The following is a 51808-nucleotide window of genomic DNA, read 5'->3' on the forward strand; positions in this document are numbered from 1 at the left end:
ATATAGCTTCATTTTATTTTTAAAGTAATATATGCACCTTGAGGATATAAATTCTATATTAGGGAACTCTAAATAAGAAGAAACTTTAGAAAATAAAATTTCTAAATTTCTAGGATAATTTTTAAGATTGAGGTAAAAATAACCTCATAATAATTGTTTTGGAGGTCGGTTATGAAAAAGAATAAATTTGTTTTAACTTTATTATTATCCGTACTACTTTCATTGCAGGCTATAATCCTTCCAACAGCCTTTGCTGATGATGAAATAAAAAATGAGCCTGCAGATAATGTAATAGGGTTTGAGCCACAGGCAAAATCTGTAATACTATTAGAGCCTAATTCAGGTAAAGTTATTTATGAAAAAAACTCAGATGAACAGTTTGCACCTGCTTCGGTTACTAAGATAATGACTATGCTACTTGCTATGGAAGCCTTAGATGATGGAAGAATAACTCTTCAAGATAAAATAGTTTGTAGTGAAAAGGTTAAATCTATGGGCGGTAGTAGTATGATATTGGACACTGGAGAAGTAAGAACTGTGGAAGAAATTCTAAAAGGTATAGCTATAGCATCAGGAAATGATGCAGCAGTGGCAATGGCAGAATTCTTAGAAGGCAGTGAAGAAGCTTTTGCAGTAAAAATGAATGAAAGAGCTAAAGAACTTGGAATGACTAATACTCACTTTGAAAATGCTACAGGTCTTAGTGCTTCAGGACATTTAAGTACTGCTAGAGATATTTCCATAATGTCTAGAGAGCTTTTAAAACACCCAATCATATTAAAATATTCATCTATATATATGGAAACTATATCAGAAGGTAGAAAAACACCAATTGAATTAGTTAATCATAATAAGTTGGTGAGATTTTACAAAGGGTGTGATGGACTAAAAACAGGATTTACACAAGAAGCTATGTATTGCATATCTGCTACATCAACTAGAGACAATGTAAGGATGCTTGCAGTAATAATGGGAGCGCCTACATATAAACAAAGAAATGCAGATGCAAGTAAGCTTATGGATTTTGGATTTTCTAAATACCAAAGTAAAACTATAGTAGCTAAAGATGTAGACGTGCAACAAATCCCATTAAATAAAAAAGGTGATTCTTTCTTTATAGCAAAAGCAAAAGATGATTTAAAAGTAACCATAGAAAAAGGCACTGAGGAAGAATTAACAAAGAAAGTAAATATTAATCCTGAACTGAAAAAAATAAATGCTGGTGATGTTGTTGGATATTGTGAAGTTTATAATGGAGATGAATTACTAGGAAAAGTAGAATTATATAGTGATAGGGAAGTAAAACAATCTCAGTTCTTTAAAAATGTTAAAGATATATTTTCAAATATATTTGATCATTCAATATAAGTATATTTAATCTTTTAATATACTTATATTGAATAAAAAATAAATATTTGTAAAAAATATATATAAAGGTTAATTTAAAATTCAGTTTAATGCTATAGTTATCAGTTACAATATACAACCCCAAATGTATAATGCTGATATAAAAAATCACTCTAAAATTTTTAGGGTGATTTTTTATTTTTAAATGAACTACAGTAATTTTTGATTCCAAAATAATAATTGTCATAATTGAAAGATGTGGTTTTTACTATTGTAAATTTAACTAAATTTAGAGTATAATTTAAAATGAGTGTTTTCATGCTAAAATATATATTGAAGTTTTTAGTATGCAGATAAATTTGTTGTAAGGAAGGTGAAACCATGGCATTAACAATTAAAACTTCAAACTTTGAGGGGCCCTTTGACCTTTTATTACACTTAATAAAAAAGAACCAAATGGATATATATAATATAAGTATTTTAGATATAACAAATCAATATATAGGATATCTAAATGAAATGAAGGAATTGGATTTAGATATTGCATCAGAGTTTATTGTTATGGCTACTACATTAATTGAATTAAAATCTAAGGTATTACTTCCTAAAAATAAGGAACCAGAGATTGAAGAGGTTGATGATACACAAGAGCTTATAGATAAATTAGTTCAATATAAAAAATTTAAAAATATAGCTGAATTTCTGGGCAAGAGACAAATGAATACAGGCATTATATTTACTAAAAGGCCTGAAATAATTGAAGATACCAGAGAAAAAAAGCAAGATGCCAAAGAGCTACTTAAGGGCATAACCATGATGGATTTATATAATATGTATATTGAACTTATGGAAATATATAAAAATAAGATGAATGAAACCTTCAACATAGAAGACAGAGTACAGGTTGAGTTATTTAAAATAGAAGATAAGATGGATTACTTAAAAGACGTATTAGTGCATAGTAAAAATACTACCTTCACTAGTATAATAAAGGAGAGCAAAAGTAAAACGGAAATCATTGTAACCTTCTTAGCCTTGTTAGAGTTAATAAAGCTTAAGGATGTACGAGTAGTTCAACATGGTAACTTTGGTGAAATATATTTAGAAGGAGTGATGGGGGATGAATGAACATACTAATTTAAATCATGAAGATGTAGAAGTTAATGATAAAATTTTAAGTAGAGTAAATAAAGAAGATGGAAGCATAGATATTGATCCTAGAAATAAAATAGAAGAGGTTCTTCAAGAATCAGAACATCAGTTAAATTATCTTATAGATGAATCTAAATATGAAAGATATTTTTCTATAATAGAGTCTTTATTATATGTAACTGGAGACCCATTGGAAGTAGACACTATAGCAAGTATTTTAGAATGTTCAGTAGAATTTGCTACAGAACTTTTAAAGGTTTTAGAAAAGGTATATGAAAGAGATGAGTCTAGGGGGATAAAACTAATATGTATCAATAAGGCTTATCAGCTTGGTACAAAACCTATAAATAGTGATTATCTTCAAATGCTGTTAAAGACAAATATTAGACAATCCTTATCTAGGGCTGCTCTTGAAACCCTATCTATAATTGCTTATAAACAACCAATAACCAGAATAGAAATTGAAGACATAAGAGGAGTTAAAAGTGATAGAGCTATTAGTACTTTAGTAGAAAAAGGACTTATAAAGGAATCAGGAAAGAAAAGTGTTATAGGAAGACCAAATCTTTATGCTACTACTGACGAATTCTTAAAGCATTTTGATTTTACATCTTTAGGAGAGTTACCATCTTTAGATAATTTTATTGAAGATGAAGAGCTAGTAGAATTAGAGGAAAAGGATATTGAAGAAAAGAAGTTCTAATAATATTATGGCTATATTTAAAATAAAATCTAAATCTTAAATAAATATTGAGGATGTACTTATAGTATTAAAATACACCTCAATATTATAAAAAGATTAATGAATTATTTTAAGATAGCCTTTTTTCTTAGAGTTAATCACAAGGGTCGCATGGGTTATAGACTTCAGAATAATTATCACCATTGACTTTATCTTTGTTAAATAGCCCAGAAATCATATCAATGGCTTGAGGCATTGCATCCATTATCTTATCGTATGGATTATACTCAGTCACGGAAAGAAATCTTATGGTATTTTTGTGTACTACTAAGAACCCCACTGGTTTTAAGGAGATTCCAGCACCAGATCCACCAGCAAAGGGATGCCTGTTAGAGGAATCTAAGTTAGTATCCTTAAATTCACTTCCACCTGAGGCAAAACCAAAGGATACCTTTGAAATTGGAATGATTGTGGTACCATCAGGTGCACTTACAGGATTACCGATAACTGTATCCACATCAATCATATTTTTAATATTTTCCATAGTCGACTTCATTAAATTTTCTATTGGATGACCGTCCATCTAAAATTCCTCCTTTAAATTCACTTTATCAAAGGAAGAAGTTTTTCGTACTTTGATAAGGTGATAAAAAATTACAATAACCATGTATATAATTTTTGCTATATTTATAAAAATTATACTAGTACTTTCAAATTTAAAGAAATTTTTATTATATTTAATATTGATAGTAGGAGTAAAATTTTTAACTTTAAAAAATAGATTTAAAATTGTTGAAATAAATGCTGTAATTTGATATAAAAAGCCGTAAGTAATAGCGTTTATAGCAGCATCTTCTATAGAGTAATCCACTCTAAATTTAGTGCGTATAGTAAATTTAAATTTAGAATTAACAAAGAGTTCTATTATTCCTTTCAAATCTTTAAATTTTAATTTTGAAATTTTTTCTTCGTTAGGAGTTTTTACATAATCACTCCATTTGTTTTCATTTTTAGCCCTATTTTTTTTAGTTTTTGATGGAATTATTACTTTATTATATATTTTTAAGGTAAAAATTTCATTAGCATATATAAGTGTTATTTTTATTGGAATAGGAAATAATAAGACCAGTGTAACTATGGCTAAAATCCATAAAAAACATTTCATTAGTATACTAAACCTCCATAGTTTTATATCTGCAATTCTATCCAACTATGATTTATATATTCATGGTAAATAAAAAAATAAAACTATTTGAGAATAAGTCACAAATTTAAGTTGGGAGTGTAAAAGGATGAAAAGAAGAGTATGTTGTTTCCTATTAATATTTTTATTTATTATAGTGAGTATTCCTATGAAAAACGTAGATGCAGCTCCAATAAGAGTAGATGCAGTATCTGCCATAGCTATAGATTCAGCTACTGGAACTATTTTATTTGATCAAAATGCCCATAAAGTTATACCTATGGCAAGTACAACAAAGATAATAACTGCTCTGGTTACTTTACAGTATGGAGATATAGATAGAGTTGTGGAAATATCTAAAAATGCAGCATCTATAAGAGGCTCTAAAGTAGGATATAAGGCTGGAGATAAGGTAACCATAAGAGAACTTTTATATGGTCTTATGCTCAAGTCAGGTAACGACTGTGCCATTGCTATTGCTGAAGGAACTAGTGGGACTGTAGAAAAGTTCTGTGAAGTCATGAATGAATTTGCAGTATCAATAGGTTTGTTAGATAGTCATTTTGAATCACCTCATGGTCTAGATAGTAACTCCCATTACTCTTCAGCCTATGATTTAGCTATAGCAACTAAAAAAGCTAAGGAGATTGAAGAATTTAATAAAATTGTGTCTACTAAATTAATCTCGGGAGAAGAAGGAATAGAATTTACAAAACAATTTAATAATATAAATAAACTTTTATATTCAGAGCCTAATTGTACTGGAGTTAAGACTGGATATACAGGACAGGCTGGAAAATGTCTTGTTAGTTCCTTTAAACTAGATAAAAATGAAATAATTGTAGTAACATTAAATTGTGTTCCAAGATGGAAAGAAAGTCAGAGAATTTATGAATATGTAAAAGATAATTATGAATATAAAAAAGTTATAGAAGCTGGTGAAGTTATAGGAGATATAAAAGTTAAAGGAAAAGACAAGGGAATACCATTAGTTGCTGAAGAAGATTTAATTTTTCCTGTTAGAAATGAAGAAAAAATAGTCAAAGATATTGTTCTACCTAATTATGAGTTAACTACACCAATTAGAACTACAGATGATATAGGAATGCTTACCATAACCAATGAATTAAACTCTAAATACGCAATAACCCTTCATCTCAAAGAAGATATTGAAAAAATTGGAATATGGGATTACATTAAATACATGATTAATAAAGATGAATAGAATAAATAATATAAACCAAGGTAAAAACCTTGGTTTTTTTCATGGAAATAGTAGCAAATAACTTATTGTGAAATATTCTGATAATATAGTAATTTTGGAGGCACAGGTAATGGGCTATGAACCATATAACTGTATAGATTGTGGAAGTGAATACTGTCCATGTCATTTAGCTGAGTCAGGAAATTGCATTCTTTGTTCTCACTTAGATGGCAAAGACTTTTGTGATTGCGTAAATTGGAATGGAGTATGTATATATCAGGAATTTATGCAAAACAATTTTAAGGCAAAGGAAGGAAGGAAACATCAAAGATTTCAAATTATAGATAAAGAACTAATAAATGAAAAGCTTATGATATTAAAGATTAAAGTTACTCAAAAACTAGCTAGCGAATTAGTTGGTCCTGGTTCCTTTGTATTTATTAGAAAAGAGGATTGTGAACAAGCCTTTGATACCCCAATTTGTGTAATGGATAGTGATACGGGAAATGATGTTATTACCTTGGCTATTGAATTAAAGGGACTTAAAACAAAGATACTTAAAGATGTAAATATCAATGAATATGTTTTAATTAAAGGTCCTTTTTGGAATGGAATTTTAGGACTTAATTCAGTGAATACCATTAAAAGAAATCATTGTGTTTTAGTATGTAGAGGTATAGGTCAAGCACCTATGGTACCTGTTATGGAGAAATTATACAATAATGAAAATACAATTACAGTAATTATTGATGAAGGAACTTTAGATACAATATTTATAGAAAAGGAATTGAAAAAATTTGCTACAGAAATAATTAAAACCAATACACTGCTTATGGGTGGAATTCTTGATTGTAAGTGTAGAAAGATTTTAGAAGGAATTTTAACTAAGGGTAATGTTGCTTTAGTGCATTGTGACAGTGCAGATGTGCTTAGTCATCAAATCATGAAAATAGTAGAAGCTTATGATAAGAATATTGAATTTTCTTGTTCCAATAATGCAAAAATGTGTTGTGGGGAAGGGGTTTGTGGTTGCTGTACAATTATGAATGATGATGAAAAATTGAGAAGACTGTGTAAGATGCAAACCAGTCCTAAATATATATTTGAAGGGAGAAGATTGTATTGAAGATAGTTATAATAGGGGGAGGCTGGTCTGGTTGTGCAGCTGCAATTTCTGCACGTAAAGCCGGAGCTGAAGTTGAAATATTTGAAAAAACAGATTTATTACTAGGACTTGGAAATGTTGGCGGAATTATGAGGAATAATGGAAGGTATACTGCAGCAGAGGAGCTTATAGCTCTAGGAGCTGGAGATTTAATCAACATAACTGATGCTAATACACTCCACAAAAATATAGATTTTCCAGGACATGAACATGCATGGCTTTACAATGTAAATAGAATAGAGCCAGCGGTAAGAAGACACATTGAAAAAATGGGAATAAAAGTTAGATTTGTAAGCCGTGTAGTAGATGTAAATATGGAAGGGATTAATATAAAGGGAATTTATCTTAGTAATGGTGAATATATAGAAGCAGATGCCTTTGTAGAAACTACTGGTTCTACAGGACCTATGGGAAATTGCTTACGCTATGGAAATGGTTGTTCTATGTGTATTTTAAGATGCCCAGCCTTTGGACCAAGAGTAAGTATTAGTTATAGAGCAGGTATAGAAGATATAAAAGGTGAAAGACAGGAAGATGTATTTGGTGCTTTCAGTGGATCATGCAAGTTGGAGAAGGATAGCTTATCAGAGAAAATAGTAAAACAGTTAGATGAAACAGGAGTAGTAGTATTAAAGGTTCCACCAGAAGATATAAATACGGATAAGTTAAAGCAAAAGGTTTGTCAACAATATGCACTAAAGGAATTTGCGGAAAATATAGTACTTTTAGATACTGGTCATGCTAAGTTAATGACTTCTTATTATCCCTTAGATAAACTTAGAAAAATTGAAGGTCTTGAAGAGGCAAAATTTGTAGATCCATATGCAGGTGGTAAAGGAAACTCCATTAGATATTTATCAGTTGCACCAAGAAGTAATCAGATGAAAGTTGTAGGACTTGATAATTTATTCTGCGCTGGAGAAAAAAGTGGGCTTTTTGTAGGACATACAGAAGCCATAACAACTGGTTCATTAGCAGGACATAATGCTGTTAGAAATGAGCTTGGAATGCCACTTTTAACCCTTCCAAGAAATTTAGCTACTGGAGACATTATAGCTTATGCTAATGAAAAGGTTCAAACTACAGAAGGTAGAAGAAATAGATATACTTTTGCAGGAGCCGAGTACTTTAAGAGAATGAAGGATAATGAACTTTATATTTTAGAGTCAGAAGAAATTCAAAAAAAGGTAAGGAAGTTGGAGTTAGATAATATTTTCAATCAAAAATTAGTATAAAATATATGATATTTATTATATAAATCTATTTAACAGAAACCATCAAGATATGAGATTAAATATATCCTGATGGTTTTATTGATGAACTTTTAATAATTCATTTATATAAAAATTTATGTTTTAAAAATTTTATATCTATATTTTCGCATTTAGCAATAGTGTTTATAGATAAACCTTCATAATTAAGTATTATTGATTTATCAATCAATAGCTCAGCTGCAAATTGATCAGCTTGCATTTCATATTTACCTTTAACTTGAGTAGTTTTACTTTCTAGAAAAAGTATATTTAAATTACTATGCAATATAGCGTGGCCAAGTTCATGAGCACAAGTAAATAACATATCCATTTCACTTAATCTAATATTTAAGTGAATTATTTTATTTTTTGGAGCATATTGATAAAATCCATGAATAGACCCTAAATCTTCGTACATAACATTTATTCCAAGAGCATCACATAATTCTCGAGGATCATTAGTTTTATATTTTTTTACTAAGTTATTTACTAAATTTGAAATTTCCAAAATTATATTCCCCTCCCAAAAACATCATCAAATTTTACGAAATAAAGTTTGAAATTATTTTTTATATTTTTTAGGGGTATATTTTATCTTATTCATTTTCTTAGCATACTCAATTCCATTTTGAATAGCAGATTTTAATAATTCCCAGTCTTCATCATTAATAGGATTACCGGAAAGCATAAGTCCTTCTTGATTTTCTAAAGACTCCAAGGTACTGTTAAAAATTTTCTCAATATCTTTTTTATCTTTGGGATTTAATTCTAAATCATCAAAAGTTGATTTTTTAGGTGATGATATATCACTTCTACCAAGTAAGTAGTCTACAGATACGGAAAAAAAATCGGCAATTCTTTGAAGCAATTCATTTTCTGGTATTGCTTTATCATTCTCATATTTAGAAATTGAGCTATTATCTATTAAAAGAATATCTGCTAATGATTTTTGTGTTAATCCATGTTTTTTTCGAAGTTCTTTTAACCTAATACCCAGTGTATTCATATATTTACACCTCCTATAATTATATTATAACCATATTTGAAGTAAAATCAATATAAGTTGAAATAAAATCAAAAAAAATTCAATACGACTTGACAATTTGAATTTAATTCAATAAAATCAAAATATGAATATTGAATTAAATTCAAATATGGGGGTTGTATAAGAAATGAAGTATATTTAGAGAAATAACTCAATAATAGTAAATCACGTTATAATTAGAGTGCAGGCTGAAATATGTCTTTAACAAATGAAATATTATATTGAATTTAAATCAATATAATATTTTAACAACAAATAATAAAAATTGAATTAAATTCAAGGGGGATCGGTATGAATATGAATAAAAAAATTGAAACTATGCTTTATAACTTTAATCAAACGAAAGCAGAAATTAAAAATATAAAACTAGATATAGAGTTATTAGAAAATGAATATGATGACGGAATTGGTGTAAATTACGTGGAGAAGACAGGAAAAACTAATAAAATTACTTCAACAGTGGAAAACATGATAATAAGAAAAGAGGCTCAAATTAACAGATTAAATTATGCTATAAAAGTTAAAGAAGCTGAAATAAAAAAGATTGAAAATGCTCTAGAAATTCTTACAGATAGAGAAAGAAGTATTATTGAAATGAGATATTTTCAGAAGGAAAGTAATAGAAATATTTCAGCAAAGCTTTATATTACAGAAGAATATGTATCAGCAATAAAGTCAAAAGCTATTAAATCTCTTGCAAATATATTCTTTATAAATTCTTTATAAATTCCTTTTAAACTCTCTTTATATAATCGGGTTAAAGCGGTGCTAGAATAATATTATCGCAGTGGTGATAAGTTATTAAAAGTTGAGTCTTAAGATAATAAATTAGTTTTAAATTTTAAAATAAGAATAATAAAGTTTAGATTACTAATTTATCACTATGAGTTATGGTTAAAAAGTTTTATTAACAAATAAGAAATGGAGCTAAAGGAAAGGGGTGATAACAATGCGGTGACTTTCATATTAAGATTTATAAATTCTTTGAAATACATTAGGATAATTCAAAAAGAAAGAATAGCCTCTAATTTAAAGTAAATAAAAATATATATTTAAATTTTATTAGCTAAATAGGATCTAGATAAACCATTTCAATTTTAAAAACTAGTAACCAAAGTCTTAAACTGTGACAATGATTTTAATAAATAGCTAATAGATATTAAAAATATATAAATCAGTAGAGGAGGTAGAAATGAATATAGTAGAAAGTATCAAAGAATATATAGGAACCTGTCCTTATCTAGCAAATATTAATGATGGTATTAATATTAATTACTTAGGTGAAAATACAGTATCCTATATGATAGAAGAACTTCCTAGAGAACAAATTTTAAAAAAGTATATTGATGGAACTAGTCTTAGACAATACTGTTTCATGTTTGTCAGTAGGGAAGTATGCGGACAAGATGTAGTACAAAATATAGCTAATAGTAAATTCTATGAAAACTTTGCTAAGTGGCTAGAACTTCAATCAGAGCTTAATAATCTACCAGTACTAGATAGTGGGAGAGTGGCACAAAAAATAGAAGCATTAACAAGTGGTTATGTTTTCGAAAAAAATCTAGATAAAGCACAATATAAAATAGAATGTAGATTGGTATATTACCAAGAAGGAGGAAAAAATAATGAGTAGAGAATCAATACAAAGACATCAAATAGCAGATTATATAAATATAGGTGGATCAACAGGTGTAGAAAAATATGAATTAATGGGAGCTGGATTTAATACATTAGATGAAAATCCAGCAGCTCAACTTGATACTAAAGTTTATATTAACGATAAATCATCGTCAACTACAATTAAGTCATACCAAACACAATTCCCATTCACATCAGATTTAATTAAAAGTGAAGGGGCAGTAATGGCATTATACAATGTTGGAAGAAATCATCTTACAGGTGCAGATGCACAATTTGACTATGTTAAAGTTGAACTATTTCAACCAATAGAAGGAAGTGAGAATACTTATAAGGCTAGAAAATTTATAGTAAGTTGTGAAGTTGCTGGATTAGCTGGAGCAGGCGGAGAAACTATTGTGGTATCAGGAAACTTAAATGCAGTAGGAGATTTTATAGAAGGTACATTCAATACTGCAACAAAAACATTTACTGCAATTTAGTAGGAGGAATATTTAATGAATATTAATGGAATTGAGCTAGAATTAGATATATTTGATGCCGATGTTGCAGAAAAATATGATAAAGCAATAAAAAAAGTAATGAATATAGAAGAAGAAACAAAGGGTATGTCAATTGGAGAAGGGATAAGAACTCAGTGCAAAGCCATCTTTAAAGTTTTTGATGAACTTTTTGGACAAGGTACTCATGAAAGAGTATTTGGAGATAAAGTTAACTTACTTGAATGTTTAAAGGCTTTTGAGGCTCTAATAACAGGCATAAATGAGAAAAATAAAGAAATTGAACTCATTGCTAATAAGTATTCTTCTAATAGAATTCAAAGACGTTCTAAAAAATAATGAATATTTTAATTGATGTTTTACCTCGAAAAGTTGAAATAGATAATAGAGAATATAAGATTAATTATGATTTTCGTACATCCATTTTGTTTGAGATAATGATTCAGGATGATGAGCTTGATGATAAAGAAAAGATATATAATGCTCTTCTTCTATATTATCCAGTAATACCAGATAATTTAGAAGAAGCAATTAAACAAATTCTTTGGTTTTATAGAGGTGGAAAAGATATTAATGAAGGAAGTAGTGGAGTATCTATGGGTAAGAGTACAAGAGCATATAGTTTTGAATATGACGATGACTATATTTACTCCGCTTTTCTAACCCAATATGACATAGACCTTCAGGATATAGAAGATTTACATTGGTGGAAATTTAAAGCCATGTTTAGAGCTTTAAAGGAAGACAATGAAATAGTTAAGATTATGGGATATAGATCTATGACTATAAATACCAATATGAGCAAAGAACAAAAGGATTTTTATAGTAATATGAAGAGAATTTATGCTATTCCAATGAGTAAATCTAAAAAACAAAAGGTAACAGAAATTGAAAATGCTCTTATGGAAAATGGAGACTTAAGGGGAATACTTTGATTTTAGTATTCTAACTATAAAAACTAATAAAAAGTGCTTATAAAACTAGGCACTTTTTATTAGTAAAGGTAGGTGATTTGCATAGTAAAAGTAAAATGTCCATTTTGTAATAAATTATTAATTAAAGCTGATTACATCAAAGGAGAAATAAAATGTAGTAGATGTAAGAGGTTAATAAATATAGAAATAGAAAAGCCAGAGCTTAGAGCCACACCCTAGAGTAGTGAGCCGTAGCCTGCTTTATAAAAGGCAGGTGATATTATGTCAAATATTATAATTGATAGAAAAGAACTATTAGTTGACTTAACAAAAATAAATATAGAAATAAATAATACCATAAACCAAACAATGAATAATACTATAAATAACTTTGAAGAAAAAGCTAATGAGGTAAAAGAAAAAAATAGTAAAACTATGTCAGACTTAGCTATGGACATTGGTAAATCAAGTATAAAGGCATTTAGCAATATTACAAAAGCTATTGGAAAAGTTGGCTCTTATGGAATAAGTGCTGGAAAACAGTTTGCACAAGGCGTATCTAAAATAGCAGATTTTAGCCAAAATGCAGGAGCAGAAATAGAAAAGCTAAATGCAACAGCGGCAACTATGGAAGAGGGTTTAGGCCGTGAAGTTACTATATTTAAAAGCTCACTAATGAGTCTTGGAAAAGATATGAGTGATAGCGTAGATGCCCCATTAAAAGAAATAACAGCTTCAGCAACAGATATGATAGGACAGCTATCTTCAGCATTCCAAGAAGGTGGATTTGAAGGACTTGCAGGTAGTATTGGAGATGTATTTGCGAATATGTTATCAAATATATCAGAAAGTTTACCTAAGTTTGTTGATATAGGAGTTTCTATTATAGAATCTTTGATAGAAGGAATAAAGAGTAATTTGCCTAGCATTCTTGAATCGGCTGGTAAAATTATTGTAAGTCTTATTGAAGGATTAGTTGAATTATTACCTGACTTATTGGATTTACTACTAAACTTAATCTTAGAGTTAGGAAAGGCAATATTAGAAATGCTACCTACAATAATACCTTTAATAATTGAAGTAGTGGCTTCACTATTTGCTACATTAATGGAGTTTATAGGTGAAGGAATTTTATCTATTATGGAATGGTTAGGCGAACAAATATCATCATTAGGAGAAACTGTGGGCAGCTGGTTTTTGGAATTATGGGGAATAATTAAAGAAGTATTTGCAAATGGATGGCAAGCTATAGTAGATTTCTTTACTGAAGTTATTCCAATGTGGATACAATCTATAATTGATTGGTTTAGTCAATTACCAGAAAAGATAGGATTTGTTTTAGGATATGTCCTTACTACTATTGTAGAGTGGGGAATTGGTGTATTGGATTATTTTATAGAGAATGTTCCAATATGGATAGATACTGTAGTTACATTTTTCTCAGAGTTACCCGGAAAAATATGGGATTGGCTAGTTAATACCTATAACAATATAGCTGATTGGGGAACACAAACATATAACAGTATGGTTGACACAGTTAATAATACTATAAATGCAGTTATAGAATGGTTTTCTACATTGCCAAGTAGAATAGGTGAATGGCTAAGCAATACAATAGATAGAGTTATAGAGTTTGGTATAAATTTAGGAAGTAAAGCCGCTGAAGCAGGATCAGATATGGTTAAAAATATTATTGATGCAGTTAAAGGCTTACCTTCACAGTTTCTGGATATAGGAATAAACGTTGTAAAAGGTATATGGGAAGGTATTACAAGTATGGGTAGTTGGATAGGTGAAAGAGTAAGTGGATTCTTCAAGGGAATAGTTGGAGGAGCCAGAGCAGCATTAGATATTAATTCACCTAGTAGGGTTTTCAGAGATCAAGTAGGTAAATATATGGCACAAGGTGTAGGTGTAGGATTTACTGATGAAACAGACAATATAAAAAAATCTATGGAAAAAGATTTATCTGACTTAGTATACGGAATGCAAATGGCAGTAGATTATAATGTATCAAGTACTACAGGAGGTATAATTGCTAAAAATAATCAAGGTACAAGTACTATAAGTTCTAATCTAAATAGTGATGATATTCAAGAAGATAGTACATTTATAGTTCCAGTATATATGGATAGCGAGAAAATATCCGAGTATACTTATAAAAAAGTTGATGGTAAATTTGCTTTAGCTGGAAAGAGGGTGAGATAGTGTTTATAAATAATATTAATATAAGTAACTTTAAAGCAAAATTGTTAGATAGAAATATAGGAACAGCTGAAATTGATATTATAAACAATTGGAGTGCTAACTCACTTAATCCATATATATCTAATAAGTTTAGATATAAATATAAGGTACTTAAACTTACTTTAGATATAATATGCAGCAATGATGATGAGATAGAGATAATGAAGAGTATTCTTATTAAGGAATTAGCCATATCAACAATAAAATTTCATGATATAGACATTTATTATAGGGGTTTTATAAGTGATACTCCATCATCAAAGCATATAGTAGAAGGAAATGAAATTCTAGAAGTGACTATGCTTGTTGTAGCTGAGAAAGAAGAGAAAATTGAAATCATGAATAGAATTAATAATAAAACTATAAATGTAGATGGTGATATAGAAATACCGGCTATAGTTGAAATAATACCTTCTATATCTATTGCAGATATAGTAATCAATGGATTAAGTGATAACCCTATTATTATTAAAAACTTAATAGGGGGTAAAAGGGTAACAATAGGAGAAGATACTGTAACAGTTGATGGAATTAATAAGTTTAGTGATTGCGATATGTGGGAATTTCCTACACTTAAACCAGGAATTAATGCAATTACTGTTAGCAGAAATAATGTAGATATAAATATTAAATATAAACCTAGATATATCTAGATGAAAAGATGATCAATATGTTAAAAGCAACTAAGAAGTTAGCATTCACAAAAAATAATGAGATGGAAGATCTACAATTTGCTTACGTGATTGAATTTTATAAAAATTTATATTTTGGTAAAAAAATTGGTTTTAGGAGGTACTTTATAATGATTATAAAATTAAACAATAACCGAATAGTAAATGATGCTCCAGTTTTAGGAGCAATATCACAAAAAAAATTACCTATAAAAGTTTCCTATGTTTTAGCTAAGAATATAGCAAAAATAGAAGATGAACTTAAGTTATACAACAAAGAAAAACAAAAACTTATTGATATGTATAGTATTAAAGACGAAGAGGGAAAACCTTTAATAGAAGATAATAATATAAGGATTGCAGAGGAATATATAATGGACTGGAATCGAGATATTAAAGATCTATTAGATATAGAGAATGAAATAGATATTCATAAATTCCAAATAGATGAACTTGTAAACTCTAATTGTGTTATGAGTCCAATGGAGTTAATGCTTATAGATTATATGATAGAGGAGTAATCCCTAAAACTCTTGATACGGAGAAAGGAGATTAATAATGCTACAATTATATGACTTAAACAAAGTTAAAATAAGTAATTTAACTTTATATAAAGACCTTAAAATACAAAGTGTTCTTAGCAATGGAGATAAGACACTTTCTTTTTCATATCCATCTAGATTCTCCGATGAGATTAAAGAAGAGGGGTATATAAGAACTAAAACCCATGAGTTTGTAATAAAAGAAATTTCAACTAATGGAGATTGGAAATCTATTAAAGCAGTTCTTAATGTAGAAGCCTTAGAGGGGAAAAGTTGGGAACATTTTGATACTTCTAATCAAACTATAGCTGAATGTTTGACACTTGCACTAGCTGGAACAGGTTGGATAATAGGATATTGCAATGAGACTAAAAAGAGAACCATAAGAAAAATTAATTGTAGTACGTGGGATATAATCCAAGATATTAAGAAAACCTATTTTGTAGAAATGGAGTTTGATACACTTAATAAAAGGATAAATATAGCCAAAAAGCTTGGAAATGACAAGGGAGTCTATTTTATAGACTCTCTAAATTTAAGAGATTTAGATGTAAAAAGTAATTCTTATGATTTTTGTACAAGACTTATTGCCATAGGAGAAAACGACTTAAAAGTTACAGTAGAAAATTATCAATATTCTTCAAAAAAGAAAACTATTATATGGAAGGCTGAAAAATATACAGATGAAAATTCACTTAGAGAAGATGCGATTGCAAAGTTAGAAGAGTTAAGTAAACCTTATAAAAGTTATGGAGCTGATATAGTAGATCTCGCAAGCATTAATGATAAGTATAGTCTTTTATCATATGGTCTTGGAGACATAATTACTCTTATATCTAAAGAAGAAGGTATTAAAGAAAAGCAAAGAATAGTTAAAATGGTAGAATATCCAGATGAACCTGATAAAAATACATGTGAGATAGCAAACACTATATTGACATTTGAGGATATGCAAAAGGAATATGAAGATACTTCTAAAACTGTAAACAATATTACTAGCAGTAACGGAACTATATCTGAAGGAGCTATAAAGGGTACAGTAGAAAAAATTACAATTAATAAGGCGGACATACAGAGCCTTAATGCAGTTGAAATTAGAGTTGGTGATCTTGAGGCTACAAGTGCTACAATAACACAACTAGATGCAGCCAATGCTAATATAGTAAAGTTACAGGCTGATAAAGCAGATATAATAGAACTTAATGCTGGTGTAGGAAGAATAGAGATATTAGAAAGTAGCGTAGGAGATATACAAACTCTTGTAAATGGAAACCTTACATCTAACAATATCCAGTCTTTAATCCTTACATCTGATAAAGTCACTGTAGACAATGGCTTCATCAAAAACGCAATGATTGAGAATCTAGATGTTAGTAAAATTAATTCCGGAGATATATCTACTAATAAGTTCAAGATAAAATCTGATAATGGTGGAATTGAAATAACAGGTGCTACCCAACAGTTTAAGGATAAGAATAATAGAGTTAGAATACAAATGGGACAGGATATCAAAGGTGATTTTAATTTTATTTTAAGAGGAGAAGATGGAACTACCACTCTTATAGACCACACAGGAATTAAGGAAAATGCTATAGGTGATGACCTCATAAAAGGTAATATGATTTCTGAGAATTCTGTAGGTGGTAAGCAGATAGATTATAATAGTTTCATAGAAGAATTTAATAAAGATACTAATACCCATACTTTAAAGTCTTCAAAGGTACTGTTAGATAAAAATAATCAAACATTGGATATAGCCTTTAATACACTTAGTACTACTGTTGATGAAATTGAGGTAGGTGGTAGGAACTTATTGATTAAAAGTAGATTAGATTATATACCAAGTAGTTCAAGTGGTACCGGATCTATATCTGAAATAGTTGAAGACACTATTCATGGTAAAGTATTGCATACTAATAAACAGTATGTATATGGTTCTGAATTATATTTACCAAAAGGATTGCTAAAAGTAGGAGACAAGGTTACGTTATCTATATTAATAAAAGCTAAAGCTAATAGTGATTTTACTTGTCAATTATATAATACTGCTACTATATCTAATACATTTACATTTAATGCTACAACAGAATGGCAATGGTTATCTTTTACTCAAACTGTTGTAGGTGATCCAAACTTGGATAGTAGACTTTATTTATATTTCAAACCGACAGATGAATATTGGATAAAAAATATAAAAGTTGAACTAGGGAATAAATCTACCGACTGGACACCAGCTCCAGAAGATATAGATGCATCCATTCAAGGTGTAAAAACTATTACAGAAAGTAATACAACAGCTCTAAACATTCAACAAGGTAAAATAAGTGCATTAATAAGTAACACTACAATAGTTAAGGATGGAGTAATTACGCAGTTAAAGGATGCTTATAATTCTACAGTAACAACAGTAGAATCTATAAGTAGCACAATTAGTAGTCATACTAGTACTATAAATAACTTAACTGGTCAAGTATCAGGAGTGGAAAATAAAACTAATGATACAATAAGAGATTTAGATAAAACTAAATCAACGGTTAGTGCTCACTCTACAAGTATAAGTGGGCTTAATGAAACGGTAACAACTCAAGCATCTACTATTGAACAAATGAAAGATTCTATAGCTTTAAAAGTTGAAACCACACAAGTTAATAATATTGTTAATGGTGCTATAGATAAGATTGAAGTTGGTGGAAGGAATTTAGTATTAAATAGTGATTTTAAAAACACTTATAAAAGTAGTAGTATAACGGATAAACATGACAACTTATATGCTACTGAGTGGAGTGGATATAATGGTGGAGTGCCTAATCCTACTACATCATACCATGCACATATAGACATCATTACTTTTAATTATCCTGTTATCGAGTTTAATGAAAGTGATGGTAATGGACAATGGAAATGTATATCTCAAAATATTGAGAGGACTCTTTCTGATTTTAGTGAATTAGTTGTATCTATGGATGTGTTTTCTACAGGAATAGGAACAAAACTATTTGGAGGTATACATCATTATTTAATTGGTGGGATTTCCTTAGGTTTTCATTCTGGTCAATACACTTTAAACAATTTTCCAGTAAATAAGTGGGTTAGAGTATATGCTAAAGTACCTTTACTGGATACTATAGATTTTACAAGGGAAAGAAGCTTTTATATTTATGGGTATGGTTTTCAAACAGACTCAATAGTGTATATTAAAAATGTAAAGTTAGAAAAAGGTAATAAACCTACAGATTGGTCTCCAGCACCAGAAGATGTAGAAAATAAGATAACTACAGTATCTAAAAAAGCCGCTAGTATAGAACTTGACCTGGGTAAGGTTACTACTAGGGTTGAGGGTGTAGAACAAACAACCGAAACCGTAGATGGTAAAGTAACATTACTTACTAACAGGGTATCTAATGCAGAACAGAAGATTACTGATACCGCAATTGTATCTACGGTTAGAAGTTCTACTTATTATAAAAATGATTTAGGAGCAAAAGTTTCTTCCAATGAAATTATTTCTTGTATTAACCAAACTGCCGAATCTATAAAAATAAGTGCTAGTAAAATAAATCTTACTGGATATGTTACCATGACGAACCTAAGTACAGCTGGTCAAACGACTATCGATGGTGGGAATATTAAAACAAATACAATATCTTTAGAGCGTTTAAAATCTGCGACAAATAACCCTATTATAAGATTATTTGGAAAATGTAGTTTAGATGCAACTGCTAAAGATGAGTTGGGAGTAGGTTCCGCAGTAAGACTTAAGTGGGACGCATCTAACTACTTATATATATCTTCTAACAAAACAGATATATATCAAGGTGGAATTTCTAAGTATACATTCAACCCAGCAGGACTCACTGTTACAGATGCTGATGTTATTATAAATAGTGGATTCCTTGTAATCGGAGGTAAAAAGAATAGGGGTTGGGGATTTTCAAGTGGTAATAATTACTGGTTTGGTTTAAGTGGTGATGATGTATATGTCAGAATGTATAACGACGCAGTTAATGTTTTAAATGGAGTATCTTATCTAGGATCTCCAAGTGGTCGATTCATAAAGCTTTATTCTACACAAGCGGCAGACGTAAGTTCAGACAGAAGGAAAAAGAATAATATTCTAGCTTATGATGAAAAAATAGAAACATTTTATGAAAATTTAAAACCAATAAGTTATGAATTGATTAACGGACACAGTGGAAGAAAACATTATGGATTTATCGCACAAGATGTAGAAGATGCCATGGATGTAGCTGGTCTTGATTATAAAGATATGGCATTATTGCAAAAAGCTCCCATGGATGCAAAAGGTAATGAAATAGACCCTACTTCCATAGTAGATTACTCTACAGATGAAAGAATAGTAGATTATGAATATTCTTTAGCTTATACGGAAATGATTTCTATAAATACTCATATGATTCAAAAACTACGAGCAGAAATTACTCAATTAAAAAATGAAATTAATGAAATTAATGAAATTAAGGGATTAGGTTAAAGCCTGGTCTCTTTTATTTTGTAAAAAAGGAAGGTGTAATATGGATAAAATTTTAAACTACATTAAAGTAATAGTAATGGCATTAGGAACAGGCATAACATGGCTATTAGGAACATGGGATACTGCATTGGTAGTATTGATACTCTTTATGGTTTTAGACTATGGTACAGGATTGTTAAGAGCATGGATTAACAAGGAAGTATCTAGTGATGTTGGGTTAATGGGGATAGCTAGAAAGGCAGTTATATTTATAGTTCTCATAGTTGCTGTAATGCTAGATAGATTACTTAATACAGGCACTTGGGTTTTTCGTACTCTTGTATGTTATTTCTACATTGCCAATGAGGGGATTAGTTTACTAGAGAATTGTGCAGGGCTCGGATTACCTATACCAGAAAAAATAAAGGATGCACTAGCACAGCTTAAGGATGGAGAAAAGAAAGAATTAAATAATTAGTTTACAGAATAGAAGCAATCTCACTCTTTTATATTTAAGGAGGAATTGATTATGAAATTAAGAGGTATAGACGTATCACATCACCAAGGGACTATTGATTGGGATAGGGTTAAAAGTCAGATAGATTATGCAATCTTGAGTGTAGGATATGGTGATAACATAACAAGCCAGGATGACAAGCAATTCCATAGAAATGCTAAAGAATGTACTAGACTTGGGATACCCTTTGGAGTTTATATTTATTCTTATGCAATCTCAATATCACAAGCCAAAAGTGAAGCGGATCATATCCTAAGATTAATAAAAGGATATGAACTAAAATATCCAGTTTATTATGATTTAGAAGATGCAGGGACTACAGGAAAGTGCTCTAATAAACTTATAGCAGATATGGCGGAGGTATTTTGCAATGCTATAGAAAAGACTGGTTATTGGGCAGGTATTTATGCTAATACATCCTGGTTTAATAATAAGCTAACAGATAACAGGTTTAATAAATGGGTTAAGTGGGTGGCTCAATATAATACGACTTGTACCTATAAAGGTAAACATGATATGTGGCAATATGTTAGTGATGGAAGAGTAAATGGCATTAGTGGTAATGTAGATATGAACTATTGCTATGTTGATTATCCTGGATTAATTAATTCTAAAGATAACATAGCTAAGCCAGAAAAACCAAAACCTAATACAGATAGCAAAGATGAAAATAAAATGGATTATATTATACAATATTCAAATGCAGTAGACCAGGCAATAGCTGAGATAATAGCTGATAGGCTTAACTGTCCAACAATAAACTGTTTAAGACCATATGCACATTATGGACAATATAAAACAGTTATTGCAGTAGGAGAGGCTAAGAATAAGAGTGGTTATACAAATGTACTTATCCAGGGGAAGAATAGACAGGAAACATTAGATAAGGCTATAGATTATTGTAAGAAGTTAGGTAAATAATATTTAAGGCTAGTAAGGAGTAAAATCTTTATTAGTCTATTTATAAATATACAATTGAAAAGAGAACAAATGTTTGACAAAATGTATTTATATGGGGTTATAAAATGTTGACTAAAAAGCAAAGGATAGTTCTTAATGCCATAAATGAATATGTACAGAGGGAGAGTATTTCACCAACAGTTAGAGAGTTATGTGATATTGTAGGTATAACATCTACATCTACAGTTCATGCACATTTAAATAAGCTTGAAGAAAAGGGGTATATAACAAGAAAAAAAGAATCTCCAAGGAGTATAAGAGTAGTAAAATAATACAACATATAGGGTTTTAATAGGATTGTATTTTATATGAGTAAAGATTAGGTTAACTATACTGAGACATAGTCTTTTAAATATGAAATATAGATGTTAAGTTTATATGTGGTTTTTAAAAGAAACTACATTAGATATTTATAAGTAGTACAAAGAAATGACTAAATGAATGTTAACTGACTTTATAATTTATATAGGAAACTATTTAACTATTTAAATAGTTGTTTTATTCATGCAGGTTTGAAGGAATTCAGATTATAGGTGATGTGAGTAAAGGGGGTATATAAAGGTGCAATTTGAAAGATTTTAACAAATATTATATAATAGTAAAGAATGAAATATATAAGAAAGGTTAAAGAGGTAAGAACAGCAAATAATTTTAATAGATACACGGAATTAATAGGGAAATTAAACAATTTAGAAGTAAGAATATGGTATAATAAACGTGATAAAAACATTATTAATGAAATAGATAAATCATTATCAATAAAAGAACAAGCAAAGCAAGCTCACTTTCTAAGAAATAAGTATAGAGCACAAGCTAGAAAGCTAATGGCAGATAGAATGTTGGCAGAAAAATTAAGTATTAATAATACTAATCTACCTTTTGAGTATTACGAAAATAAATATTTAAATCAAGGATATAATGACAATGAACTCTATGAAAAGATAATAGCAGCATCTACAAGGACAAATAAAATGGTAAACGTAGCATTAGGAGTTGGTTAGTGATTCTAAAAGTGCTACTATCATATTTTCATGATAAATTTTTAAATTAGCTAAATTAAAAATGTTTTAATTATAAAATATATTTATATAATTTACCAAAAGTGAAATTAAGGGCAGTAGACTGAAGAAAGTCTTACTAGCCTTATTTTTATTTCATTTAAATTGAGTATAAAATTGTTTATGGAAATAATAGAAAATTTAGAAAAAAATGTTGACCAAGCGGTGGGAGTTAGGTACCATAATATTGTAATAATAATTTTAAATGGAGGGTTACAAAATGGAGCAACAATATTTATATACTGATAGGCTTTTACTGCGTAAGTTTACAATAGATGACCATGAGGATTTATATGAATATTTATCTAATTCCAAAGTTGTAAAATATGAACCTTATGATACATATACATAATTTATCTTTAAAAATAATGTATTATTTTCACGTTGACATTGATATATATAGCTTATAAAGAGAATATAGGAGATGAAAAAATGAAAAAAGTATTGTTGATTATAATGTGTTTAGGTGTTGTCGTTACTTCCATGGTAGGATGCAATAAGTCTATTAAAAACTCTAACAAAGATGAAAGCAATGGAACTCAAATTGAGGAACCAGTAGAAGATAATAATGTAAACATAGATATAAGAGATACTGCGATACAAGTTCAAAGTTCACAAGTAGAAAGTGGAGAATTAGAAGGAGAAAAAGTATTTGCAGTAGGAGTTGTATCTTCAATAGATTCTTTAGGGGAGAATATAGACAAAACTAATTTCATAATCACACAAAATGAAGGAGAAGAGGCCAAGTCTTATGTAGTTACATGGGAATTAGGAAAACTTAATTTTAAAAGTTTAAAAATATCAGATGGAGATGTAGTTAGGATTTATGGGGTATTAGAAGGGAAAAATGAAAAAGGTATGCCAATAATTAAATCTTCTCTCATAGATTTGGCAATGTAGTGTATGCAAAATAGCAAGAAATTAATTCTTGCTATTTTTATTTTTTATAAAGGAAATAGATATTAATAGTAATCATATGTTGTTACTAATTGTTAATAAGTAAATAATTTGTTAATGTATTTTTTCCTTTTAATGAATATATTTACATATATGAAATGTAGGTTCAATTTTCAGAAAATTTCATTGGGATCAGAATGATGATTCTCAATGGAGATAAAGAATAAAGTTAATTTTTATTGAAGGAAAATAGGATTAGAAATTCATTGTTGTAAAAATATTACTTTAAAAAGAGATGATGCTATGAAAAGTGAAGATAAATTAAGATAATATGCCATGAAAACGTTTTGAATAGTGGAAAATTGAAGAAAACTAAGGTAAGTGACAATTGATGAAACTGACTGGTCGGTATAAAATTGAGAGATATTAATGAAAGGGAGATGGACATGAACTATGGCAAAGATATCTAAGAAGATAGCTGAGAGTAGAGTTATAATTTTAGTTTTAGCATTTTTATTACTTATTCCATCTGTATTGGGGTTTATTAAGACTAAAATTAATTACGATATACTAAGCTATTTACCAGATGATTTAGAAACTGTAAGAGCAGAAGAGATTCTAAAAAGAGATTTTGATTGTGGATCACTTAGTATGCTGATAGTAGAAGGTATGGAAGATAAGGATGTAGCAAAAATAAAGGAAAAGGTGGAAAAAATTCAAGGAGTACAAAAGGTATTATGGATAAATGATGTTTTGGATTCACCAATTCCTAAGGATATACTTCCTAGTAGCATACAAGATGTGTTTTATGCTAAGGATTCAACTATGATGGTAATAATGCTAGAGGAAGGTAGTGCTAATATTATTACACAAAGTGCTGTAGAAGATATAAGAAAGGTTGCTGGAGAACAAAGCTTTCTAAGTGGGATGGCTGGAATAGTTAAAGATACTAAGGACTTATCAGATAAGGAAACTCCATTTTATGTATTAATAGCAGTAGTATTATCTTTAATAGTTCTAGCACTGACTATGGATTCAGTGGTAATACCAGTTATATTCTTAGGGAGTATAGGAATTGCAGTAATTTATAATATGGGAAGTAATATTATTTTTGGAGAGATATCCTATATAACTAAGGCTCTGTCAGCAATATTGCAACTTGGAGTAACTATGGATTATTCAATTTTCTTACTTCACAGATATGATGAAGAAAGAGAAGTTCAAAAGGACAAAGTAATAGCTATGGCAAATGCTATAGCAAATACAATGACTTCTGTAGCAGGAAGTTCATTAACTACAATAGCTGGATTTTTAGCTCTTTGTACAATGGACTTAGCTCTTGGTAAAGATATAGGGCTAGTTATGGCTAAAGGAGTATTACTTGGAGTTATATGTACGGTAACTGTTTTACCTGCTTTAATTCTTACATTTGATAGGGTTATTCATAAATACAGACATAAAACTTTACTACCAACCTTTGAGAAGACTTCTGAATTTGTGGTAAAACACCATAAAGCCTGTGTACTAATAGGAATTTTAGTATTTATTCCTGCATTTATAGGTAAGGTTAATGCTAAAGTATATTACAATTTAGATGAGTCCCTTCCAAAGGATTTACCATCTATCGTGGGAACCAATAAGTTGAAGAATGACTACGGAATGACATCTACAAACATGATTTTAATTAAAGATAGCCTTGATAACTATAAAGTTAAAGCCATGGCTGATGAACTAGAACAGGTAGATGGGGTATCCTCAGTAATTGCCCTAGAGAAAATATTAGGACCAAGGGTACCAGAGAGCTTTATACCAAAAGATTTATTAGAAAAGATAAGATCAGGAGGCTATGAGCTTTTTGTAGTAAACTCAGAATATAAGGCAGCAACTGATGAGGTAAAGGAACAACTTGTAAAAATAAACGACATAGTAAAAAAATATGATTCTGATGGATTAGTAAGTGGAGAAGCTCCATTGACTAATGACTTAATCAAAATTTCAGATATAGACTTTAAAAATGTTAGTATTGCATCTATAGTAGCTATATTTATAATTATAGCACTAGTATTTATGTCATTAAGTTTGCCGATAATTTTAGTTATTGCTATTGAGCTTGCTATATTTATAAATTTAGGTATTCCTTTCTATACAGGTAGTGTAATTCCTTTCATAGCGTCAATAGTGATAGGAACAATACAATTAGGTGCTACAGTGGATTATGCTATATTATTAACCTCTAGATTTAAAGAAGAACTTGAAATGTCATCAAACAAAATGGATGCTATGAGAATAGCTGTTCAAAGCTCATCTAGATCAATTATTACTAGTGCTTTGACATTCTTTGGGGCTACAGCTGGAGTTGGTATTATATCTAAACTGGAAATGGTAAGTTCTCTATGTACATTAATGGCTAGAGGAGCAATTATAAGTATGTTTGTAATTTTATTTGTATTACCAGGAATTCTGCTAATTAGTGAGAAAGTAATAATAAAAACAAGTAAAGGTTTTATAAAAAATGTTGAGGAGGCTGCATAAAAATGAAAAGAAAAGCATTATCTAAGAGAGTTATAGTGTTAGCTACAGTAGCAGCTATGATGACTTCTACAGTGGCAATGGCACAAGAAATAAATAAGGATGAAACAGTATATGTAATTTTAGATAGTAATGGAAAACCAGAACAAAAGATAGTATCCACTTGGATAAATGGTGAAGAAAATCTAGGAGAATTTAAGGACAAGTGTAATTTAGATAATATAAAAAATGTTAAGGGTGAAGAAACTCCAACTATAAGTGGAGAGGAACTAACTTGGAAGGTAGATGGAAAAGATCTTTATTATGAAGGAGAAAGTAAGAGAGAATTACCTTTATCAGTTAGTCTAAACTATGAGATTAATGGAAAAAAAGTAGAGCCTAAGGAAGCTTTAGGACAATCAGGTAATTTTAAAATAACTTTAACAGTAAAAAATAATGAATCACGAACAGTTAAAATCAATGGAGAAAATAGAACTTTGTATGTTCCTTTTGTCACAGTTTCAGAAATTATGTTATCTAATGATAAATTTAAGGACGTAAAGGTGGATAATGGTAAACTTATTCAAGATGGAAATAATTCATCAATTACCTTTGTTTCTGCACCAGGATTAAAAGAGTCTTTAAATTTAGGAAGTATATTAGATATTAAAGATACTTTAGTAATAGAAGGAACAACTACAAACTTTAGTGTACCAGCTATTATGATGGTTGCAACTACAGAAGCACTAGATTTAGAAAATATTAGTGATGATGATAGTTTAGATAGTTTGAAAGATTCCCTTGTTCAACTTCAAAATGGTGGGGATGAATTGTTAGAAGGTTCTAAAAAGCTAGTAGATGGTCAAGGGCAGTTAAGTTCCAACTATGCTAAATTTAATGATGGAGTAGGAACTTTAAAAAATGGAGTTGCTGATTTAAGTAATGGAATAGACAGCTTATCTAATAATACTCCTACTTTAAAAGCTGGAGCTGATAAGCTACAAAATGGACTTTCACAATTAAAAGATGCTCAAGGACAATTTTCTAAAGGAATAGAAACTTATGAAGACAACGCTTCTAAATTATTTACAGCCTATAATTCCATAGATAAAGGGATAAATTCATGTTTAACTGGTTCAACAAAGCTAAAAGAAGGATTAGCTGCAGGTAATGAAGGTTTAACTAATCTAAATAATTCTACAGCAAATTTAGATACAATAGCAGCTCAATTAGATGCAATGAGTGCTTCAGTTGCAAAGGTTAATCCTGAATTAGCAAATAATATTGCAAAGGCAAGTGGTGGAATTAAAGCTGTATCTCAGGGACAAAAGGATGGCATAGGAAAACTACAACAAGGAATGAAAGGTGCTTCTATTGGTGCAGGTGACCTTGAAGAAGGATTAAATGGATTATCTAAGGGGTCAAATGAGTTTAAAAATAAAGGGCAACTTTTATTACAAGGTACTAACACTTTAAAGGAAAGTTCAGCAAAACTTAATGGAGCTTCAGCAGAGTTGTATAATGGAAGTACAGCACTATCTCAAGGAATTGGTTCTTTAGTAAATGGTACTAATAAGTTAAGAGATGGAGGTTCATTATTATTAAATGGAAGTAATGAACTATATGATAATTCAGGGAAATTATTAAAAGGTATAAATCAATTAAAAGAAGGAAACACAGAACTTTATAAGGGTGTTGTTAAATTAAAAGAAGAAGGCTTAGATAAGTTAAATGAAAAAGGTAATACTGCTATAAAGGATATACAAGGGGTAGTTGAAGCTAAGGATGAGCTTGTAAAACTTTCTAAGGAATATGGTGCTTTTTCTGGTATGAATAATTCTATGAATGGAAAAGTTAAATTTGTAATGAGAACAGAGGAAGTTAAAGCAGAGGCAGATAATAAGGGAGATAAAGAGAAGGGAGTAGTAAAAGAAGAAGTTAAAGAGGAAAAAGGTTTCTTTAAAAGTTTATTAGATATATTTAAAAAATAGATTTATGTATAGTAATATTAAAAACAAGAGAGGTTCTTAAGAACCTCCCTTATATTTATATTTAAAATATATTATCAGTGTTAACTAATAGTATGTATTTTAAATGAAAGATTATTAAGAAAAATTTTAATAATAATGTAGAAAAACTTAGAATAAATTCATAAATGTAGGTAAAAATACTACCGAAGGAGGAGTATTTATGGATATTGTAAGTTTTTTATTATGTTTTACATTTAATTTCTTTTTCTATGGATTTGTAGGGTGGATAATTGAGAATTTGTTTTGCTATTGTATTAGAGGTCACTTTCAAAAGGATGGCTTTCTAAGTGGACCATTTAAACCTATGTATGCCATAGCTATGAGCATTTTAGTAGTAATAGAATCTACTTTTACAATTAATGTTTATTATTTAATACCATTATGTTTTATAATTCCAACTACTGTGGAATATTTAACTGGAATAATAATGAGAAATCATTTTAACAAAAATTACTGGGACTATACTGATCTTAAGTATAATTTTAAGGGAATTATATGTTTAGAGTTTTCTATAGCTTGGACTTTATTAAGCTTTATTGGAGTAAAGTATTTACAGGTAGTGATAAACCAAGCATATGAAATAATTTATCCAATATGGCCAATTTGTTCTACGATTTTACTAATAATTTTACTTATTGATGAGATTATTACTTTTAGAGAGTTTAGAGAAAAGGGAAAAATTATTCAAAATTAAATTAAGACATAGTAGTAGAATAAGGTCTATATTTATAAAGTATTATATAAACAGGTAGTTAGTATAACTGCCTGTTTATTTTTCAATAAATCCTAATAATAGTTTGTTTAATCTATAAGACAAAAGTATAAGTACAAACAAAATTATAATATATCTATAAATACATAGACAAAAACTTGAATATATCATATTATTATATTATAGAATAATTGAATAATATTTGATTAAGGGAGGTATTATAGTGGAAAAGATGGATAGATTTATTGATGATGAAGGTAGAATAAAAATATGGCCAAAGAAGAAAGAAGTAAAAATTGAGATTCTGAAATATTTAGCTACTAAGTTTAAGTATGACTGTTTATATAATGAGAAGGAAGTTAATGATATTATTAAAAAATGGCATACTTTTGAAGATTATTTTTTGCTGCGTAGAAGTTTAATAGATTATAAATTTTTATGTAGAAAAAAGGATGGATCAGAATATTGGAGAAATAGTGAGGAAACCCATGAATAATAAAATAGATATAAAAAAAAGTAATATAAAGAGTGTTGATACAGAAAATAAAGATATTAAAAACAGTGGAGTTTTAGAAGTAAAATCTAATGAAATATTCTGGAATTCAACCATGGAAGAGCTTAAAAAGGGATATATTCAAGAAGGAGATATTATTAAATGTTTAATTTGTAGTAAAACATTCCAAAATGGAAAAGTATATAGAATAGATGAAGAATTTTATGAATCATGGAAAGCAGCAGAGCTTCATATTCAGAATGCTCATAATTCCATGTTGGAATATCTACTAAATATGAATGGAATTTTTACTGGGGTTACAGATGCACAGAGGGAAGTATTAAAGCTTTTTGCAGAAGGTATATCAGATAAAGAAATAGCCAGTAGATTAGGAGTTGCCACTTCTACTATAAGAAATCATCGATATAAGTTAAGGGAAAAAGAAAAGCAGGCAAAGCTATATTTAGCAATGATGGAATTATTAAATGAAAGTACTAATAAGAAGATAAATAAATTAGAAGAGGGAATTATTTGTGATGCTCATAAGACTGCTACTACTTTAGATGATAGATTTAATATAACTACTGAAGAAAAGCTTCAAGTTATACAAAATTATATTAATGAAGATGGTAGTTTGAAAAGATATCCATCTAAGGAAAAGAAAAAGATTATAGTTTTAGAGCAAATAACAAGAAATTTTACTATAGGAAAAACTTATCCAGAGAAAGAAATAAATAGAATATTGGCTAGGATATATGAAGACTATGCCACTGTAAGAAGAGCATTAATTGAATATGGATTTTTAAGCAGATCTAATGATTGTAAAAAATATTGGGTGAAAGAATAAAATACTATAAGTGTGAATACTTTAAATTAAATTGAAGGAAAAATAGTATTTATATAGAATATACATTATTATTAGATTACAGTATAAACTTAAATAGAAGTAGATTTTAATTAGTAATTTATAGAAAGGAAATGGTATAGAAAATTTATATAAATTTATCTATACTGGGTGACAATATGAAAATAGAATTAGATGATAAAAATATACTTTATGTATTAGACAGTATTCATGGTAAATATATAAGCACAAAGTTATATTTTAAGGAGCATACCAATGAAATAGATAAAATAGGTATGACTACTCCTGAAGAATTAAAAGACTTATATAATAATTTACTTGAACAAGTACATGCTCAAGGAGAGTACAAATTTCTAGAAAAAATAAAGTAATGGAAGGTAGAGTTTCTATTGCATGGAAATAAGGTCATATACAAAGAATAAACTTTGTATATGACCTTATTTTACTTCAGGTAGGTGATTCCAATATCTGGTGGGCATACTTCTACGTGTTAATTTAAGATTTTCTCGTTCCTTTATATTTATAGCATTGTAGAATTCTTTCCAAAGGCTTTCAAAATTATCATTAAGAGAGGAAGTTTCTAGATATTCACCATTAGCTTTAGAAAAAGATGAGATAATACCGTCTTTTTTATTATATATTAAAGCAAGCTCTCTCTTTATATCATGAATTATAAAATTTTGGTCAGAAAATCTTTCTATAAAATGAGTCTGAATAAGGGGAAGAATATTATGATCAGGCTCTATAACTGAGTAAAAGGTAAAGGGAGCTATTTCTTTAAATCTAACAAATCCAGTAAATCTATGAGCTTCTAAAGAGACTCTTCTGCAATATTTATCTACAGTTAAGATAATGTCATTATTTTTAGCTAAATTAATGCTATCTCCAAATTTGTAACAAAGTTTAATGTATTTAAATATTAAATCCTCAGAAGAGGGGAGAGCACTTAAATATAAATAGTATATATTTTTAAGTGTTAAGTAGCTAAGGTTATCTTTTATACTAGAATATACTCTATTAAATTTGTCTTCTTCAGTAGTTATTTCTTCTGTTGTTGTAATTAAGCTAGGAACATATGAGGAAGACTTGGTAATTTTCACTTCCTCTTTATAACTATAGGCATAGAAAATTGTAGTTAAAAGTCCCTCAAAGGAACCATCGTATAAAAATTCTTTCATGTTGTAACACCACCTATAACTTTATTATATTTATAGTTCTCCAGTTATATAGGAACCTCTATCCTCTAGAAGTAAAGTTTTATCTAAGGAGTTTATATCATCTTGGGAGGATGAGGATAATATAAGTTTATTATATTCATTACCTAAAATTGGTATAGAACTGTTATTATAGTTAAAGCCAAGAAAGCTTAATTGTTCATACCTTTCATTTTCAATATAGTTTAAGTCAATTTTAGGTTTTAGCACAGATCTTACTTTTTCTTCATCTAAATCCACAGAACCGTAATACTTACCCTTACATATTATAAAGTATTGAGCTCGTTTTAAAACAACTCCTAATTTTTTTAAATCCTGAAAGGTGAGAAAACCAATTCTTCGAGCACTAATTATCTTTTTAGCGCCTCGAATACCTATACCAGGTATTCGAATTAATAGTTCATAGGAAGCTGTATTAATTTCTAAAGGAAAGATATGAAGATTATTTAGAGCCCAATTAGTTTTAGGATCAAAATTTATATCAAAATTTGGATTTTGTTTATTAAGAAGTTCTTCAGCTTTAAAACCATATACCCGTAGTAACCAATCTCCTTGATAAAGTCTATGCTCTCTAAGGGTAGGTGGGGTTTTGAAATTGGGTAAATTTTTACCATTATTCACTGGAATGTAGGCTGAATAATAGACCCTTTTTAGTAAGAAGTTGTTATATAGATTTTCTGTAAGATTTAAAATATCTAAATCATCTTCTTTAGTTGCACCTACGATTAATTGAGTGCTTTGTCCACCAGGTACAAATAAAGGAGCTTTTTTAGACAGCTTTCTCTCTCCATTACTTATAATTATGTTATTTTTTATGGATTTCATAGGGGTAAATATATCCTGTTTATTTTTTTCAGGGGCTAGAAGTTTTAGGGAATTATTAGATGGAAGTTCAATATTAACACTCATTCTATCTACATATTGGCCAGCTTCTTTTATTAGATCTTCATCAGCTCCTGGAATAGCTTTAAGATGAATATATCCACGAAAGTTAAAATGATTTCTTAGCCTTTTTACAACTGATGTTAATAGTTCCATAGTGTAATTAGGATTTTTAATTACTGCTGAGCTTAAAAATAATCCTTCAATATAGTTTCTTCTATAAAAGTTCATAGTTAAGTTTATCACTTCATCTACGGTAAAGGCAGCTCTTTCTACATCATTAGTCCGCCTATTAATACAATAGGCACAATCGTATATGCAGTAATTAGTTAATAAAATTTTTAAAAGAGATATACATCTTCCATCTGGAGTAAAGGAGTGACATATACCACTAGGAGCAGAAGAACCTAAAGCACCTTTGATTCCTCGACGATTAGAACCTGATGAGGAGCATGATACATCATATTTTGCTGCCCCACTTAATATCCTAAGCTTTTTACTAATCTCCATTTAAACTCACCTTCTACAATAAAATAGATAATCCATATAAGAATTATAACAGAACATTTGTTCGAGGTCAACAAAATAAAATTTATTTTTTGTAATATAGTGTGACTTATTTGAAGCATCATACATAACATAAAATATAGCAAGAATTATGGAGTTATTAAATGAACAATTGTAAAGATAACTATAATTGTAAGGATAAATGTGATTGCAATGACAATTGCAACGATGATTGTAAATATGATTGCAATTATGAGTGCGATTGTGATTGTGATTGTGATTCCACTGACGGTGGAGTAGGTGGAGTTGTTGATGCGAAGGAAGTTAGATGTCAAAGAAAGGAAGATAGACTACTAATATTAATATTAATACTTCTTTATTGTCAAAATGTATATACAAACTCTCAATACTATAGATGTATTAATAGTCAAATGCTAAATTACATGATGTGCTCAAATCGTCAGTTAATGTGTACAATTTTATGTATGTCTCAGAACTTAGTAGATAGCATAGTAGATTGTTGTGCTAATCAAAGAAATCGTAAATAAGAGCAGAGTAATCTGCTCTTTTACAATTGGTTAAAAATATATGAAGTGTGATAAAATAAAGTATATATTTAAGAAATAAGGTGATGAGATGGATATGTACGAAGATATAATATATGGAGAGCTAATAGAGTGGAAAAGAGAAATGATGAGGAAACCTACTATTGGAAATAAGCTTTCTAAAAATATACAAGATAAAATGAACGGATTTATTCCAGAAAAATTTCATGTTATGGTTACAGAAGTTATAAAAAATATGGTTAAAGTAGTTATTTTAGGGTCTGAATATACTACATTGGAACCTATAACATATATGTCAATAATAGAAAGAGAAATGTTAGTAAAGGAAAAGATTCAATTATATAGAAAGGTAGCAACAGTAAGTGGAGCTAGCACAGGATTTGGTGGTTTTTTTATAGGGCTAGCTGATTTTCCTATTTTGCTAAGTATAAAAATTAAGCTGTTATATGAGATTGCTAGTATATACGGTTATGACACAAAAGATTATAGAGAAAGATTACATCTTCTTTACATATTTCAAATTGCTTTCTGTAGTGATAAAAGAAGAATAGAAGTATTTCACATATTAAATAATTGGAAATCCTATTCAGATAAGTTGCCTTTGGATAAAGAAAACTTTGATTGGAGGATCTTTCAACAGGAGTATAGGGATTATATAGATTTAGCTAAGTTTTTTCAGCTTGTACCAGTTATAGGAGGAGCAGTAGGAGCTGTAGCTAATTATAAGTTAGTAGAAAAGCTAGGTGATACTGCTATGAATGGATATAGATTAAGGTATTTTCATTAGAGCAGCAAAATTTACAATTCTAATTTCAATAAAATATCTTAAGAGAACACCTCTTAAATATTATATTGTTGTAGCATAGTTTAAGTTAAAGAAAAAAAAGTCGGAATGTGAAGTTTAATCTACATCCCAACTTATTTTAAAACTCCCGCTATGATCTCCTTCAACTTGTATTTTATATTTCCCATCATGAGGTATGACTATAGTTTGAATTAAAGAATTATCTATGTTTTCAGTTTTATATAATGTGTGATCATCCTCATCAATTAGCAATATAGCCAAGTTTCCACTTTCATTTTCAACCTTTATATTAAGAGTTAACTGGTCATCCATGTCTAACTTAAGAATTTTATATTTATAACCCTTAAAGCTTTTGTAGGTCATTTCTATAGAACTATCTGAAGAGTGTTCCTTAGCTTTACTAGTTTTGTAGTTGCCATCAGTAGTTGAACATTTGTTGAGTAGCACAATAGTAATTAATATACATAGGAGTAGTAGGAGTTTAGTTTTTTTAGCCATAAATAACCTCCACATACACATCTAATATATTATATAAAAATAATAAAGAATTATGCCTAAATTATCTATAAATTATATTTTTAAATTTTAAGAGAGCTATTTACTAAAAGTACATAATATACTTTAAAAGAAACATATGTACTATATATTATCTATATAAATCATAGTATATGTAGACAAGATAATATATAATTTAATATGAATACAAACTTATATTCATATTAAATGTTAATAAAACGGAGGTTTTTAATGATTAATGAAAAAAAAGAAATAACTAAAAATGGAAATAAAAAGAAAAACAACTTTTTATCTGGGCTTATGTTTTTAGTAGTTTGTGGAGCTATTGGAGCTGGTATAGGGTTTTTATCTGCAAGTTATTTTAAAAGTTTTATGGATACCTATATCAAAAGTGATAATTTTCTTTTGGAATTACTTAAATACTATGGACTTATACTAATATTTTTCTTAGGGTATATAGTTCATATTATTATTCATGAAGCAGGACATCTTTTATTTGGATTTATGACAGGATATTCTTTTGTATCCTTTAGGATAGGATCTTTAACTATAATTAAAGACAAAGATAAAATGAGTTATAAAAAGTTTGGTATACCAGGCACAGCAGGGCAGTGTCTTATGATGCCTCCAGAAATAAAGGATGGAAGATATCCCTTCATAATGTATAACTATGGCGGAGGAATAATGAATTTAATAGTAGCAGGAGTGGGTATATTACTAGTTGTTTTAATAGAAGGAATTCCTGTTTTGATTTCAACAATACTAATATTAATTAGTGGAGCAGGTATATTTGCAGCCCTTACTAACATAATTCCATTAAAGGTTGGAGGAATTTCTAATGATGGGTATAATGTTATATCTATGTTGAAAGATGTAGATGCAAGAAGAGGGTTTTATTTACAACTTAGGGTTAATGGACTACAATCACAAGGAATGCGAATTAAAGATATGGAATTGGAAAAATTTAAGTTGAATGAAGGAAGTAACTTAGTGAATCCACTTAATTCTTCACTTAAACTTATGGAGTACAATTGGTATTTGGATAATATGGATTTTACAAGGGCAAGAAGGTGTATTGAAGATTTTACACCATGGATTAATAAGATAATCCCATTGTATAGAAATGAAATAAATTGCGAAAAAATATTTTTAGAACTCATAGGTGATTGCAATAAGGAGTTTATTGATAGCATATATGATAAAAATCTTAAAAAATATATAAAAGCTTCTAAATTTATGATAGGAAAAAAGAGAATAATGATGGCTTATGAAACTTTCTATAATAATAATAATGAAAAAGCATTAGGTTATTATGAGGAGGCCATAAAGTTATCTGAGAAGTATCCAGTTAAAGGGGATGCAGAAATGGAGTTAATGTTAGTAAATTGGATTAAGGAGATGAAGAATATTTAATCCAAGACTACCAGTTCAAGTGGAGTTGAAAGCTATGTCTATATAAGATGTAGCTTTTTCTGTTGTATTTATAGAAAAAGAATAAAATTGGAGATAAAAGTTATAATATTTAGAAAATAATGCAGTTACATTTACAACGTAATGTGATAAAATATACAATATAGATATAAAACTTTTTCTAAGGCTATTAATAAAAAGAGGGGGATACTTATGGCTTTAAAGAGGAATGTGGAAGTAACCTGTCCAAATTGTTTGATAAAAAGCAACATTAAGTTATGGAATAGTATTAATGTAACTATAGATGAAGGAATAAAAGAGAAAGTATTAGATAATGACTTTTTTAAATTTAAATGTCCTATATGTGGACAGGTATCAACCTTTGAATATGATTGTTTGTATCATGATATGAATAAAAGAGAGATGATATATTTAATAACAAATTATAGTAGAGATAACGATGAATTAGCTAAAGAGCTAGAAGCATTATCAGATGAAATCTTGCCTCAATTTGGTAATGATTATAAACTTAGAATTGTAACTAGTAACTATGATTTAATAGAAAAAATTAAAATTTTAGACTGTAATTTAGATGATAGAGTTATGGAAATATATAAATTATATTATATTACTAATTTAGTAGACACTAATTTGGATTTTTGTACTAAGAAGATATATTTTGATTATGATATTATTAAAGATAGTATGATTTTTATACTTATAGATGAAAAAGGGGAAACACCATTGTACAATATAGATATGAAAATATATAATTTTATAAGAGATAAATACTTAAATAATATAGAGAAAAAGGTATACAAGGGTTTTCAAGTTATTGATGAACAGTGGGCAATTGGGATTAATGAATATAATAATTAATGATTTAGTATAATTAAGGCGGTATAAATACCGCCTTTTTATTATTAATTCTTCAAAGATATTTAAAAAATGTGGAAAATTATAATGAAAAACATTCAGATATTCATAAATCTTATAAAATTATTTTTAGTAATTTTATCTATGGATATTTTTACAAAAATCCTGAAATCCAGTAATATTCTTATTTTTGGTTTGGTTAATAAATCCATTATGGATAATGGTTACCTTTGGAGGATAATGTATCATTCATTAGAAATTATCAACCATTATAAATTTTAAATTTATATGTTATAAATATAGGACAAGGTGGTTAGACGTAAAAGTACATTAACTACTAGAAAAGTGGACAAGTTATTAAGTCCAAATATAGGAGGAATGGAAATGAAATCGAGAACATTATCAATATTAACATTATTATTAGTAGGAAGTACATTCGTAGGCGGAGTACAAGCTGAAGCTGCTGTAAAGACTAAAAATCAAGTGAAAACTGTGAGTTATAGAACTATAAGTAACAATCAATATGGCAATGTAGATTATACTAAATTTATGAGTGGAAACTTTACAACTGACTTTGAAGCTATGAAAAAAATTATAATAAATCAAAATAATTGTACTACTGTACCAAGTGCACCGTCAAAAGACCAAGTAAAGGAACCAGTAGTGGAACAACCAACAACAGAACCAACTACCAAGCCAACGACACAACCATCAACAGGACAGGATACGTCAACTAAAACTCCTGTTACTGAAGCACCTGTTGTGCCTGAAACACCAGTAGTACCAGAGGCACCAGTTGTTAATGAGAAGTTTATGGCTCAAGTTGAACAAGCTATATTTAATAAAGTAAACGAAGAGAGAGCTAAAGCTGGAGTAGCACCTTTAACTTATAACAAAACTATGGAAAAATATGCTAGAATTAAATCTCAAGATATGGGAGATAAAAATTATTTTAGTCACCAAGACTTAAGTGGAAATCTTATAACAACTAAAATGAAGGCTGATGGAGTTTCATATAGAGCTTGGGGAGAAAATATAGCATATATAGGGGGAGTATCTGACCCAACTGCATTAGCTAATCAATTTATGACTAACTGGATGAATTCAGAAGGTCATAGAAAAAATATACTATCAACTAATTTTGAAAGTATAGGTGTAGGTGTATATAAAGCTGGTAATAGAGTTTATGCAACTCAAGAGTTCTATAAATAATAACAGATAAATTTTAAAAATCAAATATACATTTTCCCATAAAATTAAAAAATGTCCCTTATTGCAGATAATAAAGCTGCAATGAGGGATATTTTTATTAACTTTAATTTTACTAGTTTTTATTTCTTGTAGTAGTAAATTCAGTATATTTCTCTATGAAGATTAATATATTTTACTATATAAATTATTAATTTAGGAGGAAGATATGTCTAGAGGTAGGGGTAAGGAAGATAAAAAGACAGCTAAGAATGCTGGCAAGGATAAGAAGGGTGACAAGAAAGTTAAGAATAAGAATGAGTTAAAGAAGAAAAAATGAACATAGTATTTTAAATCTATAAAAAAGTATAAGGGCTATCTCAAAGTTGAGATAGTCTCTTTGTTTACTATAAAAAATAATTAAATTAATAAAAGTATTTAAATCCATACTATAACACATAATAAATGTATATTAATTAATGTAAAAGGAAGGGATTTTATGGAAGGAAAAAAATGTGTTAAAGTAATACCTCTGGGTGGATTAGGTGAAATCGGTAAAAATATTACTGCCATTGAATATGATAAAGACATTGTAGTTATAGATTGTGGAATAGCATTTCCAGATGAAGAAATGTATGGGGTTGACTTAATCATACCTGATATAACTTATTTAATGGATAATAAAGAAAGAGTAAAAGCTTTTGTTCTTACTCATGGACATGAAGATCACATTGGTTCATTACCTTATATTTTAAAACAACTAAATATTCCGGTTTACGGAACTAGATTAACATTAGGTATATTAGGTAATAAACTAAAGGAACATTTTTTAGAAAATGAATATACCCTTAAAACTGTGGAAGCTGGAGAAACTATAGAATTTGAAGATATTAAAGTTGAATTCATAAGAAATACCCATAGCATAGCTGATTCTTGTTCCTTAGCTATACACACTCCTATTGGGAACATAGTCCATACTGGAGATTTTAAAATTGATTATACACCTATAGATGGTTTAGTTATGGATTTAGAAAGAATATCTGAATTGGGAAAAGAAGGGGTATTGCTTTTAATGGCAGATAGTACTAATGTAGAAAGACAAGGTCATAGTTTATCAGAAAAGTCTATAGGACAGACCTTAAATAGAATTTTTTCTACAGCTACTGGAAGAGTGATAGTTGCAACCTTTGCCTCCAATATACATAGAATGCAACAAATAGCTGATGCTTCAGTTAAGTACAAAAGAAAAATTGCCTTTAGTGGTAGAAGTATGGAAAATATATCTACTGTAGCTATGGAGTTAGGTTATTTACATATTCCAGAAGGAACTATGATAAATGTAGATGACATAAGAAATTACAGAAATGAAGAAGTAACTATAATAACTACAGGTAGCCAAGGAGAGCCTATGGCAGGCCTTGCGAGAATAGCATTTTCAAATCATAGAAAGATTCAATTAGAGCCTGATGATCTTTTTATTATATCAGCATCTCCTATACCTGGGAATGATAAGCTTATATCTAAAGTTATCAATGAACTTTATAAAAAAGGCGCAGATGTTATCTATGAAGCTTTAGAAGATATCCATGTATCTGGGCATGCTTGTCAAGAAGAGTTAAAATTAATACATTCATTAGCTCATCCAAAGTATTTTATGCCTGTTCATGGAGAATATAGGCATTTAAAACATCACAAAGATCTGGCTAAAAGTTTAGGTATGGAAGATAAGAATATATTTATAATGAATACTGGAGATATACTTCAGCTTTCTGAGGATGAAGCAAGAATATCTGGTAGGGTTCATACTGGAAGGGTACTTGTAGATGGTATAGGAGTAGGTGATGTAGGCAACATAGTACTAAGAGACAGAAGGTATTTAGGTCAAGATGGTATGGTTGTTGTAGTTGTAACTATAGAGAAGGAAAGTTATAGTATATTAGCAGGACCAGATATTATAACTAGAGGTTTTGTTTATGCCAAGGAAGCAGAAGATATGATCAATAAAATTAGAGATATAGCAAGAGAAGAAATTGAAAATTCTTTAGCAAATAATCAGATAGAATGGTATGTATTAAAGACTAATGTAAAAAGATCCATAGAGAGATTCTTATATGATGAAACTAAAAGACGACCAACTATATTCCCAATAATTATGGAAGTATAATATACTAATGTTTAAATAACGTGCTACAGATAATAGTTCTCTGTGGCATGTTATTTATTTTATAATAGCTATTAGTAATATTTAAATCCTAATTTAATAAATTTATACTATACAAATTTATTAAATTAGGAGGGGTATTATGGAAGAAAGAGTTATAAGTGTGAAAGGAAAGGGTAAAGCATCAATACCACCAGATACAATAGAAATTAATATGATATTAACTACGTTAAAACCTACCTATGAAGAAGCTATGAATGCTGCTAGTAGAGACTTGGATGAATTGAGGTTATGCTTAAGGAGTGCAGGTTTTGATAAAAAAGATATAAAGACTACTAATTTTAGAGTGGACACTAAGTATGAAAATATTTCTGATGCAAATGGAAATTATAGGAGAGTTTTTGTAGGATATGAAGTTACCAATAACTTAAGAATTGAATTTGAGCAAAATGCCATGATGTTAACTAGAGTCCTTAATGCTCTTGCAGGTTGCAAAGCAACACCTGAGTTTTCTATAAGGTATAGGGTTAAAGATGATACAGAAGTTAAGAATTTACTTTTGGAAAGGGCTGTAGAGGATGCAAGATCAAAGGCTAAAGTAATGGCAGAGGCTGCAGGGGTAAGATTAGGAAAGGTACTAAGTATAGATTATAGTGGGAGTGATATTCAATTATATAGGGATATTTATAGTATGAATAAGAATCTAATTTCTACAGGAGGAGCTCCAAACATTGATTTGCAGCCTGATGATATAGATGTAGAAGATACAGTGACTGTAGTTTGGAGGATGGAAAGTTAATTTATTATGGTATTATAAGAGTAGTTAAGCCTTAGAAATAAGGCTTTTTTTATAAAATCATTGAAAAGTATATGGAGTTATTGATACAATTATTTACATATAAGATAAAAGGGGGTAAGTGGATGAAGGGTTTTTTTAGAAAAAAGTCAGTTATCATTTTTATTATAGTAATTCTTGTAATAATAGCTGCTGTATTTGGGGTAAATTATCTAATGGATAGAAAGTCAGGAAAGTTAACAGCTAAAGAAAATCAACAGGAAATAAAATCAATTAATGAAGAGATATCAAAAGAAGATTCTAAGGAATTGAAGCCAGCAGATTATTATCCAGAAGCAGATGTTTATGATATAATGCATAGAATGGCTAATACTAAGATAATTGCAGAGAATAATAAAATTTGGGGAGAATTATCCATGGAAAAAGAAGAAATTCAAAATTTAAAAAGTATTGTAGAAAAGATAGATTATGAGGATAGAGAAAAACTGTTAGATATTTTAAATAGATGGGAAAAAGGAGATTTCTCTCAGGCAGATAAGGATCATAATTATGTATGGGAAAAGTTAGGTGGAACTATAGGACGAGCTGTAGGTATAAAAGCTGATTAAAAGGTATAGAATTTTTATTCTATACCGTTTAATATTTTTTCACTAATATGGCTAGAATACAAAGGCAGATTAGAATTTTAATTATATATTTAGATTAAATTTTATGTTAATTTCATATAAAATGTTTATAAAAGTTATTAGCTAGATGCAAGCTAATGAAAGTATAGATTAAATTTGATATAATAATTAGTAATTAGGAATTATTATATTAACAATAGTTAAGAAAGAGTGAAGATAAATGAATAAAAAAAGTCATCAAACAAAGTGGAGACGATTAGATAATACAGCAAAAATATTTCCTGTCATTGCTAATGAAAACTTAAGTAATGTATTTAGAGTGTCTGTCACTTTGAAGGGAGATGTAGTACCAGAAATTTTACAGCAAGCATTAGAAGAGGTACTTCCATGGTTTGATGGATTTAACGTAAGGCTTAGAAGAGGTTTTTTTTGGTATTACTTTGAAACTAATAAAAAAATGCCCATAGTAGAAAAAGAAGCTACTTACCCATGTAAGTATATAGACCCACATAGTAATCAGCAATTTTTATTTCGTGTATCTTACTATGAAAAAAGAATTAACTTAGAGGTTTTTCATGCCATTACAGATGGAATGGGTGCTATTAACTTTTTAAAGGAACTTACTTATCACTATGTAGAACTACTTAAAATCAAGGATTCCTCTAAAAAAGTTACAAGGAGACCCAGTAGTGAATGTATACTTGATACTGAGGATAGTTATTTAAAAAATTATAAGAGGTTAGCTAAGAAACCTTATAGTACTAAAAAGGCTTATCAGTTAAAGGGAGAAGTACTATATCTAGATACAGTAAGTGTTATTCATGGTTATGTTGACCTAGCAGGACTTAAATCAAAATGTAAAGAAAAAGGAGTAAGTATAACTAGATACTTATTGGCGTTATTGATATGGTGTATTTATGAGGAATACTTAAATAAGCAAAAACATGAAGACCCTATATCAATTAATTTACCTATTAATCTTAGATCTTTCTTTGATTCTACAACTACTATGAACTTCTTTGCTGTAACAGCCATAGAATTTTTATCTGATGGAAAAGAGCATAGTTTTGAGGATATTCTTTTTATGGTAAATAAGCAGATGGATGAAAATATAACTAAAGAGAAGCTAGAAGAAACTATTTCTTATAATGTATCCAACGAGAAAAAAACTTTAGTTAGATTTGCTCCACTAGTCCTTAAGTATATTGCATTACAGTTAGTTTACGGAAGAATAAGTAGGGGAAATACTATGACTCTATCTAACTTAGGATATATAAAGGTTCTCCCAGAATTTGAGGAGTACATAGAGAACTTTCATTTTATTATAGGTGTATCTAAAAAACAAAAAATGAAGTGTGGAGTATGCTCTTATAAAGATAAAGTGGTAGTGACTTTTTCCTCAGTGTTAGGAGATACATATTTGCAAAGAGCTTTCTTTAGAGCTTTAACTAAAGAAGGAATTGGTGTAACAATAGAAAGTAATGGTGTATTAAATGAAAAGGTGTAGAAGATGTCAAGTAAACATATTGGATGAAACCCATACTTGCCCTCTATGCAGGAGAGTATTAGAGTATGATGAAATGAATGAAGAATCCACAAGAATGTATCCTAATGTTGAGTTTGATATAGGTAAATATAACAAAATAAAAAGAATTTTTTTGTTTATATTAACTGTAGTTTCTGTAGTTTTAGGTTTTATTAATTATATTACCTACTCAGGAGTTATATGGTCTTTAATTGCGGTGGTTGGAATTATATATTTTGGAGTTACAGTTACCTATTCCATTATGAATAATGCTAATTTGGCTTCTAAAATATTAGTTCAAACCATAGGAGCTGGAATACTAGTTGTAGTCATTGATAATGTTACAGGATACATTGGATGGTCTGTGAACTATGCAGTCCCTGCAATGATACTATTTGCTAATTTAGCAATTGTGCTTCTTATGATAGTTAATCCCATGAATTGGCAAAGTTATTTTATGTATCAAATTGCTATTACTATTTTTAGCTTTATTCCTTTGATACTATTTTGGGTAAAATTAATAGATAGACCGTTTTTAGCTATTTTAACTAGTGGAATTTCAATTCTTATTTTAATTGGTACCATAGTTTTTGGGGATAGAAGCGTAAAAAATGAATTAATTCGCAGATTTAATACCTAGGAGATAGAAGATGAAAGAGAAAAAGATTAGTATTCGTGGAAATTTAGTTAGAGAATTAATTAATAATATTACAGATACTTCCTTGGGGGAACCAATTCAAACAGGAAAATTTAGAAAGCATCCTGTAGAACCACCTTGGAAGTGTCCTAATGGATATTTATATGAAAAAATAGAGTTAGATAATTTTGTTATGGAATACTTAAAGCCAGAAGAAAAATCTAACGGAAAAGTAATTCTGCAACTTCATGGTGGAGGCTACATTGGTCCCATGAAAAATGTGTATAGAAGATTTGCAGTAAATTATTCAGAACTAGGTAAAAATACAGAAGTTTTAACTATTGATTATAGAGTAGCTCCAGAGAATCCATTTCCGGCAGCATTAGAAGATGCAATAGCTGCTTATCAGTGGCTTATAGAAGAAAAAAATTTTGAATCAAAGAAAATCATGGTAGTAGGAGATTCTGCTGGAGGAGGATTAGCATTAGCACTGTGTCTTTACCTAAGGGATAATGAAATTTCCCTTCCGGCAGGAATTGTAGTTATGTCACCTTGGAATGATTTGACTCATAGTGGTACAAGTTATATAGAAAATTATGAGCTTGATCCTCTTTTTGGTAAGACTACAAACAATATGCTATATGATTCAGCATATTTAGGAGATAATGATCCTCATAACCCATATATATCACCAGTATATGGAGATTTTACAGGATTTCCGCCAATGCTTATGCAAGTGGGAACCCATGAAGTACTTTTAAGTGATACTCTTACCGTGGCAGAGAAGGCAAGAAATGAAAAGGTTAAAGTTAAATTGTCTGTTTATGAAGGTATGTTTCATGTGTTTCAAATGGCAGGAGATTTAATTCCGGAAAGTAAAGCGGCATGGAAGGAAGTTGGAACTTTTATAAATAAAATTTGGAAAACTAAATAGTGATAATAGATTTAACTATTTTGGGGAAGGGGAATAAATCATTGAATATTATTACTGTAAACAATGAAAATATTGAAAAGGAACATATTTGCTGTGCTATTGCTGATAAGAAAGGTGAATGCCAAGTGTCATCGAAGAAAGCATGGATGAAGGCTAGGTTCGCTGATGGATTGGTATTCAAAAAAGGTGATGTAAGAGGTAAAGTTTTTATTGAGTATATACCTGCAGAGAAAGCTTGGTGTCCTATTATTGCAGAAGAGTACATGTTCATTAATTGTCTTTGGGTATCTGGTCAATATAAGGGTCAAGGGATTTCGAATAAATTATTAAATGAATGTATTATATATAGTAAAAACAAAGGAAAAAAGGGATTAGTAATCCTATCTTCAGATAAAAAAAGATCCTATTTAGCAGATAAAAAATATCTGATTCATAAGGGGTTCTTAATTGCAGATAGAGCAGAGCCTTATTATGAACTGTTATATTTACCTTTTAAAGATGGAGAAAGTAAACCTTCATTTAAGTCATGTGCAAAGGAAGGTAAAATAGATGAAATGGGATTTGTACTTTATTATAGTAATCAATGTCCTTTTACAGCTAAGTATGTGCCTCTTGTTGAGGAAATTGCTAAAAGTATGAATATTAATATGCAGGTTAAGAAATATGAAACTAAAGAAGAAGCTCAAAATTCACCAACACCATTTACTACCTATAGTTTATTTTATAATGGAGAATTTATTACAAATGATATCTTAAGTGAGAAAAAATTTATTAAAATATTAGAAGAAAATCAAGATTACAGTAAAGTAGAGGTATAGAATAAATGGCATTAAGAAAAATTAGACTTTCAAATGATGAGATATTAAGAAAAAAAGCAAAGTGGTTGAAAAGGTAGATGATAGAATTAGATTAATCTTAAATGATATGGCAGATACTATGTACAATACAGAAAATGGTGGTGGCTTAGCTGCTCCACAGATAGGAATATTAAAAAGATTAGTTGTAATGGATATGGGACAAGGATTGATAAAATTAGTTAATCCAAAGATAATCTACAAAGAAGGGGAACAAAATGTGGTAGAGGGTTGCTTAAGTATACCAGATACTTGGGGAAAACTAAAAAGACCAGCAAAGGTTATAGTGCAAGCCTTAGATGAAAATGGTGAGGAGGTTACATTTACCGGTACAGGTGACTTAGCAAAATGTTTCTGTCATGAGATTGATCACTTAGATGGAATACTCTTTACGGATCTTGTAACAGAATACATTAGGTAATTATCTTTTAAAATAAAAGTATCCTATACTATTTAAAGAATAATATAGGATGCTTTTTTAAATTATGTTATATAAAAATTATAATAGCCTTGAATGCGTTGAATGTGCAAATTAATTTATGTAAAATAAAGAATATTATAACAATATATTTTATTATGATATATAATTAAATAGATGTTTTATGGTAAAGAGAGGTACTTAATGGTGGATGAGCAAAATATACAGAATGAAATGATAAGTAAAGAAAAGTTAATAGAGTTTGTTGCTCCTTATTATAAAAATAAAGATATAATGCATGGCTTATCACATATTGAAAGAGTTCTAAAATATGTTGAAAGATTAGTGAAGAGCATTGATTATAAAGTTGATATGGATATTTTATTATATGGTGCATACTTTCATGGCTTTATATATAATAGTGAGAAAAATATAATTCAATGGTTATAGTCACAGAATATGTCTCAGAGTATGATAAAGAAAATTATTAATGCTTCAAGAGAATCACAAAAGGATGAGGAAGCTATCACTATAGAAGGAAAAATTCTTCATGATGCACACATGATAGAAGGTGGAAAAACATATTTAATTGTTAAATCACTTATAACAGGATCAGTTAGAGGACAAACATTAGAAGAAACGATTAAATATATAGAAGATAATATACTTGGTAAGGGTACTTGTTATTTGCCAAAAGCAAAAAAGATCTATCGGGAGCAACAAGAGTTTGCTAAGGCTTTTATTTATGATTTAAAGGTGGGTTTAAAGTGATAATTACATTGGGAGGTTTTTAATTTGAATTTTGAAGTTGTTTTAAGAGAAAAGTACTTAGAAAATCCCTGCTCACTTCAGCCAACGGCGTTATGGAAAACCATAAAGATGACTTCTGATTTTAAAAAGGAAATTAAAGTTAATAATAATGAAATTGTAAATCTTATTATAGAAAATGTGGATTTCAAGGAAATGATATTTGACATATTTTAAGAAGAAAATTATAGATAAGGCTTATTTTCAAAATTAATGAATCTTTAGTACAGGTGCTTTTATATAGCAAAATTCCTGAAACCCGCATGAATAGAACAACTATTTAACTATTTACCTATTTAACTAGTTTCATAGTTAAATAGTAGAAATTTTAAATAGTTAGGAGAATATTTATGTATAATATACGCTATGCTACTATTGATGATGCAAAAATACTAGGAGAAATTAATATTGGTAAGGAGCTAAAAGAGTATCGTTATGTAAAAGAAATTGAACAATTAAAGGTGGTGACTTTTAGGCAATGAGCCTAAAAGTAAATTATGACAATTCATAGAGAAAAAGTAAATTCTAGAGGTGAGACCTTGGAAAAATTTTTAGAAAGGTATAATCCTGAGAAATATAAGAAACCTGAAGTGACGGTGGATACTTTAATATTTACTGAGAAAAAGGTGCATGAAGAAAAAAATCAACTACAAATATTGCTAGTGAAGAGAAAAGATCACCCTTGTATAGGTAAGTGGGCAATTCCTGGAGGGTTTGTGAATATGGATGAAGATATAGAGGCGGCAGCTCTTAGGGAATTGAAAGAAGAAACTAATGTGGATGATGTTTATCTAGAGCAACTATATACCTTTGGAGACGTAGGAAGAGACCCACGAGATAGGATTATAAGTGTTTCATATGTTGCATTAGTAGATTATGATAAATTAAAACCTAAGGCTGGAGATGATGCAGCAGAGGTGGCTTGGTTTAGAGTTGAAAAAAACTTATTATACTCTAGTCAGGAAGAAGGTACCTACAGACTAATTTTTTATAATGAAGAAAGAAAAATAAAAATAGAATATTTAGTATTAGAAAAGAGTGTTAAAAAAGGAAGTGGTAGAAGCAGAGAAGTATATATAAAACCTTCAATGGAAAATACAGACTTATTAGCTTTTGACCATGAAAAAATGATTAATTTAGCTATTAACAAGTTAAATATTCTTAGGTAAACTAATACACTTATATTTTAAAATTGTTAAGCAAATGAGGAAATAATCTTTGTTTGTAACACTTATTACAGCAATTTATAGTGCCATGTGATATTATATTACAAAATGAAGAAATAAAGGATAAGTAAGGAATGGTGAAGTCTTATGGATGAAAAATGGATTAATCAGTTAATGACCATTGAATTATTTAAAGATATTGAAAAAGAAGAACTTAAAAGTGTATTAAGCTGTTTAAAGTCTAGCATAAAAACCTATAAAAAAAGAGATATAATAACTATTGAAAAAGACAAATTAACTGGGATAGGAGTAGTTTTGGAGGGTGAAGTAAGTGTTAGTAAGGAAACTTTAGATGGGGATAGAGTTATGATGTCAAGAGTAAAAAGAGGAGATTTATTTGGAGAGATAGATGCTTTTTCTAAGGATGGATGGCTTTCAACTGTAGAGGCATATACTGATTGTACTATCCTATTTTTGCACCCAGATAAGATTGTAGGAGTATGCAATAAAGCCTGTGAAGGACATAAAAATTTAATACAGAATATGTTACAAATAGTAGCTAAAAAAGCTCTTAGTTTAAATGAAAAGGTAGAAATTCTTTCATTAAAAAGTATAAGAAAAAAAATTAGCACATACTTGATTCAGCAATATAGTATTAATAACAGTCTTACCTTTGATATACCTTTAAAGAGAAATGAATTAGCTGAATATATACTTGTATCTAGACCTTCCCTTTCAAGAGAATTAATAAATATGAAGGAAGAAGGAATTATAGATTTTCACAGAAGCTCCTTTAGAATAATTGATCTAAAAGGTTTAAGAGAATGTCTAGGATAGCGAGTTATTCAAGAGAGGCTTTCTCAAAATAGAAAAATCTATTTTGAGAAAGCCTCTTTTGATAAATCTATAAATAATCATAAAATTTACAAATATCTAACAATGGTATCCTGAGATACCGAAATTAAGTGTGAAATTACATATTATATTAATATAGATTAAAAAAACCAATTAAAACAAAATTTAAAAGGAGGTTTTTAAATGAGTATGTTTTGTTATCAATGTCAAGAAACTGCAAAAGGTACAGGCTGTACAATAAGAGGTGTATGTGGAAAGACAGAGAAGGTTGCTAACTTACAAGATTTAATGATTTATTCACTAAAGGGAATTGCTATTTTTCAGCAAAAAGGATTAGAAAAAGGTATAAGATTTCCTAAAGCTAATCATTTTATAGTAAGTGGACTATTTATGACTATTACAAATGCTAATTTTGATGATTCTGCATTTGTTGAAAAAATAAAGGAAGCTATAGAACTTAGAGAAGAAGTTAAGAAAGAATTACTGGATAAAGGAATAAATTTAGGAGAATTACATGATGCTGCTACTTTTGTAGTACAAGGTGATTTAGAGCTTTTAGAAAAATCAAAGGCTATTGAAGTTGGAATATTAGCTACTGAAAATGAAGATGTACGTTCTCTTAGAGAATTAATTATTTATGGTGTAAAAGGTATGGCAGCATATGCTGAACATGCATTAAATTTAGGAAAAGAAAATGAAGAAGTTTATGATTTTATGGTAAAGGCATTAGTAGCTACATTAGATAATACATTAAGTGCAGATGAACTAGTTGCCCTTACTTTAGAAACAGGTAAATTTGGTGTGGATACTATGGCAATGCTAGATGATGCCAATACAGGTGCTTATGGAAATCCAGAAATTACTGAAGTAAATATAGGAGTTAGAAATAATCCTGCTATATTGATATCAGGACATGATTTAAAGGATTTAGAAGAGCTTTTAGAACAAACAAAAGATACAGGAGTAGATGTTTATACTCATGGTGAAATGTTACCAGCTCACTATTATCCATTCTTTAAGAAATATTCTAATTTTGTAGGTAACTATGGTAATGCTTGGTGGAAACAAACTGAAGAATTTGAACCTTTTAATGGGCCAATACTGTTTACAACAAATTGTATAGTACCACCAAAGGAAAGTTATGCAGATAGAGTTTATACTACAGGTGCTACTGGATATCCAGGATTTAAATATATTAAAGATAGAAAAGATGGAAAAGCTAAAGACTTTAGTGAAATTATAGAACATGCTAAAAAATTACCATCACCTAAAGAAATTGAAAAGGGTAAAATAGTAGGTGGTTTTGCTCATGCACAAGTATTTGCTTTAGCAGATAAGGTAGTAGAAGCTGTTAAATCTGGTGCTATTAAGAAGTTCTTTGTTATGGCTGGTTGTGATGGAAGAATGAAATCAAGAAATTATTATACAGAGTTTGCAGAAAAATTACCAAAAGATACAGTAATATTAACTGCAGGATGTGCTAAATATCGTTATAATAAATTAAATCTTGGCGATATAGGCGGAATTCCAAGGGTTTTAGATGCAGGACAGTGTAATGATTCTTACTCATTAGCTGTAATAGCTTTAAAACTAAAAGAAATATTTGAACTAAATGATGTAAATGAACTTCCTATAGCTTATAACATAGCTTGGTATGAACAGAAAGCTGTAATAGTACTTCTAGCATTACTTTATTTAGGAGTAAAAAATATTCATCTAGGACCAACACTTCCAGGATTCTTATCACCAAATGTAGCAAAAGTATTAGTAGAGAATTTTGGAATAGCAGGCATAGGAACTGTGGATGAAGATTTAGAAATGTTTCTAGGATAATATATGCCCCTAATTTACCCCTAATATATTTATCCTTAACATATAAATATTTCAGTGAAAATAAGGGTATTGACTTTATATATTAAGTTAATACCTTTATTTTTGTATATAAATTAATCTATATAAGTGAAATAATAATATAGAAATATATTCTAGTGTAATATATAATTAAAGTTAAATAATCTTGCAGAAGAGGACAAGAACTGCAAGGTTTAATGCTTTATAACTTGATATACTTTTATTAAAGGAGGGATAGATATGGAACTTTTAGATAAAATGAATAGAGCCATTGAGTATATGGAAAGTAATATAACTAATAGAATTGATTATGAGAAAGTAGCTAATGAAATTGGGTATTCAGTGCATCACTTTCAAAGAATGTTTTCTTTTATTACTGAGATTTCAATGGTAGAGTATGTTAGACGTAGAAGGATGACTATGGCTGCTTTTGAACTGCAAAACAGCTCTATGAAGGTTATCGATATTGCACTAAAGTATGGGTATGAATCACCAGAGGCTTTTGCCCGCGCATTTCAGAATTTGCATGGCATAACTCCTACAACAGCAAGAAATAAGGGAATAAGTCTAAAAGCATATTCACGTATATCCTTTCAAATTTCTATTAAAGGAGTAAGTGAAATGAAGTATAGAATTGAAACAAGAGAAGCTTTTCAAGTTTATGGCATTGAAAGAATATTTGACACGAATTATGATGAGAATTTAAGAGAGATACCCAACTTTTGGGATGAAGTATTAAGTAATGGGGAATGTGACAAATTAGCTGAATCTACAGGTAACTTAAACAATCAAGGAGAGTTATGTCCAGTAAATGCAATATGCGATTATAGGAAAACTGGTGGTACTACTTTTCCATATATGATATGTGCTTTAAATAGTGATAAAAGTGATACCACAGGTTATAAAATAGTAGAGATTCCATCAGCCACTTGGGCGATTTTTACTTCAGAGGAATATGATATTGATGATATTAGTACTGCTTTTCAAGATTTAAATAAGAGGGCACACACTGAATGGCTACCTACATCAACTTATAATAAATTAGAAGGTTATGATTTAGAAATGTATTATGAAAAAGAGAGTGGTAAAGGCTATTGTGAATCTTGGATTAGAGTAGAGTCTAAAACTGAATAATAATATATAAATAAGGATCAGCTATA

Annotated in this window: 54 protein-coding genes and 1 pseudogene; 48 read left to right on the forward strand and 7 right to left on the reverse strand. The window is 29.2% G+C overall.

Features of this window, described 5'->3' with window-relative positions:
* Positions 1-171 precede the first annotated feature (171 nt).
* From B3Z56_RS10680 to scpB, 3 genes are all read left to right on the forward strand, one after another.
* Positions 172-1368, forward strand: a complete 1197-nt coding sequence (locus B3Z56_RS10680) for a D-alanyl-D-alanine carboxypeptidase family protein (RefSeq protein WP_346847966.1) — start codon at positions 172-174, stop codon at positions 1366-1368.
* Positions 1369-1728: 360 nt separating this feature from the next.
* Positions 1729-2475 (forward strand): segregation/condensation protein A, encoded by a 747-nt coding sequence (locus B3Z56_RS10685; protein ID WP_035129401.1) that lies wholly within the window; start codon positions 1729-1731, stop codon positions 2473-2475.
* Positions 2468-3202, forward strand: a complete 735-nt coding sequence (gene scpB / locus B3Z56_RS10690) for an SMC-Scp complex subunit ScpB (RefSeq protein WP_346847967.1) — start codon at positions 2468-2470, stop codon at positions 3200-3202. Before B3Z56_RS10685 ends, scpB begins: the two co-directional genes overlap by 8 nt.
* Before the next feature lie 133 nt (positions 3203-3335).
* Here scpB and ytfJ read toward each other — a convergent pair whose 3' ends face one another.
* Together ytfJ and B3Z56_RS10700 are read right to left on the reverse strand one after the other, a co-directional pair.
* Entirely contained in the window at positions 3336-3764 is a 429-nt protein-coding gene (gene ytfJ, locus B3Z56_RS10695; protein WP_346847968.1) for a GerW family sporulation protein, read from the reverse strand.
* Complete coding sequence (locus B3Z56_RS10700; protein WP_346847969.1) at positions 3765-4346, reverse strand: DUF2953 domain-containing protein; 582 nt, start codon at positions 4344-4346, stop codon at positions 3765-3767.
* Positions 4347-4473: 127 nt separating this feature from the next.
* On the opposite strand from B3Z56_RS10700, the gene B3Z56_RS10705 reads away from it, so the two are divergent.
* From B3Z56_RS10705 to B3Z56_RS10715, 3 genes are all read left to right on the forward strand, one after another.
* Complete coding sequence (locus tag B3Z56_RS10705) at positions 4474-5589, forward strand: D-alanyl-D-alanine carboxypeptidase family protein (RefSeq protein WP_346847970.1); 1116 nt, start codon at positions 4474-4476, stop codon at positions 5587-5589.
* A gap of 67 nt (positions 5590-5656) precedes the next feature.
* Positions 5657-6694: a sulfide/dihydroorotate dehydrogenase-like FAD/NAD-binding protein gene (locus tag B3Z56_RS10710; RefSeq protein ID WP_346847971.1), complete on the forward strand. Its 1038-nt coding sequence runs from the start codon at positions 5657-5659 to the stop codon at positions 6692-6694.
* Positions 6691-7968, forward strand: coding sequence for an FAD-dependent oxidoreductase (locus B3Z56_RS10715; RefSeq protein ID WP_346877416.1), 1278 nt, complete (start codon positions 6691-6693; stop codon positions 7966-7968). The genes B3Z56_RS10710 and B3Z56_RS10715 overlap by 4 nt, the downstream gene beginning before the upstream one ends.
* Positions 7969-8065: 97 nt before the next feature.
* On the opposite strand, the gene B3Z56_RS10720 is transcribed toward B3Z56_RS10715, so the two are convergent.
* Positions 8066-8494: an ImmA/IrrE family metallo-endopeptidase gene (locus B3Z56_RS10720; RefSeq protein ID WP_346878750.1), complete on the reverse strand. Its 429-nt coding sequence runs from the start codon at positions 8492-8494 to the stop codon at positions 8066-8068.
* 54 nt (positions 8495-8548) lie between these two features.
* Entirely contained in the window at positions 8549-8992 is a 444-nt protein-coding gene (locus B3Z56_RS10725; RefSeq protein ID WP_346847974.1) for a helix-turn-helix domain-containing protein, read from the reverse strand.
* 330 nt (positions 8993-9322) lie between these two features.
* On the opposite strand from B3Z56_RS10725, the gene B3Z56_RS10730 reads away from it, so the two are divergent.
* From B3Z56_RS10730 to B3Z56_RS10830, 21 genes are all read left to right on the forward strand, one after another.
* Entirely contained in the window at positions 9323-9757 is a 435-nt protein-coding gene (locus tag B3Z56_RS10730) for a sigma factor-like helix-turn-helix DNA-binding protein (protein ID WP_346847975.1), read from the forward strand.
* 466 nt (positions 9758-10223) lie between these two features.
* Positions 10224-10664 (forward strand): chloramphenicol resistance protein, encoded by a 441-nt coding sequence (locus B3Z56_RS10735; RefSeq protein WP_346878751.1) that lies wholly within the window; start codon positions 10224-10226, stop codon positions 10662-10664.
* Positions 10657-11151 carry a hypothetical protein gene (locus B3Z56_RS10740; RefSeq protein WP_346847977.1) on the forward strand — a complete coding sequence of 165 codons (495 nt, stop codon included), beginning with the start codon at positions 10657-10659 and terminating at the stop codon, positions 11149-11151. Before B3Z56_RS10735 ends, B3Z56_RS10740 begins: the two co-directional genes overlap by 8 nt.
* A gap of 15 nt (positions 11152-11166) precedes the next feature.
* Positions 11167-11508, forward strand: a complete 342-nt coding sequence (locus B3Z56_RS10745; protein WP_346847978.1) for a DUF6673 family protein — start codon at positions 11167-11169, stop codon at positions 11506-11508.
* A complete protein-coding gene (locus tag B3Z56_RS10750; protein ID WP_346847979.1) occupies positions 11508-12104 on the forward strand; it encodes a bacteriophage Gp15 family protein in 597 nt (198 codons plus the stop codon). The genes B3Z56_RS10745 and B3Z56_RS10750 overlap by 1 nt, the downstream gene beginning before the upstream one ends.
* A 261-nt stretch (positions 12105-12365) precedes the next feature.
* Positions 12366-14291, forward strand: a complete 1926-nt coding sequence (locus B3Z56_RS10755; protein WP_346878752.1) for a hypothetical protein — start codon at positions 12366-12368, stop codon at positions 14289-14291.
* On the forward strand, positions 14291-14983 hold the full coding sequence (locus B3Z56_RS10760; RefSeq protein WP_346878753.1) for a phage distal tail protein: 693 nt from the start codon (positions 14291-14293) through the stop codon (positions 14981-14983). The genes B3Z56_RS10755 and B3Z56_RS10760 overlap by 1 nt, the downstream gene beginning before the upstream one ends.
* A 149-nt stretch (positions 14984-15132) precedes the next feature.
* A complete protein-coding gene (locus tag B3Z56_RS10765; protein WP_346878754.1) occupies positions 15133-15522 on the forward strand; it encodes a DUF1617 family protein in 390 nt (129 codons plus the stop codon).
* 37 nt (positions 15523-15559) lie between these two features.
* Positions 15560-20035: a phage tail spike protein gene (locus B3Z56_RS10770; RefSeq protein ID WP_346878755.1), complete on the forward strand. Its 4476-nt coding sequence runs from the start codon at positions 15560-15562 to the stop codon at positions 20033-20035.
* Positions 20036-20075: 40 nt separating this feature from the next.
* A complete protein-coding gene (locus tag B3Z56_RS10775) occupies positions 20076-20492 on the forward strand; it encodes a phage holin family protein (RefSeq protein ID WP_346878756.1) in 417 nt (138 codons plus the stop codon).
* Positions 20493-20543: 51 nt separating this feature from the next.
* On the forward strand, positions 20544-21452 hold the full coding sequence (locus B3Z56_RS10780; protein ID WP_346878757.1) for a glycoside hydrolase family 25 protein: 909 nt from the start codon (positions 20544-20546) through the stop codon (positions 21450-21452).
* Between the two features lie 104 nt (positions 21453-21556).
* On the forward strand, positions 21557-21763 hold the full coding sequence (locus tag B3Z56_RS10785) for a LexA family protein (protein ID WP_346878758.1): 207 nt from the start codon (positions 21557-21559) through the stop codon (positions 21761-21763).
* A 333-nt stretch (positions 21764-22096) separates the two neighbouring features.
* Positions 22097-22492, forward strand: a complete 396-nt coding sequence (locus B3Z56_RS10790) for a hypothetical protein (RefSeq protein ID WP_346878759.1) — start codon at positions 22097-22099, stop codon at positions 22490-22492.
* 277 nt (positions 22493-22769) lie between these two features.
* Positions 22770-22901, forward strand: a complete 132-nt coding sequence (locus B3Z56_RS10795; protein WP_198028539.1) for a GNAT family N-acetyltransferase — start codon at positions 22770-22772, stop codon at positions 22899-22901.
* Positions 22902-22981: 80 nt separating this feature from the next.
* Positions 22982-23449, forward strand: a complete 468-nt coding sequence (locus B3Z56_RS10800) for a hypothetical protein (protein ID WP_346878760.1) — start codon at positions 22982-22984, stop codon at positions 23447-23449.
* 450 nt (positions 23450-23899) lie between these two features.
* Entirely contained in the window at positions 23900-25978 is a 2079-nt protein-coding gene (locus B3Z56_RS10805; protein WP_346847993.1) for an efflux RND transporter permease subunit, read from the forward strand.
* Between the two features lie 2 nt (positions 25979-25980).
* The gene (locus B3Z56_RS10810) at positions 25981-27945 is read left to right on the forward strand and encodes a hypothetical protein (RefSeq protein ID WP_346878761.1); all 1965 of its coding nucleotides are present in this window, start codon (positions 25981-25983) and stop codon (positions 27943-27945) included.
* 199 nt (positions 27946-28144) lie between these two features.
* Entirely contained in the window at positions 28145-28678 is a 534-nt protein-coding gene (locus B3Z56_RS10815; protein WP_346878762.1) for a putative ABC transporter permease, read from the forward strand.
* Positions 28679-28928: 250 nt separating this feature from the next.
* Positions 28929-29192, forward strand: a complete 264-nt coding sequence (locus tag B3Z56_RS10820; RefSeq protein WP_242844065.1) for a DUF2087 domain-containing protein — start codon at positions 28929-28931, stop codon at positions 29190-29192.
* A 112-nt stretch (positions 29193-29304) separates the two neighbouring features.
* Positions 29305-30036 carry a DUF2087 domain-containing protein gene (locus tag B3Z56_RS10825; RefSeq protein WP_346878967.1) on the forward strand — a complete coding sequence of 244 codons (732 nt, stop codon included), beginning with the start codon at positions 29305-29307 and terminating at the stop codon, positions 30034-30036.
* A 176-nt stretch (positions 30037-30212) separates the two neighbouring features.
* Complete coding sequence (locus tag B3Z56_RS10830; RefSeq protein ID WP_150843745.1) at positions 30213-30425, forward strand: hypothetical protein; 213 nt, start codon at positions 30213-30215, stop codon at positions 30423-30425.
* A gap of 66 nt (positions 30426-30491) precedes the next feature.
* Here B3Z56_RS10830 and B3Z56_RS10835 read toward each other — a convergent pair whose 3' ends face one another.
* A complete protein-coding gene (locus B3Z56_RS10835; RefSeq protein WP_346847996.1) occupies positions 30492-31232 on the reverse strand; it encodes a TIGR03915 family putative DNA repair protein in 741 nt (246 codons plus the stop codon).
* A gap of 30 nt (positions 31233-31262) precedes the next feature.
* Positions 31263-32660, reverse strand: coding sequence for a putative DNA modification/repair radical SAM protein (locus B3Z56_RS10840; protein WP_346847997.1), 1398 nt, complete (start codon positions 32658-32660; stop codon positions 31263-31265).
* 161 nt (positions 32661-32821) lie between these two features.
* Here B3Z56_RS10840 and B3Z56_RS10845 point away from each other — a divergent pair, with 161 nt between their 5' ends.
* Both B3Z56_RS10845 and B3Z56_RS10850 read left to right on the forward strand, forming a co-directional pair.
* Positions 32822-33205 carry a hypothetical protein gene (locus tag B3Z56_RS10845; protein ID WP_346847998.1) on the forward strand — a complete coding sequence of 128 codons (384 nt, stop codon included), beginning with the start codon at positions 32822-32824 and terminating at the stop codon, positions 33203-33205.
* Between the two features lie 88 nt (positions 33206-33293).
* Positions 33294-34010: an EcsC family protein gene (locus B3Z56_RS10850; RefSeq protein ID WP_346847999.1), complete on the forward strand. Its 717-nt coding sequence runs from the start codon at positions 33294-33296 to the stop codon at positions 34008-34010.
* Between the two features lie 114 nt (positions 34011-34124).
* Here the strand turns inward: B3Z56_RS10850 and B3Z56_RS10855 are convergent, their stop codons facing one another.
* On the reverse strand, positions 34125-34526 hold the full coding sequence (locus B3Z56_RS10855) for a hypothetical protein (protein ID WP_346848000.1): 402 nt from the start codon (positions 34524-34526) through the stop codon (positions 34125-34127).
* 249 nt (positions 34527-34775) lie between these two features.
* Between B3Z56_RS10855 and B3Z56_RS10860 the strand changes: the two genes are divergently transcribed.
* From B3Z56_RS10860 to B3Z56_RS10950, 19 genes and pseudogenes are all read left to right on the forward strand, one after another.
* A complete protein-coding gene (locus tag B3Z56_RS10860; RefSeq protein WP_346878763.1) occupies positions 34776-35957 on the forward strand; it encodes a site-2 protease family protein in 1182 nt (393 codons plus the stop codon).
* A 210-nt stretch (positions 35958-36167) separates the two neighbouring features.
* On the forward strand, positions 36168-36833 hold the full coding sequence (locus B3Z56_RS10865) for a CpXC domain-containing protein (RefSeq protein WP_346878764.1): 666 nt from the start codon (positions 36168-36170) through the stop codon (positions 36831-36833).
* A 381-nt stretch (positions 36834-37214) separates the two neighbouring features.
* A complete protein-coding gene (locus tag B3Z56_RS10870; RefSeq protein WP_346878765.1) occupies positions 37215-38042 on the forward strand; it encodes a CAP domain-containing protein in 828 nt (275 codons plus the stop codon).
* A gap of 475 nt (positions 38043-38517) precedes the next feature.
* Positions 38518-40182, forward strand: coding sequence for a ribonuclease J (locus tag B3Z56_RS10875; protein WP_346878766.1), 1665 nt, complete (start codon positions 38518-38520; stop codon positions 40180-40182).
* Positions 40183-40321: 139 nt separating this feature from the next.
* The gene (locus B3Z56_RS10880) at positions 40322-40978 is read left to right on the forward strand and encodes an SIMPL domain-containing protein (RefSeq protein WP_346848005.1); all 657 of its coding nucleotides are present in this window, start codon (positions 40322-40324) and stop codon (positions 40976-40978) included.
* 122 nt (positions 40979-41100) lie between these two features.
* Positions 41101-41583, forward strand: a complete 483-nt coding sequence (locus tag B3Z56_RS10885; RefSeq protein ID WP_346848006.1) for a DUF6241 domain-containing protein — start codon at positions 41101-41103, stop codon at positions 41581-41583.
* Positions 41584-41821: 238 nt separating this feature from the next.
* Complete coding sequence (locus tag B3Z56_RS10890) at positions 41822-43108, forward strand: hypothetical protein (RefSeq protein WP_346878767.1); 1287 nt, start codon at positions 41822-41824, stop codon at positions 43106-43108.
* Positions 43095-43766, forward strand: coding sequence for a DUF6320 domain-containing protein (locus B3Z56_RS10895; RefSeq protein ID WP_035129438.1), 672 nt, complete (start codon positions 43095-43097; stop codon positions 43764-43766). Before B3Z56_RS10890 ends, B3Z56_RS10895 begins: the two co-directional genes overlap by 14 nt.
* A gap of 10 nt (positions 43767-43776) precedes the next feature.
* The gene (locus B3Z56_RS10900) at positions 43777-44697 is read left to right on the forward strand and encodes an alpha/beta hydrolase (protein ID WP_346878768.1); all 921 of its coding nucleotides are present in this window, start codon (positions 43777-43779) and stop codon (positions 44695-44697) included.
* Between the two features lie 41 nt (positions 44698-44738).
* Positions 44739-45515 (forward strand): N-acetyltransferase, encoded by a 777-nt coding sequence (locus tag B3Z56_RS10905; protein WP_346878769.1) that lies wholly within the window; start codon positions 44739-44741, stop codon positions 45513-45515.
* Positions 45516-45520: 5 nt separating this feature from the next.
* Positions 45521-45972 (forward strand): annotated as a pseudogene (gene def, locus B3Z56_RS10910) (peptide deformylase).
* 201 nt (positions 45973-46173) lie between these two features.
* Complete coding sequence (locus B3Z56_RS10915) at positions 46174-46419, forward strand: hypothetical protein (protein WP_346878770.1); 246 nt, start codon at positions 46174-46176, stop codon at positions 46417-46419.
* 21 nt (positions 46420-46440) lie between these two features.
* Positions 46441-46740 (forward strand): hypothetical protein, encoded by a 300-nt coding sequence (locus B3Z56_RS10920; protein ID WP_346878771.1) that lies wholly within the window; start codon positions 46441-46443, stop codon positions 46738-46740.
* A 24-nt stretch (positions 46741-46764) separates the two neighbouring features.
* Positions 46765-46953: a hypothetical protein gene (locus B3Z56_RS10925; RefSeq protein WP_346848012.1), complete on the forward strand. Its 189-nt coding sequence runs from the start codon at positions 46765-46767 to the stop codon at positions 46951-46953.
* A 173-nt stretch (positions 46954-47126) separates the two neighbouring features.
* A complete protein-coding gene (locus B3Z56_RS10930; RefSeq protein ID WP_346848013.1) occupies positions 47127-47258 on the forward strand; it encodes a hypothetical protein in 132 nt (43 codons plus the stop codon).
* Positions 47259-47273: 15 nt separating this feature from the next.
* A complete protein-coding gene (locus tag B3Z56_RS10935) occupies positions 47274-47945 on the forward strand; it encodes an NUDIX hydrolase (protein ID WP_346878772.1) in 672 nt (223 codons plus the stop codon).
* Between the two features lie 144 nt (positions 47946-48089).
* Positions 48090-48779: a Crp/Fnr family transcriptional regulator gene (locus B3Z56_RS10940; protein ID WP_346848015.1), complete on the forward strand. Its 690-nt coding sequence runs from the start codon at positions 48090-48092 to the stop codon at positions 48777-48779.
* A gap of 201 nt (positions 48780-48980) precedes the next feature.
* Positions 48981-50630, forward strand: a complete 1650-nt coding sequence (hcp, locus tag B3Z56_RS10945) for a hydroxylamine reductase (protein ID WP_346878773.1) — start codon at positions 48981-48983, stop codon at positions 50628-50630.
* Between the two features lie 258 nt (positions 50631-50888).
* Positions 50889-51782 carry an AraC family transcriptional regulator gene (locus B3Z56_RS10950; RefSeq protein WP_346878774.1) on the forward strand — a complete coding sequence of 298 codons (894 nt, stop codon included), beginning with the start codon at positions 50889-50891 and terminating at the stop codon, positions 51780-51782.
* The last annotated feature ends 26 nt before the right edge of the window (positions 51783-51808 follow it).

The organism is Clostridium sp. UBA7791 (assembly GCF_002480755.1).
Lineage (GTDB): Bacteria > Bacillota > Clostridia > Clostridiales > Clostridiaceae > Clostridium_J > Clostridium_J sulfidigenes.

What these genes read in the sequence shown, in the direction of transcription:
- B3Z56_RS10795 (WP_198028539.1), top strand. Translation starts at nt 22,770, where the DNA reads ATGGAGCAACAATATTTATATACTGATAGGCTTTTACTGCGTAAGTTT.
- B3Z56_RS10825 (WP_346878967.1), top strand. Translation starts at nt 29,305, where the DNA reads ATGGAAGAGCTTAAAAAGGGATATATTCAAGAAGGAGATATTATTAAA.
- B3Z56_RS10935 (WP_346878772.1), top strand. Translation starts at nt 47,274, where the DNA reads ATGACAATTCATAGAGAAAAAGTAAATTCTAGAGGTGAGACCTTGGAA.
- B3Z56_RS10865 (WP_346878764.1), top strand. Translation starts at nt 36,168, where the DNA reads ATGGCTTTAAAGAGGAATGTGGAAGTAACCTGTCCAAATTGTTTGATA.
- B3Z56_RS10820 (WP_242844065.1), top strand. Translation starts at nt 28,929, where the DNA reads ATGGATAGATTTATTGATGATGAAGGTAGAATAAAAATATGGCCAAAG.
- B3Z56_RS10870 (WP_346878765.1), top strand. Translation starts at nt 37,215, where the DNA reads ATGAAATCGAGAACATTATCAATATTAACATTATTATTAGTAGGAAGT.
- B3Z56_RS10915 (WP_346878770.1), top strand. Translation starts at nt 46,174, where the DNA reads ATGGTGGATGAGCAAAATATACAGAATGAAATGATAAGTAAAGAAAAG.
- B3Z56_RS10950 (WP_346878774.1), top strand. Translation starts at nt 50,889, where the DNA reads ATGGAACTTTTAGATAAAATGAATAGAGCCATTGAGTATATGGAAAGT.
- scpB (WP_346847967.1), top strand. Translation starts at nt 2,468, where the DNA reads ATGAATGAACATACTAATTTAAATCATGAAGATGTAGAAGTTAATGAT.
- B3Z56_RS10920 (WP_346878771.1), top strand. Translation starts at nt 46,441, where the DNA reads ATGATAAAGAAAATTATTAATGCTTCAAGAGAATCACAAAAGGATGAG.
- B3Z56_RS10770 (WP_346878755.1), top strand. Translation starts at nt 15,560, where the DNA reads ATGCTACAATTATATGACTTAAACAAAGTTAAAATAAGTAATTTAACT.
- ytfJ (WP_346847968.1), bottom strand. Translation starts at nt 3,764, where the DNA reads ATGGACGGTCATCCAATAGAAAATTTAATGAAGTCGACTATGGAAAAT.
- B3Z56_RS10685 (WP_035129401.1), top strand. Translation starts at nt 1,729, where the DNA reads ATGGCATTAACAATTAAAACTTCAAACTTTGAGGGGCCCTTTGACCTT.
- B3Z56_RS10810 (WP_346878761.1), top strand. Translation starts at nt 25,981, where the DNA reads ATGAAAAGAAAAGCATTATCTAAGAGAGTTATAGTGTTAGCTACAGTA.
- B3Z56_RS10755 (WP_346878752.1), top strand. Translation starts at nt 12,366, where the DNA reads ATGTCAAATATTATAATTGATAGAAAAGAACTATTAGTTGACTTAACA.
- B3Z56_RS10740 (WP_346847977.1), top strand. Translation starts at nt 10,657, where the DNA reads ATGAGTAGAGAATCAATACAAAGACATCAAATAGCAGATTATATAAAT.
- B3Z56_RS10805 (WP_346847993.1), top strand. Translation starts at nt 23,900, where the DNA reads ATGGCAAAGATATCTAAGAAGATAGCTGAGAGTAGAGTTATAATTTTA.
- hcp (WP_346878773.1), top strand. Translation starts at nt 48,981, where the DNA reads ATGAGTATGTTTTGTTATCAATGTCAAGAAACTGCAAAAGGTACAGGC.
- B3Z56_RS10855 (WP_346848000.1), bottom strand. Translation starts at nt 34,526, where the DNA reads ATGGCTAAAAAAACTAAACTCCTACTACTCCTATGTATATTAATTACT.
- B3Z56_RS10900 (WP_346878768.1), top strand. Translation starts at nt 43,777, where the DNA reads ATGAAAGAGAAAAAGATTAGTATTCGTGGAAATTTAGTTAGAGAATTA.
- B3Z56_RS10765 (WP_346878754.1), top strand. Translation starts at nt 15,133, where the DNA reads ATGATTATAAAATTAAACAATAACCGAATAGTAAATGATGCTCCAGTT.
- B3Z56_RS10745 (WP_346847978.1), top strand. Translation starts at nt 11,167, where the DNA reads ATGAATATTAATGGAATTGAGCTAGAATTAGATATATTTGATGCCGAT.
- B3Z56_RS10840 (WP_346847997.1), bottom strand. Translation starts at nt 32,660, where the DNA reads ATGGAGATTAGTAAAAAGCTTAGGATATTAAGTGGGGCAGCAAAATAT.
- B3Z56_RS10680 (WP_346847966.1), top strand. Translation starts at nt 172, where the DNA reads ATGAAAAAGAATAAATTTGTTTTAACTTTATTATTATCCGTACTACTT.
- B3Z56_RS10850 (WP_346847999.1), top strand. Translation starts at nt 33,294, where the DNA reads ATGGATATGTACGAAGATATAATATATGGAGAGCTAATAGAGTGGAAA.
- B3Z56_RS10750 (WP_346847979.1), top strand. Translation starts at nt 11,508, where the DNA reads ATGAATATTTTAATTGATGTTTTACCTCGAAAAGTTGAAATAGATAAT.
- B3Z56_RS10815 (WP_346878762.1), top strand. Translation starts at nt 28,145, where the DNA reads ATGGATATTGTAAGTTTTTTATTATGTTTTACATTTAATTTCTTTTTC.
- B3Z56_RS10785 (WP_346878758.1), top strand. Translation starts at nt 21,557, where the DNA reads ATGTTGACTAAAAAGCAAAGGATAGTTCTTAATGCCATAAATGAATAT.
- B3Z56_RS10885 (WP_346848006.1), top strand. Translation starts at nt 41,101, where the DNA reads ATGAAGGGTTTTTTTAGAAAAAAGTCAGTTATCATTTTTATTATAGTA.
- B3Z56_RS10775 (WP_346878756.1), top strand. Translation starts at nt 20,076, where the DNA reads ATGGATAAAATTTTAAACTACATTAAAGTAATAGTAATGGCATTAGGA.
- B3Z56_RS10700 (WP_346847969.1), bottom strand. Translation starts at nt 4,346, where the DNA reads ATGAAATGTTTTTTATGGATTTTAGCCATAGTTACACTGGTCTTATTA.
- B3Z56_RS10730 (WP_346847975.1), top strand. Translation starts at nt 9,323, where the DNA reads ATGAATATGAATAAAAAAATTGAAACTATGCTTTATAACTTTAATCAA.
- B3Z56_RS10860 (WP_346878763.1), top strand. Translation starts at nt 34,776, where the DNA reads ATGATTAATGAAAAAAAAGAAATAACTAAAAATGGAAATAAAAAGAAA.
- B3Z56_RS10780 (WP_346878757.1), top strand. Translation starts at nt 20,544, where the DNA reads ATGAAATTAAGAGGTATAGACGTATCACATCACCAAGGGACTATTGAT.
- B3Z56_RS10890 (WP_346878767.1), top strand. Translation starts at nt 41,822, where the DNA reads ATGAATAAAAAAAGTCATCAAACAAAGTGGAGACGATTAGATAATACA.
- B3Z56_RS10800 (WP_346878760.1), top strand. Translation starts at nt 22,982, where the DNA reads ATGAAAAAAGTATTGTTGATTATAATGTGTTTAGGTGTTGTCGTTACT.
- B3Z56_RS10705 (WP_346847970.1), top strand. Translation starts at nt 4,474, where the DNA reads ATGAAAAGAAGAGTATGTTGTTTCCTATTAATATTTTTATTTATTATA.
- B3Z56_RS10835 (WP_346847996.1), bottom strand. Translation starts at nt 31,232, where the DNA reads ATGAAAGAATTTTTATACGATGGTTCCTTTGAGGGACTTTTAACTACA.
- B3Z56_RS10725 (WP_346847974.1), bottom strand. Translation starts at nt 8,992, where the DNA reads ATGAATACACTGGGTATTAGGTTAAAAGAACTTCGAAAAAAACATGGA.
- B3Z56_RS10845 (WP_346847998.1), top strand. Translation starts at nt 32,822, where the DNA reads ATGAACAATTGTAAAGATAACTATAATTGTAAGGATAAATGTGATTGC.
- B3Z56_RS10930 (WP_346848013.1), top strand. Translation starts at nt 47,127, where the DNA reads ATGTATAATATACGCTATGCTACTATTGATGATGCAAAAATACTAGGA.
- B3Z56_RS10880 (WP_346848005.1), top strand. Translation starts at nt 40,322, where the DNA reads ATGGAAGAAAGAGTTATAAGTGTGAAAGGAAAGGGTAAAGCATCAATA.
- B3Z56_RS10790 (WP_346878759.1), top strand. Translation starts at nt 22,097, where the DNA reads ATGAAATATATAAGAAAGGTTAAAGAGGTAAGAACAGCAAATAATTTT.
- B3Z56_RS10895 (WP_035129438.1), top strand. Translation starts at nt 43,095, where the DNA reads ATGAAAAGGTGTAGAAGATGTCAAGTAAACATATTGGATGAAACCCAT.
- B3Z56_RS10940 (WP_346848015.1), top strand. Translation starts at nt 48,090, where the DNA reads ATGGATGAAAAATGGATTAATCAGTTAATGACCATTGAATTATTTAAA.
- B3Z56_RS10875 (WP_346878766.1), top strand. Translation starts at nt 38,518, where the DNA reads ATGGAAGGAAAAAAATGTGTTAAAGTAATACCTCTGGGTGGATTAGGT.
- B3Z56_RS10830 (WP_150843745.1), top strand. Translation starts at nt 30,213, where the DNA reads ATGAAAATAGAATTAGATGATAAAAATATACTTTATGTATTAGACAGT.
- B3Z56_RS10735 (WP_346878751.1), top strand. Translation starts at nt 10,224, where the DNA reads ATGAATATAGTAGAAAGTATCAAAGAATATATAGGAACCTGTCCTTAT.